The organism is Paenibacillus aurantiacus (assembly GCF_042431225.1).
Taxonomy (GTDB): domain Bacteria; phylum Bacillota; class Bacilli; order Paenibacillales; family Paenibacillaceae; genus Paenibacillus_Z; species Paenibacillus_Z aurantiacus.
Genome location: NZ_JBHMDO010000026.1, coordinates 1 through 57,075 on the forward strand (window position 1 = coordinate 1; position 57,075 = coordinate 57,075).

At 60.0% G+C, this 57,075-nt stretch carries 51 protein-coding genes and 1 riboswitch (1 of these 52 only partly in view); of the genes, 15 read left to right on the forward strand and 36 right to left on the reverse strand.

The features are described from left to right. Nucleotides 1-805: 805 nt before the first annotated feature. Nucleotides 806-1,342 (reverse strand): hypothetical protein, encoded by a 537-nt coding sequence (locus ACFFSY_RS16415; RefSeq protein ID WP_377495907.1) that lies wholly within the window; start codon nt 1,340-1,342, stop codon nt 806-808. A 432-nt stretch (nt 1,343-1,774) separates the two neighbouring features. On the opposite strand from ACFFSY_RS16415, the gene ACFFSY_RS16420 reads away from it, so the two are divergent. The 4 genes from ACFFSY_RS16420 (at nt 1,775) to ACFFSY_RS16435 (ending at nt 5,132) form a co-directional block, all read left to right on the forward strand. Then, nucleotides 1,775-2,101: an STAS domain-containing protein gene (locus ACFFSY_RS16420; RefSeq protein WP_377495909.1), complete on the forward strand. Its 327-nt coding sequence runs from the start codon at nt 1,775-1,777 to the stop codon at nt 2,099-2,101. A gap of 30 nt (nt 2,102-2,131) precedes the next feature. Beyond that, nucleotides 2,132-2,611, forward strand: coding sequence for an anti-sigma B factor RsbW (rsbW, locus tag ACFFSY_RS16425; RefSeq protein WP_377495911.1), 480 nt, complete (start codon nt 2,132-2,134; stop codon nt 2,609-2,611). Beyond that, nucleotides 2,608-3,399: a sigma-70 family RNA polymerase sigma factor gene (locus ACFFSY_RS16430; RefSeq protein WP_377495913.1), complete on the forward strand. Its 792-nt coding sequence runs from the start codon at nt 2,608-2,610 to the stop codon at nt 3,397-3,399. The genes rsbW and ACFFSY_RS16430 overlap by 4 nt, the downstream gene beginning before the upstream one ends. 536 nt (nt 3,400-3,935) lie before the next feature. After that, the gene (locus ACFFSY_RS16435; RefSeq protein ID WP_377495915.1) at nt 3,936-5,132 is read left to right on the forward strand and encodes a magnesium transporter CorA family protein; all 1,197 of its coding nucleotides are present in this window, start codon (nt 3,936-3,938) and stop codon (nt 5,130-5,132) included. 57 nt (nt 5,133-5,189) lie between these two features. On the opposite strand, the gene ACFFSY_RS16440 is transcribed toward ACFFSY_RS16435, so the two are convergent. Together ACFFSY_RS16440 and ACFFSY_RS16445 are read right to left on the reverse strand one after the other, a co-directional pair. Next, nucleotides 5,190-6,359: a PP2C family protein-serine/threonine phosphatase gene (locus ACFFSY_RS16440; protein ID WP_377495917.1), complete on the reverse strand. Its 1,170-nt coding sequence runs from the start codon at nt 6,357-6,359 to the stop codon at nt 5,190-5,192. A gap of 79 nt (nt 6,360-6,438) precedes the next feature. Next, entirely contained in the window at nt 6,439-6,993 is a 555-nt protein-coding gene (locus ACFFSY_RS16445; RefSeq protein ID WP_377495919.1) for a DUF948 domain-containing protein, read from the reverse strand. Between the two features lie 242 nt (nt 6,994-7,235). Between ACFFSY_RS16445 and ACFFSY_RS16450 the strand changes: the two genes are divergently transcribed. Next, nucleotides 7,236-7,403 carry a DUF1328 domain-containing protein gene (locus ACFFSY_RS16450; RefSeq protein WP_148933443.1) on the forward strand — a complete coding sequence of 56 codons (168 nt, stop codon included), beginning with the start codon at nt 7,236-7,238 and terminating at the stop codon, nt 7,401-7,403. Between the two features lie 212 nt (nt 7,404-7,615). Next, the gene (locus ACFFSY_RS16455; protein WP_377495921.1) at nt 7,616-8,461 is read left to right on the forward strand and encodes a lipase family protein; all 846 of its coding nucleotides are present in this window, start codon (nt 7,616-7,618) and stop codon (nt 8,459-8,461) included. A gap of 318 nt (nt 8,462-8,779) precedes the next feature. On the opposite strand, the gene ACFFSY_RS16460 is transcribed toward ACFFSY_RS16455, so the two are convergent. From ACFFSY_RS16460 to ACFFSY_RS16505, 10 genes are all read right to left on the reverse strand, one after another. Beyond that, nucleotides 8,780-9,142 carry an MmcQ/YjbR family DNA-binding protein gene (locus tag ACFFSY_RS16460; protein ID WP_377495923.1) on the reverse strand — a complete coding sequence of 121 codons (363 nt, stop codon included), beginning with the start codon at nt 9,140-9,142 and terminating at the stop codon, nt 8,780-8,782. A gap of 114 nt (nt 9,143-9,256) precedes the next feature. Further along, nucleotides 9,257-10,654, reverse strand: a complete 1,398-nt coding sequence (locus tag ACFFSY_RS16465; RefSeq protein ID WP_377495925.1) for a GIY-YIG nuclease family protein — start codon at nt 10,652-10,654, stop codon at nt 9,257-9,259. Between the two features lie 356 nt (nt 10,655-11,010). Then, nucleotides 11,011-12,213: a VWA domain-containing protein gene (locus tag ACFFSY_RS16470; protein WP_377495927.1), complete on the reverse strand. Its 1,203-nt coding sequence runs from the start codon at nt 12,211-12,213 to the stop codon at nt 11,011-11,013. A gap of 21 nt (nt 12,214-12,234) precedes the next feature. Further along, nucleotides 12,235-14,649 carry a DUF5682 family protein gene (locus ACFFSY_RS16475; RefSeq protein ID WP_377495929.1) on the reverse strand — a complete coding sequence of 805 codons (2,415 nt, stop codon included), beginning with the start codon at nt 14,647-14,649 and terminating at the stop codon, nt 12,235-12,237. After that, nucleotides 14,646-15,737, reverse strand: a complete 1,092-nt coding sequence (locus ACFFSY_RS16480; RefSeq protein WP_377495931.1) for an AAA family ATPase — start codon at nt 15,735-15,737, stop codon at nt 14,646-14,648. Before ACFFSY_RS16480 ends, ACFFSY_RS16475 begins: the two co-directional genes overlap by 4 nt. Continuing rightward, a complete protein-coding gene (locus ACFFSY_RS16485) occupies nt 15,716-17,635 on the reverse strand; it encodes a hypothetical protein (RefSeq protein WP_377495933.1) in 1,920 nt (639 codons plus the stop codon). Before ACFFSY_RS16485 ends, ACFFSY_RS16480 begins: the two co-directional genes overlap by 22 nt. Before the next feature lie 151 nt (nt 17,636-17,786). Continuing rightward, nucleotides 17,787-19,244: an SWIM zinc finger family protein gene (locus ACFFSY_RS16490; protein WP_377495935.1), complete on the reverse strand. Its 1,458-nt coding sequence runs from the start codon at nt 19,242-19,244 to the stop codon at nt 17,787-17,789. Between the two features lie 148 nt (nt 19,245-19,392). After that, nucleotides 19,393-19,593 (reverse strand): hypothetical protein, encoded by a 201-nt coding sequence (locus ACFFSY_RS16495; RefSeq protein ID WP_377495938.1) that lies wholly within the window; start codon nt 19,591-19,593, stop codon nt 19,393-19,395. A gap of 114 nt (nt 19,594-19,707) precedes the next feature. Further along, entirely contained in the window at nt 19,708-19,890 is a 183-nt protein-coding gene (locus ACFFSY_RS16500; protein WP_377495940.1) for a hypothetical protein, read from the reverse strand. 107 nt (nt 19,891-19,997) lie between these two features. Beyond that, a complete protein-coding gene (locus ACFFSY_RS16505; RefSeq protein ID WP_377495942.1) occupies nt 19,998-20,777 on the reverse strand; it encodes a YheC/YheD family protein in 780 nt (259 codons plus the stop codon). 478 nt (nt 20,778-21,255) lie between these two features. Here ACFFSY_RS16505 and ACFFSY_RS16510 point away from each other — a divergent pair, with 478 nt between their 5' ends. Next, nucleotides 21,256-22,020, forward strand: coding sequence for a M15 family metallopeptidase (locus ACFFSY_RS16510; protein WP_377495944.1), 765 nt, complete (start codon nt 21,256-21,258; stop codon nt 22,018-22,020). Nucleotides 22,021-22,324: 304 nt separating this feature from the next. Here the strand turns inward: ACFFSY_RS16510 and ACFFSY_RS16515 are convergent, their stop codons facing one another. The 6 genes from ACFFSY_RS16515 to ACFFSY_RS16540 all read right to left on the reverse strand — a co-directional run bounded on the left by ACFFSY_RS16515 (nt 22,325) and on the right by ACFFSY_RS16540 (nt 27,590). Continuing rightward, nucleotides 22,325-23,770, reverse strand: a complete 1,446-nt coding sequence (locus ACFFSY_RS16515; protein WP_377496020.1) for a nicotinate phosphoribosyltransferase — start codon at nt 23,768-23,770, stop codon at nt 22,325-22,327. A 428-nt stretch (nt 23,771-24,198) separates the two neighbouring features. After that, nucleotides 24,199-24,768, reverse strand: coding sequence for a ribonuclease H-like YkuK family protein (locus ACFFSY_RS16520; RefSeq protein ID WP_377495946.1), 570 nt, complete (start codon nt 24,766-24,768; stop codon nt 24,199-24,201). A gap of 377 nt (nt 24,769-25,145) precedes the next feature. Further along, a complete protein-coding gene (locus ACFFSY_RS16525) occupies nt 25,146-26,552 on the reverse strand; it encodes an RtcB family protein (protein ID WP_377496022.1) in 1,407 nt (468 codons plus the stop codon). Between the two features lie 77 nt (nt 26,553-26,629). After that, nucleotides 26,630-26,851, reverse strand: a complete 222-nt coding sequence (locus tag ACFFSY_RS16530; protein ID WP_377495948.1) for a hypothetical protein — start codon at nt 26,849-26,851, stop codon at nt 26,630-26,632. Between the two features lie 141 nt (nt 26,852-26,992). After that, nucleotides 26,993-27,136: a hypothetical protein gene (locus tag ACFFSY_RS16535; RefSeq protein WP_377495950.1), complete on the reverse strand. Its 144-nt coding sequence runs from the start codon at nt 27,134-27,136 to the stop codon at nt 26,993-26,995. A 121-nt stretch (nt 27,137-27,257) separates the two neighbouring features. Beyond that, nucleotides 27,258-27,590 carry a DUF1904 family protein gene (locus ACFFSY_RS16540; protein WP_377495952.1) on the reverse strand — a complete coding sequence of 111 codons (333 nt, stop codon included), beginning with the start codon at nt 27,588-27,590 and terminating at the stop codon, nt 27,258-27,260. A gap of 211 nt (nt 27,591-27,801) precedes the next feature. Between ACFFSY_RS16540 and ACFFSY_RS16545 the strand changes: the two genes are divergently transcribed. Together ACFFSY_RS16545 and ACFFSY_RS16550 are read left to right on the forward strand one after the other, a co-directional pair. Beyond that, nucleotides 27,802-28,266, forward strand: coding sequence for an SEC-C domain-containing protein (locus ACFFSY_RS16545; protein ID WP_377495954.1), 465 nt, complete (start codon nt 27,802-27,804; stop codon nt 28,264-28,266). A 188-nt stretch (nt 28,267-28,454) separates the two neighbouring features. Beyond that, complete coding sequence (locus tag ACFFSY_RS16550) at nt 28,455-30,800, forward strand: PAS domain-containing protein (protein ID WP_377495956.1); 2,346 nt, start codon at nt 28,455-28,457, stop codon at nt 30,798-30,800. Nucleotides 30,801-31,004: 204 nt separating this feature from the next. On the opposite strand, the gene ACFFSY_RS16555 is transcribed toward ACFFSY_RS16550, so the two are convergent. Beyond that, a complete protein-coding gene (locus ACFFSY_RS16555; RefSeq protein ID WP_377495958.1) occupies nt 31,005-32,129 on the reverse strand; it encodes a PQQ-dependent sugar dehydrogenase in 1,125 nt (374 codons plus the stop codon). Nucleotides 32,130-32,270: 141 nt separating this feature from the next. Between ACFFSY_RS16555 and ACFFSY_RS16560 the strand changes: the two genes are divergently transcribed. Beyond that, nucleotides 32,271-32,453: a hypothetical protein gene (locus tag ACFFSY_RS16560; RefSeq protein WP_377495960.1), complete on the forward strand. Its 183-nt coding sequence runs from the start codon at nt 32,271-32,273 to the stop codon at nt 32,451-32,453. 256 nt (nt 32,454-32,709) lie between these two features. After that, nucleotides 32,710-33,915, forward strand: a complete 1,206-nt coding sequence (locus ACFFSY_RS16565; RefSeq protein WP_377495962.1) for a hypothetical protein — start codon at nt 32,710-32,712, stop codon at nt 33,913-33,915. A gap of 108 nt (nt 33,916-34,023) precedes the next feature. On the opposite strand, the gene ACFFSY_RS16570 is transcribed toward ACFFSY_RS16565, so the two are convergent. From ACFFSY_RS16570 to ACFFSY_RS16585, 4 genes are all read right to left on the reverse strand, one after another. After that, nucleotides 34,024-34,530, reverse strand: coding sequence for a GNAT family N-acetyltransferase (locus tag ACFFSY_RS16570; RefSeq protein WP_377495964.1), 507 nt, complete (start codon nt 34,528-34,530; stop codon nt 34,024-34,026). Between the two features lie 55 nt (nt 34,531-34,585). After that, nucleotides 34,586-35,500, reverse strand: a complete 915-nt coding sequence (gene pyrF, locus ACFFSY_RS16575; RefSeq protein ID WP_377495966.1) for an orotidine-5'-phosphate decarboxylase — start codon at nt 35,498-35,500, stop codon at nt 34,586-34,588. A 68-nt stretch (nt 35,501-35,568) separates the two neighbouring features. Further along, nucleotides 35,569-35,877, reverse strand: coding sequence for a hypothetical protein (locus tag ACFFSY_RS16580; RefSeq protein ID WP_377495968.1), 309 nt, complete (start codon nt 35,875-35,877; stop codon nt 35,569-35,571). A gap of 228 nt (nt 35,878-36,105) precedes the next feature. After that, entirely contained in the window at nt 36,106-37,149 is a 1,044-nt protein-coding gene (locus ACFFSY_RS16585) for a Leu/Phe/Val dehydrogenase (RefSeq protein ID WP_377495970.1), read from the reverse strand. Nucleotides 37,150-37,416: 267 nt separating this feature from the next. Between ACFFSY_RS16585 and ACFFSY_RS16590 the strand changes: the two genes are divergently transcribed. Then, on the forward strand, nt 37,417-38,214 hold the full coding sequence (locus ACFFSY_RS16590) for a metallophosphoesterase family protein (RefSeq protein WP_377495972.1): 798 nt from the start codon (nt 37,417-37,419) through the stop codon (nt 38,212-38,214). A 13-nt stretch (nt 38,215-38,227) separates the two neighbouring features. Further along, nucleotides 38,228-38,413 (forward strand): hypothetical protein, encoded by a 186-nt coding sequence (locus tag ACFFSY_RS16595; RefSeq protein WP_377495974.1) that lies wholly within the window; start codon nt 38,228-38,230, stop codon nt 38,411-38,413. Nucleotides 38,414-38,488: 75 nt separating this feature from the next. Here ACFFSY_RS16595 and queF read toward each other — a convergent pair whose 3' ends face one another. Next, nucleotides 38,489-38,992 carry a preQ(1) synthase gene (gene queF / locus ACFFSY_RS16600; RefSeq protein ID WP_377495976.1) on the reverse strand — a complete coding sequence of 168 codons (504 nt, stop codon included), beginning with the start codon at nt 38,990-38,992 and terminating at the stop codon, nt 38,489-38,491. Nucleotides 38,993-38,999: 7 nt separating this feature from the next. Continuing rightward, a riboswitch (PreQ1 riboswitch) is annotated at nt 39,000-39,044 on the reverse strand. Nucleotides 39,045-39,163: 119 nt separating this feature from the next. Here queF and ACFFSY_RS16605 point away from each other — a divergent pair. Then, nucleotides 39,164-39,946, forward strand: a complete 783-nt coding sequence (locus tag ACFFSY_RS16605; protein ID WP_377495978.1) for an ABC transporter ATP-binding protein — start codon at nt 39,164-39,166, stop codon at nt 39,944-39,946. An 80-nt stretch (nt 39,947-40,026) separates the two neighbouring features. On the opposite strand, the gene ACFFSY_RS16610 is transcribed toward ACFFSY_RS16605, so the two are convergent. Continuing rightward, a complete protein-coding gene (locus ACFFSY_RS16610; RefSeq protein WP_377495980.1) occupies nt 40,027-41,112 on the reverse strand; it encodes an N-acetylmuramoyl-L-alanine amidase family protein in 1,086 nt (361 codons plus the stop codon). Nucleotides 41,113-41,212: 100 nt separating this feature from the next. After that, the gene (locus tag ACFFSY_RS16615; RefSeq protein ID WP_377495982.1) at nt 41,213-41,941 is read right to left on the reverse strand and encodes a metallophosphoesterase family protein; all 729 of its coding nucleotides are present in this window, start codon (nt 41,939-41,941) and stop codon (nt 41,213-41,215) included. Nucleotides 41,942-42,267: 326 nt separating this feature from the next. On the opposite strand from ACFFSY_RS16615, the gene ACFFSY_RS16620 reads away from it, so the two are divergent. Next, the gene (locus ACFFSY_RS16620; RefSeq protein ID WP_377495984.1) at nt 42,268-43,983 is read left to right on the forward strand and encodes an ATP-binding protein; all 1,716 of its coding nucleotides are present in this window, start codon (nt 42,268-42,270) and stop codon (nt 43,981-43,983) included. A gap of 72 nt (nt 43,984-44,055) precedes the next feature. Here ACFFSY_RS16620 and ppsA read toward each other — a convergent pair whose 3' ends face one another. The 9 genes from ppsA to ACFFSY_RS16665 all read right to left on the reverse strand — a co-directional run. After that, the gene (gene ppsA, locus ACFFSY_RS16625) at nt 44,056-46,668 is read right to left on the reverse strand and encodes a phosphoenolpyruvate synthase (RefSeq protein WP_377495986.1); all 2,613 of its coding nucleotides are present in this window, start codon (nt 46,666-46,668) and stop codon (nt 44,056-44,058) included. 282 nt (nt 46,669-46,950) lie between these two features. Next, nucleotides 46,951-48,480: a gluconokinase gene (gntK, locus tag ACFFSY_RS16630; RefSeq protein ID WP_377496024.1), complete on the reverse strand. Its 1,530-nt coding sequence runs from the start codon at nt 48,478-48,480 to the stop codon at nt 46,951-46,953. 50 nt (nt 48,481-48,530) lie between these two features. After that, nucleotides 48,531-49,892: a GntP family permease gene (locus ACFFSY_RS16635; RefSeq protein WP_377495988.1), complete on the reverse strand. Its 1,362-nt coding sequence runs from the start codon at nt 49,890-49,892 to the stop codon at nt 48,531-48,533. Nucleotides 49,893-50,054: 162 nt separating this feature from the next. Beyond that, nucleotides 50,055-50,726 (reverse strand): GntR family transcriptional regulator, encoded by a 672-nt coding sequence (locus ACFFSY_RS16640; RefSeq protein WP_377495990.1) that lies wholly within the window; start codon nt 50,724-50,726, stop codon nt 50,055-50,057. 251 nt (nt 50,727-50,977) lie between these two features. Then, nucleotides 50,978-51,877, reverse strand: a complete 900-nt coding sequence (gene gnd / locus ACFFSY_RS16645) for a phosphogluconate dehydrogenase (NAD(+)-dependent, decarboxylating) (protein WP_377495992.1) — start codon at nt 51,875-51,877, stop codon at nt 50,978-50,980. A gap of 356 nt (nt 51,878-52,233) precedes the next feature. Next, nucleotides 52,234-53,430, reverse strand: a complete 1,197-nt coding sequence (locus ACFFSY_RS16650; RefSeq protein WP_377495994.1) for a YecA family protein — start codon at nt 53,428-53,430, stop codon at nt 52,234-52,236. Between the two features lie 236 nt (nt 53,431-53,666). Continuing rightward, nucleotides 53,667-54,401 (reverse strand): NAD-dependent protein deacylase, encoded by a 735-nt coding sequence (locus tag ACFFSY_RS16655; RefSeq protein ID WP_377495995.1) that lies wholly within the window; start codon nt 54,399-54,401, stop codon nt 53,667-53,669. Between the two features lie 212 nt (nt 54,402-54,613). After that, nucleotides 54,614-54,868, reverse strand: coding sequence for a metallophosphoesterase (locus ACFFSY_RS16660; RefSeq protein ID WP_512699695.1), 255 nt, complete (start codon nt 54,866-54,868; stop codon nt 54,614-54,616). Then, nucleotides 54,778-57,075 carry the 3' portion of an AAA family ATPase gene (locus ACFFSY_RS16665; RefSeq protein WP_377495998.1) on the reverse strand. It continues 165 nt past the right edge of the window, so only the last 2,298 of its 2,463 coding nucleotides appear in the window; its start codon lies off the right edge, out of view — the gene reads right to left on this strand; its stop codon occupies nt 54,778-54,780. The genes ACFFSY_RS16660 and ACFFSY_RS16665 overlap by 91 nt, the downstream gene beginning before the upstream one ends.

Consider the following 57,075-nt stretch of genomic DNA (forward strand, 5'->3'; position numbering starts at 1 on the left):
GTTACTCTCAACTCACTAACGCCCGCCTGCCCCACCCTCGAGCACCCGTTAGCGATCCTCAAGTCACTATTGGGCTCCGATTCTACCCTGCCACGCTCGATAGTTACTCTCAACTCACTATCGCCCGTCATACAAACCCTCGAGCACCCCGTTAGCGATCCTCAGGTCACTATTGCGCTCCGATTCTGCCCTGCCACGCTCGATAGTTACTCTCAACTCACTATCGCCCGCCTACCCCACCCTCGAGCACCCGTTAGCGATCCTCAAGTCACTATTGGGCTCCGATTCTACCTTGCCACGCTCGATAGTTACTCTCAACTCACTATCGCCCGCCTGCCCCACCCTCGAGCACCCGTTAGCGATCCTCAAGTCACTATTGGGCTCCGATTCTACCCTGCCACGCTCGATAGTTACTCTCAACTCACTAACGCCCGCCTGCCCCACCCTCGAGCGCCCGTTAGCGATCCTCAAGTCACTATTGGGCTCCGATTCTACCTTGCCACGCTCGATAGTTACTCTCAACTCACTATCGCCCGCCTGCCCCACCCTCGAGCACCCGTTAGCGATCCTCAGGTCACTATTGCGCTCCGATTCTACCCTGCCACGCTCGATAGTTACTCTCAACTCACTATCGCCCGCCTGCCCCACTAGCGATTCGCTATTGCGCTCCCCCATACACTCGCTCAATCGCACTTCTCTCACCAGCACGCAACAAAAAACAGGCCGATCGCTCGGCCTGTCCCATCCCTGCTTCTTACCAGCTTGCTACCTCATCTCACCTTGCTACCTCATCTCACCTTGCTGCCTATAAAATCGTGCGCGCCCCCGCCCTGCGGAACGCGGCTTCGGCCGCGCCGGCCGGCGTCAGGTCCGGTCCTTCGCCGGAAGCGGCGTCGCCCGTCTCTGCCGCGACGACGATCGCGCCCTCGGCGATCGCATCCCGGCAAGTCTTCGCGTCGTCGCCCGAAATGCCTAGCGCGCGCAGCGACTCGATCATCTCAGAGTCGCCGTCGCCTACGCCGCTCAGGACGGCTGCGCCATAATAAGGCGTTAGCCCGACCGCCGAAGGCGTGCCCGTGCCGTAGCCCGTGCCGACCGATCCCGCTGCAAGCCCAACGAAGCCCAACGGGACGTCGTCGTTATCCCTCACTTGATGTCGCGTCTCGGTTAAGTCGTTCACCTCGTCCGCGTGCACGCTCGTCTCGGATTCGATCCGATTCGTGTGCTCGTGGTCCTTCGCAATGACGCGAACCGCGCTGCTCGCGATGCCCTCCGACTCCAGCGCCTGAATCACCTCGATTACCTGCTGCTGCGTGCTGAAAATGCCCAATTTATACGCCATCCCAATCGCCTCCCGAAAGGTTGTCCTACCTAAATTGATCTCCGCCGCGAACCGCGAAAACGATCTGGCCGAGCCATTGTCGTTTATCGCCAACGGCCCCGCAAGCGCGGCACCGCACGGTACCGCGCAACGCCTTCGCCGCCGAAGGTCCCGCGCAGCGCACTGTCCTGGCCGAACGGCTGAAGCCAAAGCCCGGCTCTTTCGCAAAACGCAGCCTTCGTACGCTTGGTATACCCTGTTTCTTTTGCCCTCAATCGGATAAAATTAGAAATAAGCTTTGTGCCATTTTCCTGTTTCAACCCATTTCGGAGCGGTTAAATCATCCTTACAAAGGAAATGTGCGTTTGCCGCCCTGCGGGCAGCTTCCCATTCTCACTCAACGCTGCAGCGGAATCGCTACATAAATTTACGTTTACAGGAGAGGACGTCCATATGAAACAAACCGATAAATTGATCCTTCGCACCGAGAACAAGGAGGGCAAATGCACCGTATTCGTCGGCGGCGAGCTCGACCTTGAGTCTGCGGCGCAGATGCGGGCGGCCATGTCCCCGCTCGTGGAGCTATGCGATCGGGAGCTGACGATCAATCTTCGCGATCTTCGTTACGTCGACAGCACCGGCATCGGCATTATCGTTTCCGTCCTGAAAGCCCGCCACGCGAACAACGCGCCTTTCGCGGTGGAAGCCATCCCCCCTAATATCCGCAAGCTGTTCGACATGACCGGCATTACACCATTTCTGCTCAAGCAGCAAGCCTGATCGTCACGAAGAAAGGAACGAGACCACGCCATGAAAGCAAATGAAGAAGTCGTACTGCTCCAGGTGCCAGCGTCAGCCGAATACATCGACCTGGTCCGCCTAACTCTATATGGACTCGCCGTCAAAATCGGATTTTCCTACGAGGAAATCGAAGACATGAAAGTTGCCGTGTCGGAGGCCTGCAATAATGCGGTGCTCTACGCGTACGGCGATCTGGCGCCAGGCGCTACGATGAGCGCGCCCGAAATCGCGCCTCGCATCGAAGTGCGTTTTATTAAGCAATCGGACGCCCTTTCCATCGTGGTCAAAGACGATGGTCGCAGCTTTGACGCCGCCGCTGCCGCCCGCAGGGCGCAGCCGGCAACGGGCAAATCGGTCGACGAACTGCAAGCAGGCGGTCTCGGCCTCTATCTTATGCAGGCGCTTATGGATCAAGTCGAAGTCAACAGTGACATGGGGACTGAAGTCGTCTTGACCAAACGTCTGGTCAGAAGTGGGGAATTGGCATGAATCTAGGGCCGGCCAAGCAGACTCTCGTATCCGGTGCGGATCTCATTCTGGCATACCAGAGCAATCCGACGAACGATGCGGCGACGACGCTAATCGAGCATTATGAGCCGATGGTCCGAATGGCGGCCGGTAAAATTTCGCGCAATCGCCCTGATTTATATGAGGATCTGCTTCAGGTAGGACAGATCGCGCTAATCCGCCTATTTCGGCAGTTCGATATGAGCCTCGGCGTTCAATTCGAACCGTATGCAATGAAAAGCATCATCGGCCACATGAAAAATTTCCTGCGGGACAAGTCGTGGTACGTCCAGGTTCCGCGGCGCATCAAAGAGAAAGGCATTGCCGTCCAGCAAGCGGTCGACGATTTGACCGTGCGGCTGGAGCGTTCGCCCAAGATCGAAGAAATCGCGGCGTACATGGAGCTTTCGGTCGAGGAGACGACTGAGATTCTCGCGGGCCGCGAGCTGTATCATTACGTGTCGCTAGACACGCCGATCTCGGAAGAAGAGAATACGACGACGCTCGGTGATCTGATCGGCTCGCAAGCCGACGATTACGAGACTGTCGATAAGAAGCTCGATCTTCAGGCGGCGATGGCGCAGCTGAAGCCGCAAGAACAGCAGGTGCTGCTGCTCATCTATCAGGAAGGACTGCCGCAGCGAACGATCGCCGACCAGCTCGGCGTCTCGCAGATGAGCATCTCCCGCATCCAGCGCCGAGCGATCGACAAGCTCAAGCAGCTGTTGAGCGAAGGGCACGAGGACGGGGATTACGGAACCGGCACTTGACGCTTTTCCAAGCGCTCAAATATACCTCTGTCGAGTTCAGCGACATGTGGCAGCCCCTTTTCCCGCCGATGGGTAATCGCCGAGTCTTGCACTTGACGCATGTCGTGTGAGACCACCGACCGTGCGACGGCCCCGCTTCCCGCTGCTGGGAAATGCTGTGCCTCGTTCATGACGCATTCAGCCACCAACCACCTTCGAGCGGAGCATTCCAGTCTCCCGCCGTACGCCGACGAGGCCATTTCTTGGCGGGTACACCGTGCGCCCATAAGACCGGAATCATGTCCGGCGAAGCGGCGCGGGAAGACGTCTTGTCCGATAGTCCGCACTTATTTGGTTTATCTATGATCCGTTCGGACAAGCACGCCGTGGGTTCCCGTAACCCGGGGCGTGCTTTTTGCCGTCCTCTGGCTGTAGCGTATGCTTCGCCAACCTAAATTTTAACAGGATAAACCGTCCGAAAAGTTGTGAAAGCCGGCACTTACGGTTATGATGGAAACATAACCCTGTGAACGGATTACCCGGGAGGTTCAACGTTTATGATGCATCGTATGCTGAGGTTCCCTTCCCAATGGGAGTGGCATGTCCTGCATTCGCCGCGCGAGGCGACGGAAGGACTAAGCCGACGAAGCAAGACGGCAGCCGGCAGCCGCCCTTCCCCGAAACGGGAAGACCCCCAGCCCCTATCGCGTGCAGCTCATGCGGATCCTCCCCGCCTGACGATGTCACGATCGGTCACGCCGGAGTCAAGCGACCGGGAGAAGGCGGAGTTTCGGCTGCTTGTGAAGCAAGATTTGCCCGATCTGGGCGGATGGCTGGAGGAAACCGAGAACTGCCGTTACAACCATATTGCGGTCTCGGAGCGGAACGGCGGGGAGCCTGTACTGCATGGCACTCTGCTGTTCCAAGCGTCCGACGATGCGGAGGACATCGCCCCCCTTCACTTCTGGATCACGGCGAAGCAGCTCGTCACGCTGCACCACGACATGCGGCTGGCGATCCGGCTGCAGATGGAGCCGTGGAAGGACAAGCTCGACCGATGCCAGTCCGCGCCCGAGGCATTCTTCGTCATCATCGCCTGCTTGCTGGAGACGTTCCACTCTGGCCTCGACGGCTTCGAGACGCGGCTTGGCGAGCTGGAGCGCGCGATGCGTGCGAGCAATCGAACGGGGCTAATGAACGATATTTTCGAGCGCCGATACGACCTGCTCCACTGGAGCCACCTGTTCATCCCGATTCGCGAGATCCACAGCGCGGCGAAGGAAGCGTTCCTGGCCACGCTCGTCGAGCAGGAGGAATTCAAGCGGATCGAATACAAGCTGGAACGAATTAGCGCCCTCTTGACGCATTACGCCATCGAGATCGATACGCTGCTGGCGATGGATGACGCGATCTCCAGCTTCCGCGGCAACGAGATCATGAAGACGCTGACGATCTTCACGGCGCTCTTCGCCCCGGCCACGGTCGTCGGCGCGCTGTTCGGCATGAACTTCGAGCGAATTCCTTATGCGAAGGAGCCCCTTGGCTTTATGGTGGCCAGTCTCGTCGTGCTCTTCAGCACGATCGCCATCTATTGGTGGCTGTGGCTGAAAGGCTGGACGGGCGATTTGCTGAACGACAAGCGGCCGTACGCGATCGATCAGCTAACGAAGCCGCGCAAGAAACGCGGACGCGGCGGCAGACGTAAGCCCGGTCCGCAGCCGGATGACGAAAAGGGAAATACGCACGTCGGCTAGGAAGAGACGCTTCCAGGCCGAGTACGTATTTCCCTTTTTGAGTTACCGCCGGGCGGATTATAGAATATCCACCATCACCAGGCAGCGGTCATCCTGGCGGTTCGAATCATCCTGATGGAACAAGTGGCGCTCCAGCTCCTCCGGCGGCACGCTGCCGCCGAACGGCCCAAGCACCTCCGTGAGCTTGGCGAGCTGGTCCTCTTCTTCGTCCGCGCCTGAGACGAGATCGAAAATCCCGTCCGTGACGAGGACGATCCGGTCGCCGGCCGCGATGTCGATCGTATGTTTCTCCACCTGGATGCGATCGAACATCCCGATGGCGATGCCGCCTTGCGCGAAGGGCACAACGCTGCTGTCCGCTCCCCGGATGAGCATGCCTGCCGGATGACCGGCGTTCACATACTCGACCTGCTTCTTCTCCAGATCGACGACCATATATAGCGCCGTGAAATAATACTGGATCAGCTGATCGGCGAACTGAAGCTGCTGCGAGCGACGGTTCAACTCTAACACGACGAGCTGCGGATCGACCAGCTTCGCCATCGCGTCCTTCAGCACCGAGGCGATGAACATGCAGACGAGCGACGAGGAGATGCCGTGTCCCATCGCGTCGATCACGGCGATGCCGTAGCGATTGCGATCGATCCGGTGCCATGCGTACAGATCGCCGGACAATTCCTCCGACGGCCGGTAGATGGCCTCGATCCGAATCCCTTCCTCGCTCAACTGATGCGGCAATACCGCGCTCTGCACTTCCCGCGCCAGCTGCAGCTCCTCACGGACGCGGCGGTCCCTTTCCTTATGCCAATCCTTCTGCTCCTTGAGCCGCAGCGCCACACGAATGCGGGCGAGCAACTCGATCCGATTGATCGGCTTCGTCACGTAATCGATTGCACCGGCGTCCAGCGCTTCCGCTAGCTTCTTCGAGTCCCCGATCGCGGTGACCATGATGATCGGAATGTCGCGAAGCCGCTCAGTCTCGTAGACTGCCCGGCAAGCATAGATGCCGTCTACACCGGGCATCATCATGTCCATCAGGATCAGATCGACCCCGTGATCGTCCGTCCCCGGCGTTGCCGGCTCTCGCCCGTCGCTCTCCAGCCCCAGCAGCTTGAACAGCTCCATGCCGGAGGAGGCCGACAAAATATCGGTATACCCCGCACGCTTCAAAATTTCCTGCACAACCGTCACGTTCATCGGATTATCATCTACGACTACTATACGCATCTTTCGTTCTCCCAGCTTGAGGATGTTCTCAAATCCCAATCTACCTGCTACCTATTTTACAATGAACGCTAGCTGCATGCTAGCGCGTGCCTGTAATGGCGCGGGCTACTTTGACGCCCGTCTCCACGTAGTCGAGCCAAGACGGGGAAGGCTTGACGTCCGCATGCAGCGCGCGGCTGCCTTCTACGCTAATCGTATGCGCCGGGCGCAAGCCGTCATGTCCCGCATCCATGCTGATGCGCGTATTGGCGGCAGCCGCTTCCTCAGCGGCCAGCTTCGCTTGCTGCTTAACCGCCGACATCTGCGCGCGGCGATTCAGGCGCTCCGTCCAGAGCGAAGAGAAGTTGTGCGCCACGCTGGCCACTTCATGCAGCACCTCGCCCGTCTCGCGAACCGTTTCGACAAGCGGATCGATTGCGGTCAGCTTGCCTTCCGCTTGGTCGGCGATGCGTCTGGCGCTCGTGACGATCTCGCTCACGTCGCCTTTGACGGTCTGCACGACGCCCTGCACCTCGGTCAGCGTGCGGCTGGCCGCGTCCAGCGAAGTCTGCACTTTCTTAAGCGTTTGAATCAGGAAAAATACGAGCACCGCAACCGACAAGCCGATAATCAGCATCGCAATTTCAAACATCATCCAAATCCCTCTCTTTCGCGCTTTTCATATCGTGATTCTAGTCCATGATTACCCGTCCCCTTCCGAGTTGAACCCCTTTCGCGGCCCTGTTTCGACCTGCGGAATCGCGGTTAAAGTCCGAACAAGCAGGTCGGAGCCGATCGGAAGACGGCCACGATGGACAACCCGCTCAGGGAGGTGCATCGGCCGCTTGCGAACGACTCCATACCACATTCTTGATGCGAAAGGGTAGGTGATTGCTCATGTTACGTTGGGCAGCGATTTTCTTCATTATTGCAGTAGTGGCCGCGATTTTCGGATTCGGCGGCATCGTCGACGCGGCAACCGGAATTGCCAAAATCTTGTTCTTTGTCTTCCTGATTCTGTTCATCGTCTCCCTCTTCACGGGACGCCGTAATTCATCCTTATAACGAGGTGTAATCCGCGTTAAACGCTACAAAGGCAGTATCAAGCAAGAAGCCGGCAAGCTCATGATGAGCATGCCGGCTTCTTGGCGTGGTCTGAGTGCTGCACCTCTCCTAAGCTTGTGGCATAACCGCCCAGGCGTGCATACCATGCAGCAAAAGCGTGATAACGCGGCGCCTTGTCCGCTGGTACGCGCTGCCAGAGGAGGGAGTTGCCCATGCAAGAGCAAGAGCAAGGCCAGGAGCATGAACAAGGGCAAGTGCACGAGCAACGGCAAGAACAGAATCCGATGGATATCCGCACCGCGCTGTTTCTAGCCGCAGTATGCGGTCAGACGTATGCGCAATTCCATAATCCACAGCACTGGTTCATGCTGCCCCGCACCTATATGACTGTCGGCCCGTTCTCGGCAGAAGTGTATAACGGCGTCGTCGAGCCGTTCGGCTTCGTCATCGAATCGGATCGGGCGGCTATACTCGCGTTTCGCGGTACGGGCTCCGCCGTCGATTGGGTATCCGATCTCATCGCCGAGCAAATCGCCTACAAGCCGGTAACGGACGCCGGCCAGACGCACCATGGCTTTACCGATATCTACATGTCCGCCCGCCAAGCCATTCACGGGCTATTGGATCAGCTGCCCGTCGACAAGCCGCTATTCGTCACCGGCCATAGCCTTGGCGGCGCGCTTGCCACGCTGGCCGCACTCGATATCGCTGCGAACCGCAATCATAAGCAGCTGATCGTCTACACGTTCGCCGCCCCCCGCGTCGGCGACCCGAAATTCGTACGCAAGTATAATCACACCGTCCCGTACCACGTTCGCATCCAGAACGAGTTCGATATCGTGCCGCACCTGCCGCCGCTGCTCTACCGCTCCCCGCGCACGGAGAAAACTTACGCCTACCTGCACGTGAAAGGCGAATCGCCGCTCAGCTTCCGTACCGGTTCGGTCGGCGGCAACCATATTCTAAGCAGCTATTTCGCCGACATGGCACGGCAAGCGCCCGCTTTCGCCGCCGCCATCTGCGCGGAGCCGCCTGGCTGGTGTCCGGTCGAGAATTGAAGCGATCGGAGATGCAACATGGATTAGCCGCTTGATGGCGAGGGCATGCGGGTGGAGGGGCTTTGCGGAAGTGAGCTGCGGTATGCGGGCCTTGTCCAACGCCAAGCCGTCGGCCGATCCGATCGACCGGCAAGCTTACGGAGATTTGTCGGACGCTGGACTTATGGCCCGCTAATGGATGATTGCGAGGGATAACGAGTGACCTCTCGAAGGCGAGCCCTTCCACGTGAAATCGCTTCGAAAACACAAAGACGGCGGCTGTGCGAAGGAACATCGTCCCCATGCACTACCCGCCGTCTTAATTCTGCTTGCCCGCGATTATTTCGCTGCTTCTTCCACCCGCTCCCGTTCCGCTTTCGTCAGCTTGGAGACGACGAGCGCGTACGAATGGTCGATCATGGCCCAAATATCGTCGGTTTCCATCGATCCGTCCACCAAGACGGTGTTCCAATGCTTCTTGTTCAAATGATAACCCGGCTTGACCGCCTCATGCTGCTCCCGTAAATTCTCCGCGATGGCCGGGTCGCACTTCAGTGAGATGGACGAATCGGAGATGAGCGCGAACATTTTGCCGCCCACCTTCATGACGAGCGGCTCCGGGCCGAACGGGTAATCCTCTATTGCCGCTTTCTTGCGCTTGCAGTAGTCGATAATCGCTTGCAAGGGTGTCGCCTCCTCCATACATAATGGGCTGCTGCCGAAGCGATCCCGCTTGTCATGAGCCCGAGTGATGCTATAGTCTGCTGTGCGCCGTTAATATTCCATTGGGAACCTGATCGGCCAGCCTTCGCCTCGCTAATGCTCTCCGCCCGCGGCCGTCGCCCGCAGTGCCATCCGCTGCTCGTAATTTGCCCGGCACAGCTCCATCAGTTCGCGGCGGAGTCCCCGCTTAGGCGCCACATAGAGCTGCAGCGGGCGCTGCCCGCGGCGCCGTAGGGCGCGCTGCACCGCCTTGCGGTCGCCGATATCGCTCACGATCAGCTCGTCCGGCCGGTGAAGATGCCGGTAGCGCTCGATGACGAATCGGTCGAGTCCGCCGCTATCCCCGCCGCCGGCCCACTCGCAAAGATCCAGGTCATGCAGCATCCCCTGGCGGATCTTCGCGACCGCGGCATGCCCTTCTCCGAAGTAGATGACATCTTGGTCCATCAGCGATTCCCGATCGACGACCTGCTTGTCCGGCACGCGCTCAAGAATACGGATGTGCTCCAGCATATGCGCCGCCCGCTCGAACTCGAGCCGGGATGCGTACTGCTCCATCTTCGCCTTCATTGCCTCGATCAGCCGTTCTCCCTGGTTGGCGAGCAGCGCTGCGGCCTCCTGGGCGCTCGCCCGGTAGTCCTCTTCGGCGATCATCCCTTCGCAGATGCCGCTGCAGCGCTTCAGATGGTACAGCAGGCACACCTTCTTCGGCATCGTCTCGCAGGTCCGCAGCTGATAATGATCGTTAATGAACGTCATCAGTTGGTCGCGGAAATACGTGCTGGCGAACGGACCGAACCGCGCCTCGTTCGAGTCGGCAGCGGTGGACAGCCGCGAGATGCTGCTCGCGTGCCTGGGGGCTGCGGTGCGAACGCTTGCGTCTTGAACGGTACGAGCGCGCCCGGAAGCCGCAATCTCCTTCTGTGCCTCTTCGTCGTGACCGCTAAGCCGCGCCTCTCTACTCGCTGGGCACTCGCGCGAAGCCGCAGTCTCCGCCCGCGCTTCTTCGACGGGATTCGCCTGACTCGGCTGTCCGACAGGATGTGCCTGCCGCGTCTTCGTCGCGGAACTAGTCAGACGCGGCTCTTCGGCGGGACCGTCCAACCGCGCCTCTTCCTTCGCGATCCGGCGGTCGCGATAATGCACGTCCAGCCGCGGGAAGCGCCCGCCGGTCATTTTGAGATACGCATAGCCGCTGTTGTCCTTCTTCAGCGCCCGGTTGAAGGGCGGCTTGTGCACCTTGATCAAATTGTTCTCGAGCAGCAGACTCTCGTGCTCGTTGTTGACGACGATGACGTCGATATGCGCGATCTGCTCGACGAGCTGCGCGATCCGCTTCCGGTCGTGCTTGCCCCGGAAATACGAGGCGAGCCGCTTGCGCAGCGCCTTCGACTTGCCGATGTAGAGGATGCGGCCATCCTCGCCTTTCATAATGTAACAGCCGGGCTTGTTCGGAAAATCCGCCGCGCGGAACGTGTAGGACGAAGACACCGTGAATCCCCCCGTAATCGTTAGGCCGCCCGGTGCTCGCATGCTGACGTCCGGGCTGCCTCCTCTAGTTGACTTCCGACATGATGACGACCGATCGACACGAACATATATTCTTGCCAATAGTGTAGCAGACTCGCCTTGGAGCGGCAACCTGATATTGTCAAAAATGCATGGGCCGGAACGAAGCCAACCGTCTCTCGTCACCTCCGGCTTCCGATGTGCGCTGCACCGGCAAACGAAAAGCAGACGACATCCCGCCTTGACGGGAACAATCGCCTGCTTTTCGTCCGTATGCTGGCCTTTCGGCTTCCGTACGCTAATTTCCGCCTATCCACACGCTAGCTTTTCACCGTACGCTAGCCTTTCCCCTTGCCGCCCGCGGCCGCCGCGAACGCGAGCAGATCGCGGCCGCCAAGCGCCGACTCCAGCAGCTCGGGCAGCCGGTCCGGCGTACAGCCGAAGCACGGGATGCCCTGCTCGGCGAGCTTCTTCGCGTTGCGCTCGTCATACGAGGGTACGCCGCTATCCGAGAGCGCCAGCAAGCAGATCACCTTCACGCCCGCCTGATGCATCTCGCCGAGCCTCCGCAGCATCTCCGCGTTGTTGCCGCCCTCGTACAGGTCCGAGATCAGGATGAAAATCGTCTTCTTCGGTTCCCGCACGAACGAGCTGCAATACTCGACCGACTTGTTGATGTCCGTGCCGCCGCCAAGCTGGATGCCGAAGAGCATATCGACCGGATCGCCCGCGCACTGCTCGGTCAAATCGACGACTTCCGTATCGAAGGCGACGACGCGCGTATCGAGCGCCGGCAGCGAGGCGAAGATCGACCCGATGACCGAGGCGTAGATGACCGATTCGGCCATCGAGCCGCTTTGGTCGATGTCGAGGATAACCGTCCATTCGTTGCTTTTGCGCGCCCGGTCGAAGAAATAGAACCGCTCCGGCATGAGGCGCCGCCGCTCTTCGTTGTAGTTTTTCAAATTCCGCTCGATCGTCCGCTTCCAGTCGATCCCGGTGACCGAAGGCAGCGGCGTATGACGCCGTTTGTTGAGCGCCCCGGTGACCGCCCGGCGAATGTCGCTCGCCAGCCGGCGGGCGATATCGTCCACGACCGCCCGGATGAATTGCCGCGCCGTCTCCTTCGTCTTCTCAGGGATTTGCCCCTTCAGCGACATGAGCGTCGAGACCATCCGGATATCGGGCTTCACCTTCGAGAACGTCTCCGGCTCGAATAGCAGCTGGGTCAGCCCCTTGCGGTCGATCGCGTCCGCCTGAATGACGGAGACGACATCCGATGGGAAAAAGCTCCGTACGTCGCCCAGCCACTTGGCCAGCTTCGGATAGGAAGGTCCTAGGCCGGCGCCGCGCGGTCCGCGGGCGGACTCGCCTTCCCCGTGCGCGTCGCCGTCGTATATCGCGGCAAGCGCTTCATCCATCAGCCGCTCCTCGTCGGACAGCATACCCGCGCCGTCCGGAGGCCGCAGATTCTCTTCCGCGGCATGGCCCAGCACAAGCCGCCATCTTTTGCGCCGCTCCGCGTTATCGTCGGTTACCATCGCGCTATTACGCTCCTCTCGTTAGAAGTCGCTAAAATCAAATTCGTCCAGCGCCGCGATCGCCGCCAGCTCCTCCGCGGACAGCGGCTGCTGAAGCGCCTCGGCGTCCCGCTGCGCGTCCGTACCCCATAGATCGCCGAGCAGCTCCGCCACCGCCGCCTTCTCTCGCGCGTCGAATGAGGCGAACGCCCGGCGCAGGAAGACGAGCGAGCGTTTGAACTGGTCCGGCTCAAGCGACCCCAAGTAATCGTCCAGCTGTCCCCACAGCGAAGGCCGCGACAGCAGCGCGTACCGGTTGCGCATCGACATCCCCTCGAACCAACCCGCGCCCAGATCGGCCGGGATGCCCGGCGACAGCCGCCGCGCGACTTCCCGTTCGCATTCCGGCTCGGTGACGGCATGACGCTCCAGCATAATCGCGAACGCGAAGCCGGACAACATGGCGTTGCGGTCGTCGCGGAAGGCTAGCTCCCGCAGCTGCCGTTTCCACAGCTCGTCATCCACGATCTCGTACTGGTCCTGAGAGACCGAATGTATTCGGTTGATGCCGGCGAGCATGGCTTTGGCCGCATCGTCGCTGCAAGCCGAAGCATCGACCAAACCGATGGCCGCCCGGAAGAACAGCTGCGACAGCAGGGGCGCGAGCGGCGCGGTGTCCATCTTGCGAATCGAGCCGTAGCGGATCAATCCGGACAGCTCGAACGCCGCGTCCGCGAGCGGCACGAATTGCTGGCCGTCCACCGAAAGCCGCTGCAGCGCCGCTCTCGCCTCCTCCACGCAAGCGGGAAGACCGCAATCGCTGGAGATGCGGATCAGACGAGAAGCCTCGGCGATATCCGCGCAGTCGGCCAGCCGCTCGCGGATGGCGTAAGCCGCGGCCCACTCGATCGTCTCTCCCTTGAGCGTCGATTCGATCAGCTCGATCTCCGCCTCCGGGGTCCACTGCAGCACCCAGTGCTCCGCCCAGGCGCCGGCGTCCGCGCGCAGCGTCCTCCGCTTCGCGAACGAGACGCCGAGCAGCGCCAGCCGATGAAGGAACGTCGAGCGGTTCAAGTCGAGGAAAGCCGCCTCTTCCGACTTCACCCTGCGATTCTCCCGCAAATCAAGCTCGAGTTCGCCGGCCTCGGCGCGCTTGTACTTCTCCAGCTTCAGCCGCTTCAAGTTTCGGTTCATGTCGTCTTGAATCGGCGTCTGGCTGATCCCTTCCGGCAAATAGCCGATATCCGTGCCGATCTCGGTGCGGGCCATCGCCTCCGCCACGACCGCGCGCTCGCCGTAGCCCAGCGTGACCACCGCCGCGTCCCGCAAATCCTTCAGGATCGGCTGACTGCTCCCCCGCATGGAAGCAAGCGCGGCCGCAAGCCTGACGCCTTCGATCACCGAGGCTGTCGATCGGTACGTACCCTGCTCCCGCAGCCGCTGGGCGACCCGGGTCAAGTAGAGCGACGGCAAGCGCGCAAGCCCGCCTTCCTGCAAGCAATGCCACAGCAGCTCGAAATACGCCGGCGCCGGATTGCCCGCCCCGTAGCCCGAATGGCTGGACAGCTTGTAGTAGGAGTAAGGCATGAGCGTCCGCTTCGTCGCCGTCCGGGGCAGCGCGGCCAGCTGCGCCTCGGTCATCGGCGGCAGATCCGCCGTCAGGCCGGACACATGATGCGCCCCCGTAACAACCACGATCCGCTCGGGCGGAATGCCGTCTTCCAGCCTGCGGGCGATCGCAAGCCGCATATAGCTCTCGCGCACTTCGTTCACGGCGGATTCCACGGGATCGGCAAGCCGCTCGTCGCGTTCGAGCAAGCCGCGCATCTGGCGCGACAGCTCTTCGATCTCCAGCCGGTAGCCGTCCGTTCGCTCGTCGTGTTCGAAGTGCCGCTCCCAGTAGCTTTCGTAATCGTCCTCGCCGCCAAGCGATGCGATCCGCTCGTACAGGTCGTGCTGCTTCGCATAGTAATCGCGGCGAGACACCCCTGACTTGCCCGAGGCGGAAGCATCACCGCGTCTGTCCGCGCCAATTGGCTCATTCGCCGTTCCATCAAGACCTGCCGAGCCAAGCGTCCCATCCTCCGCCTCTTGCCTGACCGCTTTGCGATAATCGTACAACGGGATCGAAATATCCGAAGGCAAGTCGATGAAAGCCGCGCTTGCTCCGTTGGCCGCCGCCCAGCGGAACGCTTCGTATTCCGGCGAATAGGAAGCAAACGGATAGAGCAGCGTCCGAACCGGCAGATTCTCGGTATACGCCATGAGCGCGATCGGCGGCACGACGCCGCTCCTCGTCATTTGGCCGATCCAATCGGTCGCGTCGGAGGGTCCTTCGACGAGCACGACGGACGGCTTGACCGTGTCCAGAAACCGGCGGAGATGATGCGCCCCGGCAGGCGACAGATGCCGGACGCCGAAGACGTGGACGCGGCCCTCTGCCGAGGACGCGCTCAATCGTTCATCTCCCGGCAAGCATTGTAGAGTGGCCGCCATTCCGATCCCCGCTTCTTCATCACGTTCTCCAGATAGTCCTTCCAGACGCTCCGGTCCTTCTCTTCGTCCTTGACGATCGCCCCTTGCAGGCCAGCCGCAAGATCATGCGCCTCGACCTCGCCGCTGCCGAAGCTGGCCGCGAGCGCCATGCTGCCGGTCAGCAGCGAGATCGCCTCCGCCGTCGAGATGACGCCGCTCGGCCCTTTCACCTTCTCCTTGCCTTCCAGCGTCACGCCGGTGCGCAGCTCGCGGAAGATCGTGACGACTTGGCGGATCGCGTCGTCGGCAGGCAGCGAAGAGGCGATCTCGTAGCTGCCGGACAGCTCCTTCACCCGTCTGCGGACGATGTCCACCTCGGTCTCCAGATCGCTCGGCGCCGGCAGCACGATAATGTTGAAGCGCCGCTTGAGCGCGGAGGACATATCGTTGACGCCGCGGTCGCGCGTATTCGCCGTCGCGATGACGGAGAACCCTTTCGCCGCCGCGATCTCGCTGCCAAGCTCCGGCACGGAGATCGTCTTCTCCGACAGAATCGAGATGAGCGCGTCCTGCACTTCGGAAGCACAGCGGGAGATTTCTTCGAAGCGGGCGATCCCGCCTTCCTCCATCGCGCGGTAGATCGGGCTCTTGATGAGCGCCTGCTCCGACGGACCGTTCGCCAGCAGCATCGCGTAGTTCCACGAATAGCGGATTTGTTCCTCCGTCGTACCCGCCGTCCCTTGAATGACTTTGGACGAGCTGCCATGGATGGCGGCAGTCAGATTCTCGGACAGCCAAGACTTGGCCGTGCCCGGCTCCCCGATGAGCAGCAGGGCCCGATCGGTCAGCAGCGTCGCGATCGCGACTTCCACCAGCCGGTTGTTGCCGATGTACTTCGGCGTGATGACCGTGTCGCCGGCGGTGCCGCCGGTCAGAAACGTGAGGACGGCGCGCGGGGACAGCTGCCAGCCGGTCGGTCGAGGCGCCTTGTCGAATTCCTTCAGTGCGGCCAGCTCGTGCGCGTACAGCGCCTCCGCGGGCAATCTCATTACATTCTGCTTCTCAGCCATGCGTATCGTTCCGCTCCTTTGTCAGCCGGGAATTCGGCGAATTGATTGCGTTTGGTGTCCTCCAAAATCGGTTCCAGCACGGCGGCAAGCCGCGCCTTGTTCCGGTCCAGCAGCAGCGCTTCGAGCTCCGGCGCGTACCTGGCCGGGAGCGAGCGAAGCAGCGCGGACGATACCGGATCAATGTATGCGTATCCGTATTGGGCGGTCAACTGCCCGATGAACGCTTTCGCCTGCTCGGATTCCAGCGGTTCTCCTGCTATGTATAGCCCGAGCCACAGCGCATAGGCGATTTCCCGCTTGTTCGGCGTCGCCAGCGCCGCGTCAAGCTTGGTCCGCATAAAGTTCAGCGCGTCCGCGTCCGCCTCGTATCGGAGCAGGTACGGAAGCAGAAGCCGCGGTAAGTCCGCCTCCGCGATCCGCTTTATCCAGCGCGAGTCGGCCAGCGCTTCCGGAAGACGCGGCAGTTCCTCCTGGGCGGTCCCTTCACCGGCGCTTGCCGCCTCGCTTCGCCATGACGCATACCGCAGCTGCTCGTACAGATCCGGCAGCAGCCCGGCCAGCGCTTCTCTGACCGTCCGCGAATCCGGCGTCGACCGCTTGGCGAACAGCGGCGAGAACCGGTCGTACACCTCTGCCGCCGTCCAATGCCGGATCGCCGCCCGCAGCCGGAATCCGGCCAGCCAGCCGTAAGCCGTGCCGTCGCGCGACAGCAGCGCCGCGTCGGCCTCATCGCGTTCCATATCGAGCAGCAGCTGCGCGGCATAATCCTTCGCGTTCAAGTCCGCGCCGGACAGGAACGTCTCATCGCCGAGCAGCTCGGACAGCGCCCGCAGCGCTTCGTCGCTCCGCTTGCCCTCCAGCGAATGAATCGCGGCGGTCAGCCTGGCGTACGATAGCTCGACCTTCGGCGAAGACTTCGCCGGCGGCTGATCCGGATTCTCCCGCTTGCTCCGCTCGAACTCCGCTACGGCGTCGCCATAGTGCGTCAGCTCGCTGCGAATATACCCGACGACCCGCTGCTCCAGCGGTTCGTATCGCGAGCGTCTGATCGGCTCGATCGCCATCTCGTAATCCTTGCCGGACAACGCCTCCATCAGCCGCTGCGCGGCCGCCTCGCTCTCCTGCAGCGCCAGCGCATCGTACGCCGCTTGCCGGATCGCCTTCTTCCCGTCGTGCGAGCGTTCGAGCAGAAGCGGCAGATAGCCGTCGTAGCGCGCAAGCAGGCCAATGGCCTCGATCTGCGGTTCGACCGCCCCTTCCCGAGCCGCGCGCTCGTACAGCGTCAGGTGCTTCTCGCCCTCGATCGCGTGAAGGACGCCGAGCATGCGCGCGTCGGCCTTGCCGCCCTGCGCATCGAACCGACGAAGCAGCACAGGCACAACCTTGCTGCCTATGGAAGGCAGCACATCGCGCGCGAGGTAGTCGGCGATTTCCGGTACGTCCGCCAGCCCCTGCACGGCCGGCAGGAAGACGCGAAAATCGCGGAACACGCCGTCTTCATGGCCTTGCCGGATAACCTGAAGCCGACCGCCGCCTTTGGACGTCAACGCCTCCAGCACTGGCGCCAGCTTGCGGTATGAGACCGTCGTCGGCCCGGCGCTTGCGAGGGCGGCTATCGGCACGCCCGCTCCCTGCGGCTCGCTCTTCCCTTGCGTATACAGCATCGCATGCAGCAATCCGCCCAAGTCGAGCAGCGCGGCAGCCGCTACCGCGCCGCTTGCGTCCGTCGTCTTCCGCACGCCTTCGGCCAGCCGCTTGAACGCAGGCGAGGTCTCCCCCAGCTTGGCCAGCTGCGGCTGCAGCTTGAGCAGTCGCGGGTCGTTGGCGGCGAGGCCGCTGCCGGCGACGAACAGTCGCCGCACTTCCGCGTGCAGTTCCGTTAATATGGCTATACTCATCGTGGCATGCTTCCTTTCTGTAGAGTGGCGGTTGGGCAGCCTATCGCCTGCTCAAACCAATCTCCTTAACTGAATGCTGAGCAGCCTATCGCCTGCTCAAACACAATCTCCTTAACTGAATGCTGAGCAGCCTATCGCCTGCTCAAACCAATCAGTATGTCAAACGTACGATTTCTTCTCCCGTCACGATCGACAACGGCTGTGCCGTCAACCGGCCCGCATCCAAATCGTGGCCGAACATGACGAGCACCGCGACGTCCGCCAGCTGTCCGGGGGCGAGCAGCTCAAGCAGCCCGGCGGTCGGCGGCAGCGCGCCGCCCAGATCGCCGAGCGCCAGCCGGCCGCCCTGCTCGTCTTCCAGCGCATATCCGCCGCCATCGACGGCCGTCAGCCGTCTGGCGCGCAAGAGCAGCGCCGGCCGCTTGAGCGCGAGCGGATTCTTCAGCTCATTCTTGACCAGCTTCAGCCCCTCGGCCAACGAGGTCAGCGCGGAAGCCGCGATTCGCCCGATATCGCCGGTTGTCAGCTCGCGCATCCGCGACTCCTCCCAACGGACGCGCGGGTTGAGCCCGCCCGGATAGGCGAACAGCTCCTTGGCCTCCGCCACTTGGAAGAAGCTGTCCTCTTCCTTGATATATTTCGCCGCCCGGAATGGCCGGTACGTGACCGTTCTCACGACAGCTCCATCCTGCAGCGTTAACCAAAGCCCTTCATCGACGTATTCTCCCCGCGCCTCGTCCGCATAGGAATAGAAGGCCAGCTGAGCCAGTTCAGCGTCTTTGGCCGCGCGGCCATGCTCTCGAAGCTCAGCCAGCTGCCAAGCGTGGCCAATGCGCTCCTCCAGCACGGTCGCAGCATCGGGTCCTTGCTCGGGATCTGCCAGCCTTGCGTTCAGGTAGTTCGCGCTCCGCTTGAGCAGCGCGTACAGCGCCGTCAGCTGGTCCATCGCCTCCGTGTAGACTGCCTCTCGTCCTTCGGCGCGACGCAGCAAGCTGACGAGCGATTCGGCCGAAGACGCCAGCCCTGGCACGTAATAGCTCCCGAGTTCCTTCATCTGTCGCTCCAGCAGCCGCACCATGGCGGCGTCGACCGAAGCGATGCCGCCCTGCGCGATCTGCAGCGCGAGCTTCCGGGCGAGCTCCACGCCCTCCAGCTGCGCGGCTATCTTCTTCGCGAGCGCCGCCTTGTTCGTCTTCTTGCGCGGCGCGGCGCCTTCCGCGGCACCTTCTGCTTCCGCCTGCCGCTTCTCTTCCCGCTTCTCCTCGCGCTTCTCCGCCTTCTCGCGCTTCTCTGCAATATCGTCCGGGACCGCAGCGTTCTCGAACGCGCGACCCTGCGCATACGCGTACAGGAGACCGAGGACGTGTTTGCACGGGAACTGCCGGCTTGGGCAGGAGCACCGGTATACCGGGCTCTCCGGCTTCGCGAAATCCGCCGAGCACCGGTACGGCTCCTTCCCGCTGCCCTTGCAGGCGCCGAACAACAGCGTGCCGTCCTCCGATTGGTTTAACGCCGCGAAGCTATTTTTCTTGACCAGGTCTCGGCCGTTCTTGGCCGCGGCCGCGTTCAAGGCGATCGAATCGACGAATGCCTCCGTAACCGTCATCATGCGTGTCATCTCCATCTATGCCGGGATACCCTACTATTTCCACGGCTGGATTGATTTTTCCTCTTAGTCATATGCGCCGCCGAGACGTACATGTCCTAAAAAAATGCATAAAAAAACCGGAAGCCTCTCCGGCCTCCGGTTCGCGTTGCTATACGCCCATCTTTTTGCGCTGGTTGTTGACTTTCTTGTGGTTCTGGCTTTTCATGACCGCTTGATTGCCGCCATGGCCATGTTTCTGTCTGCCGCCCTCGGCTTGCTCTTGTTTCTTCTGGGCCAGCTTCTGCTTCACTGCTTCGGCAAGCGAAATCTTCTTCTTCTCTTCCGGTTGGACCGATTGTTCTTCTGACATGAGATCACCTCATCTGCGTGTTCTGTTAATATTGTATCGTTTTTTCGCGCCGCTTTCCACCTGGGAATTGGGCAAGCCAGACTCGACTGCCAGCCGTTGCCGAAGGCAGCCGCCTTACTCCCGCAGCGCATCCTTCAGACGGGTGGACATTGTCTCCTGCACCTTCGCGCGGATGACGCTCCGCAGCTTCGCATTCTCCTCGCGCAGACGCCCAAGTTCCTCGCGCAGCTGCCGGTTCTCCTCCTGCAGCGCCGCCGCGTCCGCCGCCTCAGGCGCTGTGTCGCTATCTTCCCTCATGCACCCATCCTCCGTCCGTTCAAACCACTACTCGCCACGGTTCATTGTAGCGCAGCGTGAGCTCGACCCGCAAGCGGGCGTGCAGATCAGAAGCGGCAGGCCGCCGTCTATTTGCTCGAGAAACGACCATAGCTCGCCGCGAACCGCTTCATCCGATAGTACGCTCGGCGGTCGATGCTGCGAAGCGGATGGAACTGCGGATGATTCGAGTTGACCTCCAGCACCCAGAGACGCCCGCTCCGGTCGAACGCGAAATCGACGCCCATCTCCCGCATGCCGGCGCGTTTGCCGCTCAGCAGCCGGGCAATGCCGAGCGCCTTGCTCTCCAGCAGCTCGCTGCGCTGGATGCCTTCCTTCTCGCCCAACCCTTTGCGGCGCCACAGCTCCGGCAGCGTGACGAGGCGGCCGCCCTGCGCGTAATTCGTGACGATTTTGCCCTTTACCCCGATCTTGGCGAATTTGCCCGTGCACGTCCACTTGCCGCCCGGCTTGCGCTGGACCATCACGCGCAGATCATAGGGACTTCCTTCCACGGTATCCAAATCGATCGCGGCCTGTACGATCATGGGGCCGCTCGACTTTGCCTTCATATACCCGTAAGCCGCTTCAATCGAATCGAACGTCCTGCGGCTCTGCTTGCGACGTGTAGTGTCCAGCAGCTCGCACCCGCCCTCATGCAGCGAAACTTTGAAAATCCCCATGCCCAACGAACCGACATCCGGCTTAATATAAAGGATCGTGCAGCGCTCGGTCATCCTCAAGACGCCTTTGCGCGTAAATCGCACGGTTCGAGGGACCAGCTCCCGCAATTCGTCATCCGCGGACAAATATCGGCATACGCGAAGCTTCCCCCTCAGCGTGGCGCTGTTATAGGTTTTGCGCGTCATGGATATCACCTCGCAATACCTTATGTCCAAGTGCGCCGCGCCTCCTGTGTCATTGGCATGGGTCCAAATGCCGTGTTTTGGCGCTCTTTGCTCGCATGGTGCGCCAAGCAAGCCGAAAATTAGACAGATCCGCCGGATTAATCGCCGGAACCGCCGTCCTCCTTCGATGCTTGTCGGAATCAGCAAAAAGGAACGTCGCGGCATCCCTTCCTGCATTGCTTACGCGATGAACGTCTTGCGCCCCACCATTTGCCGGTTCCCGCCAAACCGAGCTATTTCGCGTATTTCGACACATGATTCCTCATCTCGCCACGATGACCGGCAACTTTTCGCGATCGTCCATCGTCACCTAAGCTATCAAGCTTGCATCTTCGCTCTCGCATGGTTTGCGATTGTTTACAAGCCTGAAACAAGCCGTTGATAGAATCGACAACATTCTCTTCTACAATCGGGTAATAGAATAGAAGGAGATGAGACGATGACAACAACTACGCGCAAAAGCACGAACCGACTCGCCACACTGCTGCTCGGCGCCAGCCTGCTGGCAGGCTGCACGGTATCCGGCATCGCGGAGACAACTGCCCATGCGGCGGGCGCTTCCAATTTCCTGCAAGAGAATGCCGCCATCCGTACCATTACGAAGAACGCATCCGGCAAGACATTCGTTACAAATAAACTGAGCACGGCCGTGCTCGTGAATAAGCAGCGCAACCTGCCGTCCACCTACGTTCCCGCCGATCTGGTCGTGCCGAACGTGCCATTCTCGTTCGCCGGCAGCAGCCCGAAGAAGCAGATGCGCGGCATCGCCGCAGACGCGCTGGAGAAGCTGTTCGCAGCCGCCAAGAAAGATGGCATCAAGCTGGCTGCCGTCTCGGGCTACCGCTCCTATGCGACGCAGAAGGCGATCTTCGACCGCAACCAAGCGATCAAAGGCGCGGACGTCGCTAACCGGACGAGCGCCCTTCCCGGCCAGAGCGAGCACCAGACGGGCCTTGCCATGGATATTTCCAGCGCCTCGGCGGGATACGCCCTCGAAGCCAGCTTCGGCGACACGAAGGAAGGCAAGTGGCTGGCGAAGCACGCCCCCGAATACGGCTTCATCATCCGTTATGGCAAAGGGATGGAGAAGCTGACCGGCTACTCGTACGAGCCCTGGCATGTGCGTTACGTAGGAGTCTATATCGCCAAGGAAATTACGAATAAGCACCTGACGCTAGAGCAGTATTTGGCCCAGTATAATTAATGGCGCGCAAATCCGGGCGGGCTCAATGCGCGCTTCGTAAAGTCGTGTATGCGCGGGCTGACAATGGACGATGTATCGGCCGCATCTCGGCTTCCGTTAGCTCCGGCAGGGCGCGCAGCGCTAGAGGTTGGACCGCCGACGTGCGACCCGGCATCGCATGCCGCGATGGCATCGACGCACCGGGCGACGCGCGGCGCGGAAATTCGCTTCTGGCGCATGGATTGCTGCTTATGTGCGGGCAGCCCCGCCACTGAAAGAACGCACCGCTCGGGAACGAGCCGGTGCGTTCTTAGTTTCGCTTGCGTCACGGATGATATTCGTGGATGAGCTCCATTTTCAAGTCCCACGCCTTGCGGCTTAAAGTTATCCGATATTCCTCCGGATTAAGCATGCGCCGAATCTCGGGCCGGAACAACGTCAGCTGGGATTCGTGGTACGCGCGAATGGCTTCCACGGCGGGCAGCTCGTAGACCAGCTCGCCGTTCACGTAGATATCGTGCAGCAGCCGCACGCTATCGTAGTCATGGAGCGTCTTGCTGCGGTACGGGGTCGCCGGATCGAACAGCAGCAGCGGCGCGCCCTCGCGTGCCTCCTCCTCGCTGCCGAGCGCGATGTAGTCGGCTTCCGCCCGGCCGCTCTGGCGATTCAGCAGGCGATATGTCTCTTTGACGCCGGGATTGGACACTTTCTCGGGATTGCCCGAGATTTTGATCACCGGTTGGTAATCGCCGTCCTTGTTCTCCTTGGCGACGAGCTTGTAGATGCCCCCAAGCGAAGGCTGATCCGCCGCGGTAATGAGCTGTGTCCCGACGCCCCAGACGTCGATCCGCGCGCCTTGCGCCTTCAGGTTCATGATCAGGTTCTCGTCCAGGTCATTCGACGCGATGATTTTCACGTATGGGAAGCCCGCGGAATCGAGCATCGCGCGCGCTTCCTTCGAGATAAGCGCCAGGTCGCCGCTGTCCAGCCGGATCGATTGCAGCTTCTTGCCCTTCGCCTCCAGCAGCTTGGCCGTCTTGATTGCGTTCGGCACGCCGCTCTTCAATGTATCGTACGTATCGACGAGCAGCGATACTTGATCCGGCAGCGCTTCGGCGAACTTCGCGAACGCTTCTTCCTCCGTATCGTGCGCCTGAATCCAGGCATGGGCGTGCGTCCCTTTGGTCGGGATGCCGAACAAGAGACCTGCGCGTAAGTTCGACGTCGCGTGGAAGCCCGCGATATAGGCCGCCCGTGCGCCCCATACCGCGGCATCCGCCTCCTGCGCCCGTCTCGTGCCGAATTCGAGCAGCATGTCGTGCGGGGCCACCTGCTTGATTCGCGAGGCTTTCGTCGCGATCAGCGTCTGGTAGTTCATGAAATTGAGGATCGCCGTCTCGATCAGCTGCGCTTCGAATATGCGGGCTTCCACCCGGATAATCGGCACATTCGGGAAGACGAGCGTCCCTTCCGGCACTGCGCGAATGCAGCCCGTGAACCGGAAATTCCGCAGCTCCTCTAGAAATCCCTCTTGGTACGCCTCTTCCTGCTGCCGCAAATAGTCGATCACTTCGTCATCGAACTTCAAATGCTGAATATAATGCACGATCCGCTCCAGCCCGGCGAACACCGCGTAGCCGTTGCCGAACGGCAGCTTGCGGAAGTACGCTTCGAACACCGCTTTCTTGTTCAGCGATCCCTGCACCCAATGGGCGTACATCATGTTGATCTGATATTTGTCCGTATGTAGACTCAAATTCGAGTAGTTCACTCTCGTCACTCCTGTCCGCGCCGCCGCAGCCGGCTGATCCTGTTCGTAGTTTGCCAAGATGGCGCGTTCCTAACCATCCGCGCGTGCTGCGCCGCCCTATTTGCTTCTATAAACTCCTTCGTGCAGGTTCAAGCGGAACACCTAGATGCAGCCAACTAACGGCAGTAATTAACATCGCTGTTCACATTCGCCGCGACTGCTCCTTCTCATTCATAGTCCCAATCGAGGTGTATCCGTTATTATCGAAGAAGTACGCGTCTTCCCCTCTATTATCCCACTCTTCCTGAAAATTGTCCCGCCTCTCGCCAGCAAGCACCAGCCCCATCTCTCGCAATCAGCAAGCCGGTCCATCTCCCCCACGCCAAAAAACCGTGCACCGCACAACTTGCATGCGCGGCGCACGGCCTTATCCATCCTGATCGCATTGCCTACATCACCTTCTTAACCGGACGTTTCGTATACCGGTTCGCGTACGCCGAGGCCGCATACGACTCGGGCTTGACCCGGGCGAGGAAGACGCCCGATGCCTCGACCCGCTCCACCATCTCCTGGACATAAAGAGACGTCTTGTTCACGACGGGCTCCGTGCCCGCGTCAATGTCGATGAACGACTCCAGCGAAGCGCCCTGGTAGACGTATGGCAGCAGCGGTGCTTCCATGATGTGGAGCAGATCGTCCGCGAAATAAGCGGCCAACTCCTGCGAGAGCGCCGTCTCGTAAGAGAGCTTCTCCCTCAGGCTAATCACCTCGCGAGGAAGGACGACGACGCGGTAGCATGCCCATGCCCCTTTGCCCGGACGGTGGAGCACGATGCCGGTGACGAATTTCGTGTAGCCGCGGAACACCTGGGAATCGGTGCCGATGACGAAATGATACGCGCACCTCAGGTCTTGCCCGATAAAACGGAGCATCCGGTTCATGACGTCTTCGAGCGTCATGCCGCTCTCGCTGACGTTCTGGAAGCGCAAATCTCCCCATCTTGAAGACTGTTTGCTCATGGAATCACTCCTTTAACGATCATTGGTTTGCGTTCATGGTCGAGACCAGGAATGCAGCATTGATCGATACACATTGGTTTGCGTTCATGGTCGTAAGACCAGGAATGCAGCATTGATCGATACACATTGGTTTGCGTTCATGGTCGTAAGACCAGGAATGCAGCATTGATCGATACACATTGGTTTGCGTTCATGGTCGAGACCAGGAATGCAGCATTGATCGATATCATTGGTTTGCGTTCATGGTCGAGACCAGGAATGCAGCATGGATCGATACACATTGGTTTGCGTTCATGGTCGAGACCAGGAATGCAGCATGGTTTAAGCAGCTAAAGCAGATTTATTCCGCGCGCGAGAGGTTCTATGCCTTTTTTCGCCTACACGCCCTTGATGACGGCCATCGGCTTGCACCGGGCCACGACGTCCGCCAGTTTCGCGCCGACGACGCTATCGATAATTTGGTCGACATCCTTGTACGCTTGCGGGCATTCGTCGAGAATCGTCTCGAGCGTCCGGTGGTTGACGAGAATCTCGTCCTCCGTGCCGACCCGCAGCGATTGCGCGAACGCGTCGACCGTGACGAGTTCTTTCGTCGCCCGGCGCGAACGGAGCCGTCCCGCCCCGTGGCAGATCGAGTAGAAGTTCTTCGCGCCTTCTTCGCGTCCGACCATGATGTACGACGCGGTCCCCATGGAGCCCGGGATAAGCGCGGGATGACCGGTCGTCTTATAAGCCATTGTATTCAGGAAATGGCCAGGCGGTAGTGCGCGGGTCGCGCCCTTGCGGTGGACGAGCATCGGTTCGTTCCGGTGAAACTCCTTCAGCGCGTAGTTATGCATCAAGTCGTAAAGCACCGGCAGCTCGATCGCCTCGCCGAATACGTCCTTGAACGCCTGGCGCACGCCGAACGCGATCATATGGCGGTTGCTCACGGCGAAGTTGAGCGCGGAGTACATCAAATTCAAGTAGTGCTGCCCTTCATGACTGACCACCGGCGCGTAGACGAGGTTCGGGTCGGGATTTGAGATTCCCCACAGTGCCATCGTCTCCTTGAGCGACTTCGTATGCTCGCGGCCGAGCATTGCCCCCCAGGCGCGCGAGCCGGAATGAATCATGACGACGACCTGGCCGTCGAACAGCCCCCAGCTCTCCGCGGTCTCGCGCCGCGCCTCGTCGATCTCGATCGCCTGCAGCTCGATGAAGTGGTTGCCGCTGCCAAGCGTGCCGAGCTGACCGTGGGCATTCCTGCGAATCCGGGCGGGCAACTCGCTCAAGAACGCATGATCGAACTTGAACGTCGCCTCCTCGACGTGCGTCAGCCAGCGCGCGTCCGGCACGTATTTCTCGGGCAGTCCACGAAGGCCGAGACGGACGACCTCCATGATGTCGATGTCCGCATAGTTCGAATTTACGCGTTCGTTCGTCGGCACGTACCGCTCGATCGCCTCGATCAGCTTGCGGCGGACCGCCGGGTCTTGAATGTCCTTCTTGTGCAGCGGCGTCAGATGGACCCGCATGCCGCAGCCGATGTCGACGCCGACGATCGACGGCGAGACGAACCCGTCCTTCATCCGCCAGACGGCCGTCGTGCCGATACAGGTGCCAACGCCGACGTGGGCGTCCGGGGTGTAACTCATGTACATGCTGCGCGGGATGCGCAGGTTATTGTCCGCCATCTCGTACACCTTCGGCTCGAAGGCGCCGAACACGTCCGCGTTCGCGAAGACGTGCAGACGGCCGTGGGGCAGCTCGATCTCGTGATGATTCGCCCCGTGATGATTCATGTTTCCGTTCAACTTGCTTACCTCCTTGGTTTAAATAAAAAAGCTGCCGGTCCGCTCGTTCCCCTTGTCCCCCGCCTTTAGGCAGGTAGAGAGGAACGCCGCGATCCCGGCAGCTCGAATGGCCATTGCTTACGTCGACGCGCAGGCTGGCAGCGTCTGGCATGCAGACGAGCAAGCGCGCGCGGCGCCCTTTGCGGGTACGAGCGGATGGCCGGCCGAGCTGCCGGCAGACGCGGATCCTTCTCTATGCGGTTGAATTCCTGCTGCAGCTGATGTTGAATCGCAATCATCGTTCTCATAGCCGTAATGCCTCCTTTTCTCGTCAAAATGGGTATAAAAAAAGACTGCGGGGCGCCGCCTCTCGTCACATGGACGAAAGAACAGCCGCCAGCCTGCAGCCTCCTAGCCAGATGCGTATGGGAATGCAAGGACATGCCTGCTCATCGGCAGGCGCACCTTGTCCGTACGGTTCCGGGGAAGCCGCTTATTCGATCGAACGCGAAAGGATGCACGGCATCCGAAATGCTCTCTTGCGCTGCCGCTATCGTGCGTTCGTACTGCTGCATGTTCGCCAGGTTCTTCATCGTCCGTGCCTCCTTTCGTCGCGTCTCATTCTAAATTAGTGGCTATCTTATCATGGCCCCTTCGAGGGCGTCAACCACTTTATGGGACCATTTTCAAAAAATACAAAAACCTCTGCCGCCCCTACGATCCACACGGCCGGCCGTTAATATAATACATCTCCTCGCGGTATACCTTGAACGCCAGCTCCAGCTCCGCGACTCCCGCCGCCCGCAAATGGCGCGTCACCGCTTCGGCAAAACGATCCCGAGCGTCGTCGCCCCGCTCGAACCAAGCCGCTTCCGCGAACGGATAGCTCGCCGTGCCCTCACCTCCGTAGATCGGTACCGTCTCCATCAAATCCACCGTGAAATTATCAAGGCCGCATTCGCAAATGTCGGCCAGCTCGGCGACGAGCGGACCGATCACGGATGCCAGCGCGCCCTGCGCGACCCCTCTGAACGTTAACTGAGGCATATCTCTTCTCCTCTCCAAATGGAACTTGCCCCCATCTTACCTTGACGATTTGCGGCTGTCCAGGGCGCCACCATCCCCCAAAAATTGCAAACGAATGACAATTTTCATGAAAAAGGGGCAAAATATGCGTAAAATTCAACTATTCTTTTGTCAATCGGTAGATTTCTTTCTATAATAGAGGTACAACATGAAAGTTTAGGAGACGATGGTTGTGACGAAATGGGGAAGAAACGAGCTCTGTCATTGCGGCAGCGGGCTCAAGTACAAGCGATGTCATCTAGGGAAGGACGAGCAAGCGGCCGGATCGGGAACGCCAAGCACGGCGCCTGCCTTCGACCCGACGACGATCGACATTCACGAGATGATCGAAGGTTTGACGTGGAGCAGCGAAGCGTATCGCGAACTTTCGAACGAGCTCGTGGCTAATATGCAAGGCCGCTATGAACCGGATACGGTTTATTTTGCCGTTATTCTGTGGAACCGCTTTTCCTCCGAGACGCAGCCGGTCTACCGTAAGACCGGCGTCTACTGCGCCGCGATCGAGTTTTTCTTCAACGGCGGCACGATGGCCGAGCTGGCCGCGAAGTACGAAGTGTCCTCGTCCACGCTGTCGAAGCGTTACCAGGAAGTATTCGATTTTGCGCTGTCGCTCTCCTTTGGCGCCGGCCCCGCATAGCGTCAGCCGTTCCCTCCCCTGTTCATGAAGCCGCCCGTTCGCTCTGCCCGAACAGGCGGCTTTTCGCGTTCCTCTCCAGATTCCTCCATTTTTTTCTATAGGCTCCGTTTGCCCGCCCTGCTACAATGGTAAGAACAGATAATCACCTTTTTAGCACGACAGCCAGAGGAAGAAAGGGGCTGCAACCAATGAGCTCTTCATTGGAATTCGACTACCGGTCAATCGTTCATTATTCGCCGATCCCCACGGCCGTGCTGGCCGCAGAGCAAGGCGAAATCGTATATGCCAATCCGGCCTTCTGCCGCCTGGTCGGCTACGAGGAAGAAGCGGCGCTGCGCGGTCTGACCTGGACGGAGCTGACCGTGCCAGGCGACGCGGAGGTGCCCGATCATCGCGCCCTTGCGCGGAAGATGCTGGATTCGCAAGACGGCCGCATCGAGCGGGAGCTGCGAATCGCGCAGAAGAACGGGGATCTCGTCCCCGCCCGCGCCCATCTCTATCGCATCCTGGACGGGAATCCCGCTCCAGCCGTCATCATGCTGCAGTTCATCGACCTGACCGATGTCCGGTCGGAGGAACGCAGGCTGCGCAAGGATCTGGAGCTGCTCTCGCTCATTACGGAATATACGCAGGATGTCATCTCGTTCAGCGAACCCGATGGCACGATCCTATACTGTACGCCCTCGATCCTGCCGGTGCTCGGCTACGAGCCGAAGGACGTCGTCGGCCGCAACCGGATGGAATTCTACCATCCTGACGATGCCCAGGAGATGCGCAGCGACCGTTCCAAGCTGTATTCGGATCGGGATACGTTCGTGCGCCGGGCCAAGCACAATGACGGGCATTATATATGGCTCGAGATCGTCTCGCGGATTATCCGCAACGCGGAGACGGGCGAGCCCTCCAAGGTGCTGACGATTACCCGCGATATCACCAAACGCAAACAATACGAGGACACGTTGAGCCGTGCCCAGGAGATCGCGCATATCGGGTGCTGGGACTGGGATTTGATAAGCGGCCAATTGACTTATTCCGAGCAGCTGCGTCAGATTTTCGATTATCAGCTGCCAGCCACCGCGTACTCGCTGGATTCCCTGCTTCAATGCATCCACCCGGATCATCTGCCCCGCGTCCTCTCGGCCTTGACGCGGATACAGACCGGGCAGAAGGGCAACGATCTTACGTATCAGATCCTCTTGCCCAATGGCGAACTCCGCGTGATTCATGCCCAGTGGGAGCCGGAGCTTGATGTGAACGGCAATCCCGTCCGAATCATCGGCATGATTCAAGATATTACGCAGCGCGAGCGATACATCACGCAGATCGAGCAGCTCAGCCACGAGTACGCGCTCATTCTCAATACGGTATCGGAGGGCATCTGCGGCTTGGATATGGATGGACGGTGCACGTTCATCAACCCGGCCGGCGCGCGCAAGCTCGGATATTCGATTGCCGAGCTCGAGGGAACATTATGCCTGAATCATATTCAACAGACGGCACCGGATGGCAGCCACTACGCGGCCGGCCAGACGCCGATCCATGCCGCCATCTTGCTCGGCGAAGCTCCGCTGTGGAAGGAAGGCATTTTCTGGCGCAAGGATGGCTCCAGCTTCCTGGCCGAATACCGGGTGACGCCGCTCTTCGATAACGGCAAGCAGATCGGCGCGGTCGTGAACTATCACGACAAAACGAGCCAGAAGGAAATTTTGCGCGCCAAAGAGATGGCTGAGCAGGCCGATCGGGCCAAATCGGAGTTTCTGGCCATCATCAGCCACGAGCTCCGGACGCCGATGAACGGCATCGTGGGCATTATGGACCTGCTCACCGATACCGAGCTGGACGAGGAGCAGCACGCCTATATGGACATTATTCGCAAGAGCAGCGATTCGCTGCTGTACATCCTGAACGAGGTGCTGGATTACAGCAAGCTGGAAGCGGGCAAAATGTCCATCATGCACGAGCCGATCGATATCGCGCATCTCGTGGAAGGGGTGCTGACCTTATTTACCCCTTCCGCGCAGGAGAAGCGTCTTGCGCTCAAATCGGCGCTGCACGAATCGATCCCGCCCATCTTCATGGGAGACGGGGCTAGACTGCGTCAGATTCTGATCAATCTGGTCGGCAACGCGATCAAATTCACGGACAGCGGCGAAGTCTCGGTGACGGTCGAGCCGCTCGGCAATCCCGACCCGCACGCGCTCACGCTCGCATTCTATGTCAAAGACACCGGCATCGGGATTCCGGCCCATCTGCAGGGCCTCTTGTTCCAGTCGTTCTCCCAGCTCCACCCGTCGCTCAACCGCAAATATGGCGGCACCGGCCTCGGTTTGTCGATCTGCCGCAAGCTGGTCGAGCTAATGGGCGGCATCATCGGGGTCGACAGCGGGGAAGGCGCTGGCTCCACCTTCTATTTCACGCTGCCGTTCGGCACGCTTTCCGCGCCAGAGGTTCCCGCCGAAGCCGCCGAGACCGGCCGCGCACCCGCGCCGGCGTTCGGAATGGCGCTGTCCCCTACAGAAGGCCCACAGCAATAAATATAGACATAAGAGAAGAACAGGCAGCGGCCATGGCCGCTGCCTGTTCTCTTATGCATTCGGACCGAGCAACGCGCACGTCGTGCAGCTCGGCAGCGCCGTCCACACTACCACCAGATGGTCACTTGGCCGTTCGCTTATCGAGGCGGCGGAGGCATACGCTGCCGAGCATCATAATGTATGTCATGCTGTAACCGATGAGCGTTACTTTAGAAGCAGAAGCCGATCGTCGGTATTCCCCGGCTCGCCGCGGCCGTCGGTATTGTTCGTGATGACGTAGACCCGACCGTCCTTCACCGCCGCGTCCCGCAGCCGGCCCTCGGTACGGACGAGCGTCTCCCTGCTGGTGGCATCCAAATCGAAACGGACCAGCGATTGTCCCCGCAAGCCGGTCACAAGCAGACCGCCGCTGGCATCGACCGCCATACCCGATGGCGCCAGCGTGTCTTCGCCGGTATGATAGAGCGGCGCGATCATTCCTTCCTTCGTCGCCCCCCCGATGATGGCTGGCCAGCCATAGTTGCCGCCTGCCGTAATGCGATTCAACTCATCATGGCCGCCGGGGGAGCCGGAAGGACCGTGCTCCGAGCTGTACAGCACGCCCGCCGAGTCCCAAGCAATTCCCTGCGGGTTGCGGTGGCCGTAGGAATAGACCGGCGATCCAGGGAACGGATTATCCGCCGGGACGGTACCGTCGCGCTTTATCCGCAATATTTTGCCGGCCAGAGCTGCACGGTCCTGAGCGGACGCTTCATCCTGCGCATCACCGGTCGTGGCATAGAGATAACCGTCTGGCCCAATAGCCAGCCGCCCGCCGTTATGATTGGCCGCCCCCGGGATGCCGCCGAGCAGCTCCCGCTGTTCGGACCAGCCCTTGCCGTCCGCGCGCTCGCGCAGCAGCACGATCCGGTTCAACCGCTCGCCGCCTTCCTCGTACGTATGGTAGGCGAACGCCTGTCTCGACGTCTCGAAATCCGGCGCAAGAGCGAATCCGAGGAATCCGCCTTCGCCCTCTTCCTTCACCGGCTTGCTCAGCGTTACCTGCTGCCTCCTCTGCTTGCCGTCGCCGACTTTAACGACCGTGCCGCCCCGTTCGCTAATATAGATCGCATTCGGCGCAAGCGCGATGGCCCACGGCGTATTCAGCTTCTCCGCCAGTACCTCGTAGGCCGCGGTATCCGATCCATCCTCGACGCGAATCGCCGCCTCCTGCGCCGGAGCTCCCGTCGTTCCGGCGTCCTCGCCGCCGCGCCCGCTCCCGTCGCACGCTGCCAATGCGCCTGCCAGCACGGCCACCAGCGCCGCCGTCCCATACTTGCCACTTGTCATCTTCATCCCTCCCGACCATTCTCGTTATCTATCAGTATAGCAGCTTCTATAGGTTTTTAACCCTGAACGGCGATCTCGCAAGCTAGCAGCCAACAAGGCTATGATTCCTACAGCCGCGCGTGTACGTTAAGGTCGTCCCTCATGGGGGCCTTCTTCGTCTGCTTCGCGAGCGGGCCGTCTCGTCCACGATCAGCTCGCAAGCCGTTCCGCCTACTTCGTTCCGCTCTGTACGGAGCTTGGCTGCACTTGGCCGACTTCTCCAAGCCAGCGGCGATTACCGTTCTCATCGACGTGCTTGCGGGACCAGCCAGCGTGAACGCCTGACTCGAAAGCATGCTTCGCGTTCATCGGCGTGAGCACTGTGGTGCGCCGCCAGCGGAGCTTGGCCTCATCGCGGTTTGCGGCGGCGCCGCGAAGCGATATCGCTTGGGCAAGAAATCTATGAATCGGATAATGTTTCCCCCTTCTGCGGCATAGATTGTCATATAGGCATCCGTCGCCCCCGCGCGGGCGGCAGCCGCCATATTATACGCATGAGCGAAGATGCGGATAGCCGCCGCTCATCCAGGGAGAAGCCGCTATGAAAAATCAGGAATCATGGGTAAATTTCGCGTTTCTGCTCCTTATTCCGCTGCTTATTCTGGCGGGGTATAAGGCGAGCCTTGACCCCGGCCGCGCCGCCTCGCCGCCCGGCGCGAGCGTCTCTCCCCGGTTATCCGCATTCATCGGCGCAGGACCCGGCGCCGCGCTGGCTGCGCCCGCCGCGGTTACCGCTAGCGGTGCTGCTCCCGCCGCGCAGACGGTCCTCCCGCCTCCAAGCGAGCCTATCGACACGTCTGCGGGAGTCGCCGAAGCCCGCTTAGAGCCTATTGCGTTGTACATACAAACCGGCACCTACGCGCAGGCGGGCGATTCCCCGCAGCGGGATGCCGTCGCGACGCTCGAGCAGCTCAGCGACAACCGGTATCGCCTGCATGCCGCCGTTCGCCAATTCGGCCGCGATGCCAGCGTGCTCGATGCGGAATTTACGGTGGAGGGTCAGACCGCCGTCTTCATCGACGAGGCGTTCCGCGAGCTCTCCCTCACGTTCAACGACGATTCGCTATCGATTGAATATCCGGCGAACGCCTTCGGCGAACCGGAGGCGGATTTAAGAGGCATCTATTATTTGCGCAGCGCCCCCAGCGACGAGTCGCCGTTCCTCCGGGCGCTCTACGACAGCATCCAGTTGTCGGGCACGCTCCGTCAAGGCGAGGCGGTCATCCATACTTATCTCCTTGACTCGAATGAACGCTTGCTGCTGCTTGATTGGCGCCACGGGGAGGACGATGCGGAGACGGGCATTCCGGCGCTCGTCCGTTATCACCCCGCCACGGGACAATTCACGCCGATTCCATGGGACAACGTGCTGGAGACGCTGCGCCTCTGGGACGCGAACGAAGCGATGATCTATGAAATCACCCATAGGGCTTATGCGGATCGCTACCGCGAGGTGCTGGCTATCCGCTCGGGCCTCGGCAAGCCGCAGGATGCGCCGCTGTCCGAGCAGGAATCGTTCTACATCGCCACCGGCGAGCGCGGCGTCACCCGAACGGACCGGGCGCGCACGGAACCCGAAGCGGCAGGCTCCCGGTATATCCAGGAGGTCGATTCCTCGGACGAAGCGACCGTGCTCGTACATCTGTATGAAATCGCGGGAGATGGCCAAGAATCCCATACCGCCACCGTAGATTGGCTGGAAATTGACCGTCATACAGGAAGGGTGAGCGGCATGTTCGACGCATAACCGCGCAGCGAACGCTGCCGACAACCAAGAAGGCTGCCATCTCCGGCAGCCTTCCGCTGTATCTCCCTAAGTCGTAACCTAGGCGCTAGGAACCTCTCGCGCCGGCACCTATTGGACGGCCTCGGCATCCCGCAAGCGCTGCTCGCGCTCCGCCAATGTCCAACTATACACATACTGCTCCCCTTGCGCGCCGATCCGTCTGCGTCCCGTATCGGTGAAGCCGACCCGCTCGTACAGCTTCTGCGCAGGAATATTGCGATGGTTCACCGCCAGCACGATCTCGTCGCATCCTGGGAAGCGCGCCTGCACGAACGATGGGATCAGCGCCATGCCCTGCTTGGCATACCCGTTGCCCTGCATCGCGTTATCGATCGAGAAGGCCGTCAGCAGCATCGCCTGGGGATTGTCGGTGTAATCTTTCACCCGCTCGCTATCGTGGAGCAGGAAGAAGCCGGCCGGCTCTCCGCCTGCCGCGATCACAACCGGGTGCCGTCCCGGCATCGGTTCCAGGAGCTCGGCCGGCAGCGCGGTGAACCTGGCCTGCTCGGGAGGCAGCCGGAATGCCCGCAGCCGCTCTTCGTGCCCTTCCGTTAATACCTGTAATTCGACCGTCATCGTCCACATCTCCTCGTGGTGTTGTTCTGGTCCATCTTCTATGACGCGGGGAAAGTTATCCGGCTCCCCGTACCGCGTTAATCGCTTCTTTGGCACGAGCCGCTTCCTCGCCGATTGCCAGGCTAATCTCCGCCTCGGATAGCGAAGGCCACTGCTCGCCCAAGTTCCGGTATGCATAAATAATACCTCTGGAAGACGAGATAATCGCCCCTTCCCCGCGCGCGTCGAAGAACGGCCTGAGCGCCTCCGCCGTTCCGCCTTGAGCGCCATACCCCGGCACGAGGAAGATCGCGCTCGGCAGCGCCGCGCGAATCGCGGCGGCCTCCTCCGGATACGTGCCGCCTACGACGGCGCCCACGCAAGAATAACCGTGTGCCCCTACGGAACGCGCCCCCAGACGTCCCAGTTCGGCGGCCAGCTTCATGTACAGCTTGTCCCCGTCGCCCAGCTTCAAATCCTGCAGCTCGCCTGACGACGGATTGGACGTCTTAAGCAGCACGAAGACGCCTTTCCCCGCCGCTTCGGCCGCTTCGATGAACGGCATATAGCCGTCGCTGCCCAAGAACGGGTTCACCGTCACCATGTCGCCTGCGATCGGACCTTCGCCCAGGAACGCGCGGGCATAAGCGGCCGAGGTCGGTCCGATATCGCCGCGCTTCGCGTCATTCAGCACGAGCAGTCCTTTGCTCCGCGCGTAGCGGATCGTCTGCTCCAGCGCGGCAATGCCGTCCGCGCCGTAAATCTCATAGTAAGCCAGCTGCGGCTTGACGGCAACGACATGCTCCGCTACCGCATCGATGACGATCCGGTTGAACGCGTAGATCGCCTCCGCCGCGCCTTCGCCGGTCTCTGGATCAACACCCTGACGAACTACGTCCGGTATGTAACGCAGGTCCGGGTCCAACCCAACGACCAGCGCCGTCCGTTTCCTTCTGCCCTCTACGATCAGCCGATCCCCAATATGATTCATGCTCCACCTCGGTTATTTATTGTACGCAGCTGCTTGTCCCAACCAGCCTAAAGCTCCGCCCGGGAAAGTTAGGCGATTCGCTGCCGTCTTGCCCGCCGCCAGCTTGCGATGCCATAGCGGATCCCGTAGTATGCGGCGCATACGAGCAGTGCCTTCAGCCCTTCCAGCCACGGGTTTATCGGTCCGCCGAACACAACCCGCGACGGCGGCGGGTTCTCCTGCTGCGAGGTGTAGGCATCCCGAATATCGGACGACTCGTACGCCTCGGGCATATCCGGCGCGAACCATACCGTCATGACCATGCCGAGCGCAATGCCGCCCAGCACATACAGCAGCGCCCCGACGACTAACGATTCCATCAACAGTTTCACATTCATGCGCCCTCTCGCCTCCGGCCCGGAATCTAGCAATCTCCTTCTTTCGTGGTAAATGTTACCTTAGTTAATGGCGCGAAACAATAACAACCGCCCTTTAACCGGCAAAAAGGTTCACGCCGTTAACGGAACCGTTAACAACGTGAACCTCTATGAAGTCTCCGCCATGCTAAAGCACACGTCCGACGCGCGCCTCGAAACCCGTCGCCCGTGCTCACCTCATGTCCGCCTTCATGCCCTCGCCAGGTTCCGCTCCGCCAAATACCCGGCCGCGTCGCTCGTGGCGATACCCGTCTGACGCGCGAACCGGTACACCGTCCGCAGCACGCGGTCGATCGCCTCCACGCTGCGCCTCAAATCCGCCTCCGAGCCGCCTTGGATTTCCCGTGCCGTAATGAGCAATCCGCCCGCGTTAATGACGAAGTCCGGCGCATAGAGAATTTCCCGCTCTTGGAGCAGTTCGCCGTGCCACTCCTCGCCCAGCTGGTTGCTGGCCGCTCCCGCTACGATCCGGCAGGCCAGCCGTGGAATCGAAGATTCGTTCAGAATACCGCCGAGCGCGCACGGCGCGAATATATCGCACGGCTCGAAGGCGATCCGATCCGGCTCCGATTCGGCCGCGCCGAAGGCGGCGACGGCGAGCTTCACGAGCTGCGCGTCGGGATCGGCGACGATCAGCTTCGCGCCCGCTTCGTACAAGTAACGGCAAAGCAGGAGACCGACTTTGCCCAGTCCCTGAACCGCGACCGTCCTCCCTCTGAGCACATGCGTGCCGAAGACGGCGTTCGCGCTCGCTTTGATCCCGACGTAGACGCCGTAGGCGGTCATCTCTTCGGCGAAATCGCGCGTCGCCATGACCGAGCCCGGCGTATCGGTGACGTAGATCGTTTCCTTGGCGATCTCGTTCATATCCGCGACGGACGTACCCTGATCGACGCCGGCAATATATCTGCCGTTCATATACCCAATATAACGTCCCAGCGTCCGGAACAGCTCCGCGCTCTTGTCCTTGGCCGGATCGCCGATGATGACCGCCTTGCCGCCGCCGTAATCGAGCCCGAAAACGGCCGCCTTATAGGTCATCCCCCGGGCCAGACGCATGGCATCCAGCACGGCTTCCTGCTCGGTCGCGTACGGCCGCATCCGGCAGCCGCCCAAGGCTGGTCCCAGCCTCGTGCTGTGGACGGCAATCACGGCGCGCAGCCCGCTCGCGCGATCCTGGCAGAATACGACCTGCTCCAGCGACAGGCGTTCCATCTCTTCCAATACCAGCATGGTGTACCTCTCCCTTCGCTCATCTAAGCCGGCAATGTAATACCGCATACGAGGAGATCGGGCCAATCGTCAACAAGCTGCATCGACCAAACCATTTTGGAATACCAGTATATGTGCGTTCGCCTTCATTATGTGTAAGCTCTGCCGGTTCAGCGCGCTAACGGAACAGAATCGCTTCGGCCATGCGCCCCGCTTTTGCGGTTCCACTATTTAACGGGTTCACTTATAATAAGAAAATATGAAGAGACGCAAGGGAGGGCTCCATCTTTGAAAATCGCCGTTTTCTCCGACATGCATGCCATTTCGTCCCGCGAGCCGCTTCACGAGGTGCGCACCAGCCGAAGCTTCTTCGCGGACGCGTGGCCGACTTTCGTGAAACTCCGCGCGCTGATCCGGGCCGAAGCGCCCGACCTGGTCATCTGCCTCGGCGACATGGTGGATTGGTACAGCGAAGCCAACCGCGATTTTGCGATCGAGCTGCTGAACGAACTGCCCTGCCCCTGGATGTCGGTCCCCGGCAATCACGATTACCAGCTATTCCACCGCACGGATAGCGGTGTCCGCAAAATCTCCGCGATGGAAGGATGCGAAACGGCCCGCAAAGGCTGGCTTGCGCGCGGCATCGAGCTGCACAACCGGTACGTGGATACCGGCGACTGCGGCCTGCTGCTGCTGGACAGCGCCTTGAGCGGCGTGCCCGACGGCACCAAGGACTGGATCGCGGCGAATATCGGGAAGCGCGAGCGCAATCTCGTCTTTACGCACGTGCCGCTCGACCTGCCGCAGATCCGCTCCCATATTCTGACCGTGGACGCGGCGCGCGACCTGAACAAATACGTGCAGAGCCGCACGCCTTGGCTGTTCGACGTCTCGCTTGCGGGCCGCGTGAGCGACATGTTCACCGGTCATCTGCATATTCCCGGCATGCTGGAGATCGCCGGCACCCGCATGCATATGCTTGGAACGGCCGTTACGTCGCCGCGGCGCCCGTCGCTCCAGGCATCGGCGCGCATCGTGACGCTCGGCCGCGACGTCAACGTGCGGACGATCTCGATCGAGCCGTAGGAGGGCGAGCGCCATGTGGGGCAAAATCTCGTTGTACGGCTCCGTCCTGCTGCTCGTTTGCTTCGTGCTCACCTTCGCCATTGCGGAGTTCCCGCGCATGTCGCTGCGCGAGAGCTTCGAATGGATCACTGGCAATCTGGTGCCTTGGGCGATTCTTATCGTGCTGATCGGCATTTGGAGGAGGCTTGGCCGCAAATGAAGAAGCTCCTGCCGCTGGCAGGAGCTTCGTTCGTTCGTTCGGCCACGGGAACATCTGAATGTTCCATACGCCGTCTTACCGGTTATCTACTTTCTCCGGGTACAAATCGTGATTCATCAGGCGATATTCCGCCATCTGCTCGTACTTCGTGCCGGGTCGTCCCCAGTTCGTGTACGGATCGATGGAGATGCCGCCGCGCGGGGTGAATTTGCCCCACACTTCAATATAACGCGGCTCCATGAGCGCGATCAGATCGTTCATGATAATGTTCATGCAGTCCTCGTGGAAATCGCCGTGGTTGCGGAAGCTGAACAGATACAGCTTGAGCGATTTGCTCTCGACCATTTTGATGTCCGGGATGTACGAAATATAGATCGTCGCGAAATCCGGTTGGCCCGTAATCGGGCAAAGACTCGTGAATTCGGGGCAGTTGAATTTGACGAAATAATCGCGGTTCGGGTGCTTGTTGTCGAACGACTCCAGGATGGACGGATCGTATTCGAACGTGTACTTCGTGCCTTGATTGCCCAGTTGGGTGATGCCGCCTGCCTGCAGTTCTTCTTTGCTTCTTCCGCTCATGTTGTTAGGCTCCTTAGTTTTTTATAGAGGGAGGATCTCGAACCTCTCGAATTTTGAACGCCCTGTAGTATACCACGAAACGAAGCCGTTTGGGAATCGGGAGCGTTATCCAGCACGAAGAACGCAGCATCCCTTAGCCCGGACGGCGATACGATATGGAGGTTTGCATCCATGCAAACGGTAATTGAAATGCACAACGTCAGTTGGCGCACTGGCGCGAGCGAATTGCTGCGCGGCGTCAATTGGACGGTTCGCCAAGGCGAACACTGGGCCCTGCTCGGCTTGAACGGCTCGGGCAAAACGACGCTGCTCAATATCGTGAACGGCTACATCTGGCCGACGACGGGGTCGGTCTCCGTACTCGGACGCCGCTTCGGCGAAGTCGACCTGCGCGAGCTGCGCCGCTCGATCGGCTGGGTCAGCTCGTCGCTGCAGGAGAAGCTGTACGCGAGCGACCGAACCCAGCATGTCGTCATCAGCGGCAAATACGCCACGATCGGCTTATACGAGAAGCTGCTGGATGAGGATCTGAACCGGGCGGAATCGCACATGCGCACGCTCGGCTGCCTCCATCTGTGGGACCGCGAATACCGCTCCTGTTCCCAAGGCGAGAAGCAGAAGCTGCTCATCGCGCGAGCGCTGATGGCCGATCCTCGCATTCTCATCCTGGACGAGCCGACCAACGGGCTGGATCTCTTCTCCCGCGAGCGGCTGCTGGACAGTATCGAGGAGCTGACCCGCCAGCCGGATACGCCGACGCTTATCTACGTGACGCACCATACGGAGGAGATTCTGCCCGTCTTCGGCCGCACGCTGCTCCTTCGGCGCGGCGAGGTCGCCGGCGCCGGCGACACCGCCGAGCTGCTGCGCGCGGACAGCCTGACCCGCTTCTTCGAAGCGCCGGTCGTCGCGGAGGCGCATAACGGCCGCGTCTACGTACGAGCTTCCCGTTAACGTCGCCCTTCGGTGCTGGACAGCATTCATGAGAAAGGGGTGCCCCATCATCTTAGATGATTGCGGGACACCCCATTCGCTTAATTGAAATAATTGACCAGCCCGTCGGCGATTGCCTTAGCCGCCTTGCGTTTGTAGTCCTTCGTCCGCACGATACGCTCGTCCTTCTCGTTGGAGAGGAAGCCGAGCTCCACCAGCGCCGACACTTGGTCGTTCTCGCGCAGCACGTGGTAGTCCCCGAAGGAGACGCCGTTGCTGCGCAGACCGCCCGCGCCCTCGGCCAGCTCGCTCTCGATCGCGCGAGCCAGCGCCTCATCCTTGCTCTTGTTGTAGAATGTGAGCGTGCCGGACGTGTTCTTCTTGGACGAGTTGTAGTGGATGCTGACGAACGCGTCCGCGCCGTTATTCTCGCTGATCTTCACGCGCTCGGGCAGCGACGGCTTAACATCCTCCGAACGGGTCAGCACGACCCGCGCGCCGAGATCCCGCAGATAGTCGGCCAGGATGAACGCCGTCTCCAGGTTCAGATCTTTCTCCTGCGTCTCCGAATCCTTGCCGATCATGCCCGGGTCATCGCCGCCGTGGCCCGGATCGAGCACGATGACCTTGCCGTTCAGCCTTCCGGATGACGATCTGGAGCCCGAACTTGCGCTGCTCCCGCTGCCTGCCCCTATGTATTGCGACGCGACCCAGCCCTGCTGGCCGTCCGGCGTCTTCACCTTCACCCAGTCGCCATCCCGCTCCAGCACCGTAACGGCCTCGCCTCTGTACAACCCGCCGACGACCGCATAACCGGTCCCCGGCCCTTTGCGCATCCGCAGCGAGTCGGCCTGTACCGTCAGCGCGCTTGATTTGGCGCCGCTGCCGCCGGAAGAGACGTTCGTCTTGCCGCCGCTGCTCGTTTTCACCAAATAATAACCGGCCACCCAGCCGCTCGTCTTGTTAAGCGCGACCTGCAGCCAGCCATGCGCCTCGTCCGACACCTCGACGATGTCGCCTTTGCGGAGAGAACCGACAACCGCTCCCTTCTCGCTCGGATCGTTACGCACGTTCAAGGAATCCGTGGATACTTGATAGTATTGCTTCGCCTCGCTCTTGGCCTGTGCGCTGAATGCCGCGCCGAGTAATAGAACCACTACGATCAGGATCGAAACTATTGATTTCATTCAGGACCTCGCTATTAGGAATAGAATTGGATGCTACGATTATAGCAAAATCCTCCGCGCCGTTCGAGCGAATTTGGCACTATTTTCCCGGGACGCGCCGCTACTGCTCCAAGAGCCTGGGCTGGCTCCACACCCGGCTGACCCGGCCGCCGGTTAATTCGACGCCGTTCAGCTGATAACCGAACGCGCAGCCGCCGTCGATGCCGATCTTCCCCGATCCGAACCAAACATCGGGCGAGCCGTGCAGCTCCACCGTCTTCGTATGGCCGAACACGACCGTCTTCGCCCCCTTCGGGGCTGCCTCATGGAACGGCTCGCGGATGTAGAGGAAGTCCCTCGCGGGCTGCAGCTTCCAATTCGCGTACGACGGATTGAGACCGGCGTGCACGTAGATGAAGTGCTCGTCCTCGTAATACATCGGCAGATCCTTCAGGAAGCGGATATCCTCGGCATACCGTTCCCTGATGTAGCGGCAGCACGTCTCCTCCTCGCATTCGCTCGGGGCGACGATCCGGCCATAGTAGCTGCTGAGCGTCTCCGCGCCGCCTTTCTCCCAGAATTTCGTCTTCTCCTCTAAGGCGGCCAGGCCGGTAACGACGTTGACGAAGCGGTGATCGTGATTTCCCTGCAGCGCCAGCGCCCCCTCCTGCCGCACCAACTGGCACACATACGCGACGGTTTCCTTGCTGCGCGGTCCCCGGTCGACGTAATCGCCAAGCAGCACGAGCTGGTCCCGTTCGGGCCGAAACGACATCTGCTCCAGCAATAACCGCAATTCCTCGTCGCAACCATGAATATCGCTGACGACGAGCGTGCGCTCCTTGTTCATAGATAACGCTCCTTCCGATTGGCTAGGACTAACTATAAAGTTCGGCGCGTACGATGACGATGTACCCTTTCAACGAAATTTGATAGATATCAATGCCGTATCGAAAAAACAACGAAGGCAGCCATTGCAGCAATCGTCTACTTTTTCCATGTGCAAGCCGAAGGTTTAGTGCTACAATTTGCCCTATATAGGAAATAGATTATAGCTATCTGGTATATCGGCAGCATCCATGCGCTGCCAAGCAGGTATAGATGCGCTTGCCTCCGCAGGTCAACGGGCCATGGATGCAAGCGTTTTGCCGCGACTCGACGTTGATGAGGTGTTGCATGAGCGATCAGATGACGCAATTAGGCCAACTGCTTGAAGCAGCGGGCGGCGGTCATGTTCTCTACGTATACGAAGATATCGAAGCGTATACTAGCCAGGCCGTCTCTTTCATTACTATCGGAATCGAACAAGGGCACCAGATTTTCTTCATTGACAGCCAAGATCGCTATGAGCGCATTTACCGCAGGCTGCGGGAATGCTTGGCCGAAGATCGGCTAGGCGACGTTCGCTACGTGAACAGCCATGAATTTTACCAAGTGCACGAACCCTTCTCCTTCGAGTCGGTGCTCGAGCAGTACAAAGATCTCCTCGTGCCGCTCAGCGCGCAAGGCATCTCCTTCCGGTTGTGGGCGCATGCCGAATGGACGGAGCAAGACGGCGTTCCCTGCGAGCTGGAGCAGGTCGAGCAGCTGGCCGACTACAGCGTCACGACGCAAGGGTTCTTCACGGTGTGCTGCTACGACGGTGCGAAATTAACGGCCTCGATGCAGAATAAGCTGCTGCGGCATCACGAGTATTGGCTAACCGACCGGGAGCTTGTCCGAAGCAACCTGTACGCCAAGGACGGACCGATCTTCGCCGCTGCGGCGCAGCTTCGTGATCGACGCGCGCAGGACGAACAAGACTTGGCTATGCGCAGGAAGACGGAGGAGCAGCTCCGCGCCACGCAATCGCAGCTCGAATCCTTCATTACCCGCAATCTCGATCCGATTATCATTTTGAATCTAGACGAGAAGGTCATTCGGGTCAACCAAGCGTTCGAACGGTTATTCGGCTGGACCAACGAGGAGATGATGGGGCTCAAGGCGGCCGTCATGCCAATCATTCCGCTGGACCGCCGGTACGAGGTGCCTCGCAACAAACACATCAATATGACCGGTCGCAATGTAGAAGGCTACGAGACGATCCGATACCGGAAAGACGGCACGCCGGTCAACGTCATGATCTCCTCGTTCCCGCTGCTCGACGAGGACGACCAGCTGAACGGCCGGGGTGTCATCGTGCGCGACATCACCGAGCGCATGCAGGCGCAGGAGCTCTTGATCCGGACGGAGAAGCTCTCGATCGCCGGCGAGCTGGCGGCGGGGATCGCGCACGAAATCCGCAACCCCGTGACGGCCGTGAAAGGCTTCCTTCATTTGCTTCAGACCGGCGGTGCGAGCAAGCAGCTGTACTTCGACATTATGGCGTCCGAGATCCAGCGCATCGAGACGATCCTCAGCGAGCTGCTCATGCTGGCGAAGCCGCAGGCTGTCCACTATCAATCGCGCAATATCGCGGCGCTCATCCGGGACGTCATCACCCTGCTCGATGCCCAGGCGAATCTGAACAACGTGCGCATCCTGACCGACTTCGAGGACGAGGACATCCGTCTCGAATGCGAGGAGAACCAGATCAAGCAGGTGTGCATCAACTTTATCAAGAATGCGATCGAAGCGATGCCCGAAGGCGGCGAGCTGCTCATCCAGCTGGCGCGAAGTCAGGAGCTGCTGTTCATCCGCTTCATCGACCAGGGCGGCGGCATCCCGGAACAGGTGCTCGCCCGTCTGGGCCAGCCTTTCTACACGACCAAGGAGAAAGGCACCGGCCTTGGCTTCATGGTCAGCCGCAAGATCATCGAGGATCATAACGGCACCGTACGCGTCTTCAGCGAGGAGCGCCGCGGCACGACGATCGAGGTCAGCCTGCCGCTGGAGTCCGCGAAAGACGAATAGACGGCACGCCAAAAAGCTGCTTATCCGCTTCAAGCGGATAAGCAGCTTTTTTTGGCGTTCGACGTCGGCCGCTTACAAGATTTCGATATACCCTTCCGTTCCGTGCACGCGAATTCGCTGCCCGTCTTTGATCCGTTTGGTAGCCTGCTCCACGCCGACTACAGCCGGCAAGCCATATTCGCGCGCAATAACCGCGCCATGGGTCATCAGCCCGCCGACTTCGGTCACTAGCCCCTTGATGGAGACGAACAACGGCGTCCAGCTCGGATCCGTAAAGGCGGTGACCAATATATCTCCCTCTTCCAGAGCGGCATCTTCCATGTTCAGGATGACGCGCGCGCGCCCCTCGATTACGCCGGACGAAACAGCTAGACCTGCAATGGCGTCAGCCGGGAGATTGTCTCGCTTATACTGACCTGTAATGATTTCGCCTTCAGACGTGATCACGCGCGGCGGAGATAATCGTTCGAATAATCGATACGCGTCCTGCCGATCGCGGATGAGCTGGTAATCGAGCTTATCCGTGCGAACGACTTCGCGAAGCTCTTCGAACGTAAGCTCGTAGATATCTTCTTTCTTTCGAATCACGCCCGCTTGCGCGAGTCGCTCGGCTTCCTTCAACAGAGCCTGTTTGTAAACGAAGTAGCGGCTCACCATGCCGTATTTGGGATATTCCCGATAGCCGCTAAAATTCCGGATGAGATCGATCCTTCGCTTGGTTTCGTTGGCTTTCTGTTCGCCATCCGGCAGTGACCTCAATCGCTCTAACAGCTCTTGTTCTTTGTTCAACGCTTCCTGTCGCCCTTGCTCGAATTTCCGGCGGCTGGCATAAGGCTCGAAGTTTTTGACGTTGCTCAGAATGAGCGGGATAAGCGCGGCCGGCTTTTCGCTCCAGCGCGTTTTCGTCAGATCGATTTCACCGGGGCATCGCATCCCGTATTTATCCAGATAAGCATTGATCGCGTCTTGGGCTTCCCGTCCACCCTCGAACCGAACCAGTTCATCCAAGAAGCGGTCCGTTTGGGCATGCCGCAAATAGTCAACGACTTCCGGGTACGGGCGAATCGCGTCCGCGACGTCCAGCAGCGCCAGTCCCATCTCCGACGTAATATTGTGAGGGACGGATTGCGCAATCGTATCGGCCGCGTTCTTCTCGCCTAACCATTCGTACATCCGTGCGTTGATCCAGGTTGAAGCGGACATAGCGGCCATAATCACGGCCGAGCTTTGCGGGTCGAATAGAATCTTCTTTAATTGCTGGAAATCCTCAAGAATAAAATCGAACAAGGCGGAGCCCGACTTCGTTCGGATCGCTTGCTGCAGCGCTTCGATTGACGCTTGACTGCGCTTGATCAGCTCCGAAACGATAGCCGGATCGTGTTCGATGGGCGCTTGAGCGTCCGTGAAAGCCTTCTCTACGGCGCTTGGGCCAGAACTCGCCGCTTGGTTATCATCCGGATGCAAGGGAATAAAATCCCGCTCCATAATGGTCGTAAGGGCGTCCTTGGTGAGCGGATCGTATTGGCCCAGCGTATTCACTAACAGCTCTCTGCCCGCGGACGAAGCCAATCTGGCCGTAATATCAACGAACAACCTTCCGCCGGCCGTGCGCATAGGCGCGGGAGTCGTCATCAGGTAGAACGACAATCCCAGCGGCTTCATGGGATCGGTCATCATTTGCTGATGGCCGACGGAGACGTAGACGCGATTCGCGTCATCACCGGCTTCGGGGATCGGGTACAACGTCGTGATCGGCCGGCTTTGGACGATATGGAACATGTCCTCGGCGAGACACCATTCGATATCTTGCGGGCAGCCGAAATAAGCCTCGATCCGTCTTCCTAGGCGGGCTAACCGTATAATTTGTTGATCGGTCAAAGTTTGCGACTTTTGCCGATCCAGCGCAATCTGCCGAGTCTCCGTCCCGCCTTCTTCTCGCCCATAGATCGCCCATGTTTTGTCGGCAATCCGCTTATCGATAATCTCCTCGTCCTTCACCTGATAACTATCGGGAGAGGCCAATCCGGAGACGAAGGCTTCGCCTAGTCCAAAACCGGCATCGATGGACAACACCATGCGGTTGGCGGTAATCGGATCGGCGGTGAATAAAATACCGGACGCTTGCGGGAAAATCATCCTCTGCACGACCACGGCGATCTGAATTTGACGGTGATCAAATCCGTGCTGCATCCGATAGATGACCGCGCGATCCGAGAACAGAGAAGCCCAACATTGGCTAATATGATGCAGAATGGCTTCTTTGCCGATGATGTTCAAATAAGTGTCTTGCTGGCCGGCAAAGGAGGCATGCGGCAAATCTTCGGCCGTCGCGCTTGATCGCACGGCATAAGCATGCCCTTCGCCAAACCGGGCGAGATAGCCAGTGACGGCTTCCTCGACATCGAAAGGCATGCCGACTTCCATAATGATTTGGCGAATCTGCCTGCTGATTTCGCCGACTTGGTCTCGATCTTCTGCGGTAAGTAGGGTAAGGCGTTCCAGCAAAGCACGATACGTTTCGTTTTGTTCCAGGGCTTGTTGATAACCAGCTGTCGTCACGCAAAATCCTTCGGGTACGTTCACGCCTTGAATGTTGGACAGTTCGCCCAAATTCATTCCTTTACCCCCAACAAGCATGAGCTGCGATTTTTCGATTTCCCGCAAGCCGAGAACCAATGAACGCACTCCACATCTCTCCTCACCACGGAATGTAGAAAAAACATTTGACAGAAGCTGTGCCGGCATGGTAAATTTAAATTGTAAGATGAGCTAACTACGCCAATTTTCACGATTTCAGTCGTGATTCGATTATATCATTGCGTTTGTTTTTATGCAATCCAAAGAACCTGGATCAATCGATCCAGGTTCTTTTTGCATTCCCTGCTCTATTTAGGCAAGCGTCCAACTAACATAAAGAGCCGCCCCCTGACGTCTTTAGACGTTAGTGAACAGCCCCCTAGCTTCCCGTTACGCTTCGAACAGCCGCTGCTGGAACTTCGCGATCGCGGTATATTCCTCTTCAAGCTTGCGCGAAATCTGAATGTAGATCGGCAGCAGCTCGTGATACACCTTCGCGTTCTCCGCGATCGGCTTATGCGAGTGCGTCGCGCCGACCATCGTCGAGACGACGTTCAGCGAATCGATGCGGCCAAGTCCGTACAGACCAAGTACGACGGCGCCGAGGCAGGAGCTCTCAAAGCTCTCGGGCACGACGACCTCCTGGTCGAAAATATCGGCCATCATCTGGCGCCACAGCGGCGAGCGCGCGAAGCCGCCCGTCGCCTGGATTTTCGTCGGGCGCCCGATCTGTTCCTCCATCGCAAGCAGCACCGTGTATAAGTTGAAAATGACGCCTTCCAGCACCGAACGGATGATATGCTCCTTCTTGTGATGCATGGTCAGCCCGAAGAACGAACCGCGCGCGTCCGGATTCCACAGCGGCGCCCGCTCGCCCGTTAGATACGGATGGAACAGCAGCCCGTCCGCGCCTGGACGAACACGCTCCGCGATCTGATTCAGCAAGTCGTAAGGGTCCAGCCCGAGCCGCTCGGCCGTCTCGACCTCGGCGGAGGCGAACTCGTCGCGCACCCACCGGTACAGCATGCCGCCATTGTTGACCGGTCCGCCGATGACCCAGAGTTTATCGGTCAGAGCGTAGCAGAAGATCCGTCCCTTCGGATCGGTCACGGGGCGGTCGACGACCGTGCGGATCGCGCCGCTCGTCCCGATCGTCGCCGCGATGACGCCCGGCTCGATCGCGTTCACGCCAAGGTTCGAGAGCACGCCGTCGCTGGCGCCTACGATGAATGACGTCGATGGCAAGAGCCCCATGTCGGCCGCGTAAGTCGGCTTCAGGTCATGCAGCGCGTACGTCGTCGGGACAAGCTTGGACAATTGCCCCGGCGTGACGCCTGTCAAGGCCAGCGCTTCCTCGTCCCAGCTAAGCGTCGCCAGGTTCATCATCCCCGTCGCCGAGGCGATCGAATAATCGATGACATACTCGCCGAACAGCTTTGCGAAGACGTACTCCTTGATCGAGATGAACTTGCTCGCCTTGCGGAACGTCTCCTCCTCGTCCTGGCGCAGCCACATCAGCTTCGCGAGCGGCGACATCGGATGGATCGGCGTACCGGTGCGCGCGTAGATCGACTGCCCGTCCAGCTCCCGCTTCAACTTCTCCGACATCGCCGCGCTGCGGTTATCCGCCCACGTAATGCAGGCCGTCAGCGGCTTGCATTCCGCATCGACCGCGATGACGCTGTGCATCGCGGAGCTGAACGAGACGAACAGGACGCTGGCGGGTTCGATGCCGCTCTGCGTCATGACGCCTTTGATCGTCGTCAAGACAGCCTGGAAGATTTGGTCCGGATTCTGCTCGGCGATCGACGAGGTCGGCGTATAGAGCGGATAGCCCTCGTTCGCCTTGGCGACGACCGCCCCGTTCTCCTCGAACAGGACGGCTTTCGTACTGGTCGTGCCGATATCGACGCCTATCATATAGGTGCTGCTCAATGGGAAGACCTTCTTTCCTTACAAGTTCGCTTCCGTTACACGACCGTGCTCAGAAGCAGGATGAAGATGAGGCCGACGACGGACAGAATCGTCTCCATCGCCGTCCACGATTTTAACGTTTGCGGTACGGACATATTGAAGAATTCCTTGACCATCCAGAAGCCCGCGTCGTTGACGTGGGACAGCACGAGCGAGCCCGCGCCGGTCGCAAGTACCACGAGCTCGACGTTCGTGCCGGGATTCATACCGAGAATCGGCGTCACAATGCCGGCTGCGGTCGTCATCGCCACCGTAGCGGAGCCCGTAGCGACACGGATCAGCGCCGCGACCAGCCAGGCGAACAGAATGATGTTCACGTTCGCCTGCGTCGCGATCTCGCCGATCGCCGTGCCGACGCCGCTGTTGATCAGCACTTGCTTGAACGCGCCGCCGCCGCCGATGATCAGGATGATCGATGCCGTAGGCGCCAGACATTCGTTCGCGAAGCGCGACACGTCTTCTTTCTTGAATCCTCTCGCGAAGCCCAGCGAGAAGAACGCGAAGACGGCCGAGATAAGCAGCGCGATGATTTCATGGCCGATGAACTCGGCGAAATGCGTGAACCCGTTCACGCCTTCCGGATCGGAGATGGTCGCGATGGAACCGATTAACATAAGAATAACAGGGAGCAGAATCGTAAACAACGTAATGCCGAAGCCCGGCAGCTGGCGGCTTTCCTTCGCGGCGAACTGCTCGGCCAGGTCAGCCGGCGGCGTGGCGTCAATGCGCTTGCCGATGAATTTGCCGAACAGCGGACCAGCGATAATAGCGGTCGGCAGACCGATCAGAATCGAATACAGAATCGTTTTACCCAAATCCGCGCCGTACGCATCGATGGCGATCATCGGCGCCGGATGCGGCGGGACGAGCCCGTGCACGGTCGAGAGACCGGCGAGAATCGGAATGCCGATCTTCAGCAGCGGCATGCCCGTTTTGCGCGCGACCGTGAACACGATTGGAATGAGCAGAATGACGCCAACCTCGAAGAAGACCGGAATGCCGACGATGAAGCCGACGATCATCATCGCCCAGTGGACGCGCTTCTCGCCGAAGCGGTCGACGAGCGTCGTCGCGATTTTCTCGGCACCGCCGGATTCCGCCATCATTTTGCCAAGCATTGTGCCCAGACCGATGACGATCGCGATGGTACCGAGCGTTCCGCCAAGGCCGCCGGTGACCGACTTGATGACCTCTTGCGGATCCATGCCGGCCAGCAAACCGAGCATCAGCGCGGAGATCAGCAGCGTTACGAACGGATTCCACTTATACTTCGCGATAAGAACAACCAAGAATACGATGGCAACGAGCGTCCAGACGAGCAGCGTTGCGTTATGACTGAGACCGAATAAGCTATCCATGGTGAATCCCCCTTTATTTACTAGCCGCACCGTTCCGAGGTACTATGCCCTAGAAGCGCTTTCATTATTCAGATTGAAACAAGTATACCTGTCGACAAGTTAGTCGCAGAAAAAGCCGCTGAACAGCCGCCTAGAGGGCGGCTATTCGCCGGCCGTCTCCGCTTACGGGAGACTGTGATAAAGGGTCGTGCGCGAATCGGCGAAATACGTCTCGACGACCTCGCGGATCGTGTCCACGTTCTTGGAGGCAAGCCCGCTTACGATAACGCGGTGCTTGTCGATCACGACCGCCAGCTTCGCCTCTCCTTCCGAGAACACCTCGTCGGTGGTGATCAGCATGACGGTCAGCACGATATGGCGAATGCTCTTCCATAAGTGCAAAATCCGGGTATGCGCCGCCGCCGTTACGATCGTTTCGTGAAAGGTGAAATCCAGATGCGCGAACTCCACGGCGTCGTCGTGTTTCACCGCCAGCTCCATCTTGTCGATCAGCTGCAGCAGGTTCGCGATCAGCGCCGTATTGTCGGCGTGGGCGAGCCGCTGCTGGACGAAGCTCTCGATCAGGAATCGCACGTCGTACAGCTCCTCCACGTCCGTCCGGCTGAGGCCGAGCACGACCGCGCCCATCCGCTCCAGCCGGATGAGCCCCTCGTTCGAGAGCGCCTTCAGCGCCTCCCGAACGGGGGAACGACTCGTATTGAAGTCGGCGGCGATCCGATTCTCCGAGATGACCTCGCCGGATTTGATCGTGCCGTTAATAATTTGCAGCCTTAATTCGCAGGCGATCGTCTCCCCGAGAGACAAGCCCGCCAGCCATGCAGAAGGATACCGCATCCCATCGACTCTCCTCGTCATCCATTGCGTACGCAGCTATGAACAATATGCTTCATTGTAGCATAGGTACGGACGCGGATGCCATGGAATCGCCGTGCCGGCCGCTGGCGGGGCAGCTTCGGCGCAGGCTTAGTTAATCGCGGTTCTGGTGATGCGAATGCGTTCGGATACCTGTACTCTCGCACCTGCCTGATGCATTCGGTTTTCGCGCGCACGCGTTCTTCGATCGTGAACATCCGCCTGCCATAAGTCTATTCGCTGCGCACGACCGCGTGGCCGCCGAACTCGTTCCGAAGCGCCGCGACGACTTTGCCGTGGAACGTATCGTTCTCGAGCGAGCGGTAGCGCATAAGCAGCGACAGCGCGATGACCGGCGTGCTCGCCTCAAGCTCCAGCGCGGTCTCGACCGTCCATTTGCCTTCGCCCGAACTCTTCATGACGCCCCGGATGCCGTCCAGCTTCGGATCCTTCGAGAACGCGCGCTCCGTCAGCTCCATCAGCCAGCCGCGAATGACCGAGCCGTTCGCCCATACGCGCGCGACGTCTTCGTAATCGAAGCCATATTCGCTCTTGCTTAGCAGCTCGAATCCTTCGGCGATCGACTGCATCATGCCGTATTCGATCCCGTTGTGGATCATCTTGAGATAGTGGCCGCTGCCGCTCTCTCCCGCATACAGATAGCCGTTCTCGATGGCGATGCTGCGGAAGATCGGCTCTACCGTCTCGAACGCCGTCTTGGAGCCGCCGACCATGAAGCAGCCGCCTTGGTTCGCACCTTCTACTCCGCCGGACGTACCGGAGTCCAAGAAGCGGATGCCGCGCTCGCCGAGCATCTTGCCCCGGGCGATAGACTGCTTATAGTGCGAGTTGCCGCCGTCGATGACGATGTCGCCTTCCTCGAGTCCGGGCAGCAGCTCCTCCAGTACACGGTCCACGATCTCGCCTGCCGGCACCATCACCCACACGATGCGCGGCTTCGGCAGCGACGCCGCCAGCTGCGCGATCGTCTCGGCGGGCAGACCGCCTTCTTGGGCAAGCTGCTTCGCCGGCTCCGGGTTCACGTCGTACAAGACGGTCTCGTGGTCATGCCGGAGCAGATTCTGCGCCAGACTGAATCCCATTTTGCCCAATCCGATTAATCCAAGCTTCATATGTAACCATCCTTTCCGAAACAAACAAGTATACCTGTATACAAGTATTCTAATACACTTATAATACCGCTTTCATTCGATTCTGTAAATACACCGCCATTTACCTTAATTTGACGGTTCGCGTCCATCTGGAAGACTCGCGCGATGCGGGGACTTTCCGACCGCGCGGGCTAGTTACGTTCAATTCCACCCAACAAGCGCTTCGGGCGGAAATGCCGCTAGACTACGTCGACGTTACCGCGGCAGGCTTACCCGCGCGGAGCGATGCCGCGGCCAACACAAAAAACGTCGGGAATCTCGCAGCATATCGCTCTGCGCTCCCGACGCATCCTATTGTTCATGATCACTGCAGCGCCTTATGCGCCGCAGCACTTCTTCGCTTTCTTCCCGCTGCCGCACGGGCAAGGGTCGTTCCGACCGACCTTCGTCTCTGAACGGAACGGCACGACTGTGCCCGGGCGCCGCGCCGGCGCGGCGGCCATGACGTTCGCCACCTGACTGCGCATGGCTGACATTTCTTTCGGCGTATGCCCTTTGAGCGTCCATTGACGGGTATTATTCATCAGCTCGACGACCCGCTCCACGAGTGCCTCCAGCACATTCATCTTGTCGATTTGGAAGTGGCTCTGCAGCGAACCGACGACGTCGTGCAGTCCCTGCCGCTCCTGAATCGAGAGCACAATCTCCGCCGCAATTTCGTCTGCGTCCTCTTCCGTCGCGCCGAGGTGGTGTTCCAGGAACGCCGCGAATGCCTTGTAGGCAGGGTGCTTGTCCACGAATTGCAGGTCGCCCGCTTCGAGCAGCTGCCCTTTCGTGAAGGCGCAGTACGGAATATCGCGGCGCGCGTGCTGTTCGTCGTACAGCCACTTGAAATTCCCCACGCCGGCGTCGAAGACGCCCATTTCCTCGTCAAACTGCAAATTACCACGCTCGACCTCATTCATGATTTCCGCGTAATAATCCGCCGAAGGCACGTTCTGCTTGGCATGCTGCTCCATATAGTTGTATAGCTGCGGCTTGGTCAGCCTACCGTAGTAATAAAGCAGGCCGCGCGTAAGCCTTATCCGCTCGATTTCACCCGGATCGGTTGGGCCGGTATCCAATCCCAAGCCCCGTCTCAGCCATGCATGCTGCACTTCCAGCGGCATGACCAGCATCTTCGCCCCTTCTACCGTGCCCGGGAATAACAATCCCTGAGGCAGTAGAGGCAGCAGCGCCTCCGTACGCTCGTCCTCATACGGCCATGCCCCGTTCCGCTCCATGATCAGTTCGCGGATCAGGCCTTCTCCCTGTGTATCTTCATATTCAGTCGCCGATTGGATCGCTTCTAATATCGACGACCTCGTCGCAACGATCAATTCCGGTTTCGTCTTGCTGCTCAGCTTGGCAACGCCCAGCTGCTGCCGGATCGCCAGCAGCTCGTCCTTCGTCAGGCGCGACAGCCCCATCTCCAAGGAAAGCGAAGTTGCGATTTCGCTCCACCGTTTGATTTCCGGCCGTCCGATAGCTGCCGCTTCCTGCTGCTTCATGCTCGTGCCTATCACGTTCAACATCCCGCCTTATCTCTATTCCAAAAAAATTCGCTATCGTCTACCGTACCATAGATCGCCCGCGAGCGGAAGTGGTGGAACCATCCAGCAGAGCTGGCAAGGACAACTCGCTCGCAGGTCGTTCCGGAACAAATGCCGACCCGTTAGCTCGGTCGCTCTTTCCTCCAGCACGCGGTTCTTGGTCCACTCGACCAAGCCGACGATTGCGTGTCCGACGGGGTCAGAACTCCCCCGACCCGTTATCCGCTGGGCACGAGCGCCCGCATAACCTGCCCGATTGGCTCCCGGATGACGAAGTTCGCTCGGCTATCGTAAGGGGTTGCGGTCCGATTGATCAAGACGAGCCCGTCGCCCTCGTAGTCGGCCACCAGACCGGCTGCCGGATTGACCGTCAGCGAGGTGCCGCCCACGATGAGCAGATCCGCCGCCGCGATGCAATCCGCCGCTTCTATGAGTACATTCATGTCGAGGCTCTCTTCATACAGCACGACGTCTGGCCGAACGATCTCGCCGCACACGCCGCATGTCGGCACGATCTCGGCATGGTTCACGATGTAATCCAAATTGTATTTACGCCCGCAGCCCAAGCAGTAATTGCGCAGCACCGAGCCGTGCAGCTCCAGCACCCGCTTGCTTCCCGCCTGCTGGTGCAAGCCGTCGATATTTTGCGTAATGACCGCGGTAAGCCGTCCCTGCCGCTCCAGCTCGGCGAGCGCCACGTGCGCGGCGTTCGGCTTCGCGTCCGGATAGAGCATCCGCGTGCGGTAGAATTCGAAGAACGCCTCCGGATACGTGCGAAAGAAGCTTCGGCTGAGCATGACTTCGGGCGGATAAGCCCCATCGCTGCCCGTCTGGTACAGCCCCGTCGCCGACCTGAAATCCGGAATATCGCTCTCCGTCGATACGCCGGCCCCGCCGAAAAACACGATGTTCCTGCTCGCGGCGACGCGCGCCATCAACTGATCCAACTCCATCGCTTTCCCTCCTGACACGGATTCCTCCCCTGGCAGCACAAACAACTCGCCGCCTGCCTTACCACCTTACCACGACTAGACTGGAAAATAAAAGAAAGCGAACCTCGCGAGGCCGCTTTCCTAATTCAATCTATCACATCAGAGCGAGTTCATGTACGAGGGCGCTCCGAATGCCGGGTTCGGCCATCTACCGCGCGGAGAATGTCGATCCGCTATAACCGCGGGTCCACTGGATCCGATTCCATCGCGAGCGCCGCCAGCACGCATTCATGCATCCGCTCCACGGGCTCTTGCCGGACGAAACGCTCCAGCCCCTCCATGCCGAGCGCAAATTCCATCAGCGCATGACGCTCTTTCTTTCCGCTCTTCCGCCCCTTCAGGCGCCGCAGATTATCCGGCTCCAAATAATCCATCCCATAAATGATGTGCAAATACTTCCGTCCCCGCACTTTGATCGCCGGCTGCACTGGCTTGCCGCCGCTGCTGCGGGTCTCAGGTACCGCTCCGGCTTCACGACGATGCCTTCGTGCCCATCCGCCGTCATCGCCTCCCACCAGCGGATGGCTTCCTCCTCGCTCGCCTCGTCCCTAATCACCCGGTATTCGGTCGACATGAACAGTTCCGACAAGCTGGCCAGCTCATCCGCCCGTTCCATGTGCCACTGATGCGGCCGGTCGAAGAATGTCCCGCCGCTGTGGGCGAGCAGATGGAACGGCGCGATACGCACGCCGCTGATCCCTTCCACGTCCCAACAGTACGCCTGGAACGCTTCCTTGAACGTATGCGCATTGGTCAGCCGCGCTTCCGTCTCCGCGAGCCACGCGTGGATGTCACGCCCTCCCGCCTGAGCAGCCTGCAGCTTCTCCAGCAGCTTCGACCGATCCATGACGGCCGCTTCGCCCACATGGGCATATTGGCTCGCGATCAGTTCCTTAGCCTTCAAGTTCCATGGGAGAATCTCGGCGTCGAGCACGAGCAGCTCCGTATCGTACCGTTCGAAATACGAGGCGGCCGTCAGATCGCGGCGTAACCGAGCCAGCAGCTCGCACTCGATAGCCGGCTGAAAGAACGGTCTGCCCGTGCGCGTGTAGATCGTCCCCGCCGTTCGCCGCCCGACGTATGTCTCCCCTGCCTCCTCGTCTTTGAAGAGCACTACGATCGCGCGGCTGCCCATATGCTTCTTCTCCGCCACCATCGTTGTCACGCCTTGGGCCCGGTAGTAGGCGAACGCCTCGCGCGGATGCTCCAGGAACCGCTCATCCGCGGATACGGCAGGCGGGCTCATCGTAGGCGGGATGTAGAGCAGCTCTTCGATCGGCACCGTGTAATGCGACACGGTATCGATGGCGGCTTTGACGAACTCTCCACGGATGCCGATCCCGCCGGAGCTTGCCGTCTCCACCGTATAGCCTGCGGACAACTTGGCCAGATTCGGCGGCGCGAACCGGTCCTTCGATCGACGCGCAAGCGGATTGTCCGCCGCGTCCGAGTAATCGCTCCCCGCTTGTACGCTGGCGAATGTTCGCTCCGGATACCGGTAAGCCGTCAGCTCGCCTCCGAACACGACGCCTTGGTCGATATTGATAGTATTGCCGGCAACCTCTGGACGCTGACGGACGTCATGCCCCCAGATGATCAACTCGCCGGAGCGGTGGCCGGTATGCCATTCCTTGCGCATCGGCTTGCCTTGCGCGTCCATTCCGTCGGTATCCCCGTATCGGCAATAGTCCTGAATCCGCTTGGACTGCTTACCGATGAATTCATCCCGGATGCCCGCGTGCGCCACGACGACATGCCGGACGCCTTCGTGGGTGAAGATCAGATGGGATGGCGCGGCGAGCAGGAATTCGCGCATCCTGCGCTTCCAATCGGCTGCCGCATCCTCGCCATGTGCCGCCTCGTACCTGGCGAGCTCCTCTGCGACCTTCTCGTCGCCGTGGCTCAGCGAGACGGCGCGGCCGTCCAGGTAACGGGCGATTTTCCATCCGTGGTTGCTATCGACCATGAAGGCAAGCCCTGCCCGGACGTGCTGCTCCCAGAACGTCATCGCTTCCATCGACTTCGGACCCCGGCTCATAACATCGCCGACCGACACGAGCTTCCGGCCGTACGCGTGACGGTAGAGCCCGTCCTCGCCCGGCTCGTAGCCCAGCTTGCCGATTATCGCCATCATTTCGTCGTAACAGCCGTGAATATCGCCGATGATGTCGATGCCGGCGCCCAGCTCGATCAGCAGCGGATTGCGCTTGCGCTCGAACCGGATGCTAGCTAGCGCCTCGTCCTTGACGATATAGCACGCATCGAATTCCTCGCTCCTCAAGCTTCGCATGCCGCGCTTGAACAGCTGCGCCTGCTGCTTCACCCGCTGCCGGCCGCGCGGCTGCCCCCGTCCGGCGTCCCGCGCCAGCAGCGTCTCCTCCGGCACGTCGAGCGCGAGCGCCACGGCGGCGACGTGATGCCTTCTTGCGACCTCGATATATTTGCTCCGATCATCCGGATACAGATGCGTCGCGTCGACGACCGTCAGTTTGCCAAGCCGGCACCGCATGTCGAGCACGGTCTCCATCGCGGCGAACGCCTGCTCCGACACCGCTTGATATTCGGCGTACAACACGTCGGCCGCAAGCTTCGGCCGGCCTCGCCAATCGATGAATTCATCGTCCCCGACGAGCAT

Excerpts from the sequence above, each read along its gene's own strand:
- ACFFSY_RS16415 (WP_377495907.1), bottom strand. The coding sequence starts at position 1,342 with ATGGCGTATAAATTGGGCATTTTCAGCACGCAGCAGCAGGTAATCGAG.
- ACFFSY_RS16420 (WP_377495909.1), top strand. The coding sequence starts at position 1,775 with ATGAAACAAACCGATAAATTGATCCTTCGCACCGAGAACAAGGAGGGC.
- rsbW (WP_377495911.1), top strand. The coding sequence starts at position 2,132 with ATGAAAGCAAATGAAGAAGTCGTACTGCTCCAGGTGCCAGCGTCAGCC.
- ACFFSY_RS16430 (WP_377495913.1), top strand. The coding sequence starts at position 2,608 with ATGAATCTAGGGCCGGCCAAGCAGACTCTCGTATCCGGTGCGGATCTC.
- ACFFSY_RS16435 (WP_377495915.1), top strand. The coding sequence starts at position 3,936 with ATGATGCATCGTATGCTGAGGTTCCCTTCCCAATGGGAGTGGCATGTC.
- ACFFSY_RS16440 (WP_377495917.1), bottom strand. The coding sequence starts at position 6,359 with ATGCGTATAGTAGTCGTAGATGATAATCCGATGAACGTGACGGTTGTG.
- ACFFSY_RS16445 (WP_377495919.1), bottom strand. The coding sequence starts at position 6,993 with ATGATGTTTGAAATTGCGATGCTGATTATCGGCTTGTCGGTTGCGGTG.
- ACFFSY_RS16450 (WP_148933443.1), top strand. The coding sequence starts at position 7,236 with ATGTTACGTTGGGCAGCGATTTTCTTCATTATTGCAGTAGTGGCCGCG.
- ACFFSY_RS16455 (WP_377495921.1), top strand. The coding sequence starts at position 7,616 with ATGCAAGAGCAAGAGCAAGGCCAGGAGCATGAACAAGGGCAAGTGCAC.
- ACFFSY_RS16460 (WP_377495923.1), bottom strand. The coding sequence starts at position 9,142 with ATGGAGGAGGCGACACCCTTGCAAGCGATTATCGACTACTGCAAGCGC.
- ACFFSY_RS16470 (WP_377495927.1), bottom strand. The coding sequence starts at position 12,213 with ATGGTAACCGACGATAACGCGGAGCGGCGCAAAAGATGGCGGCTTGTG.
- ACFFSY_RS16480 (WP_377495931.1), bottom strand. The coding sequence starts at position 15,737 with ATGGCTGAGAAGCAGAATGTAATGAGATTGCCCGCGGAGGCGCTGTAC.
- ACFFSY_RS16485 (WP_377495933.1), bottom strand. The coding sequence starts at position 17,635 with ATGAGTATAGCCATATTAACGGAACTGCACGCGGAAGTGCGGCGACTG.
- ACFFSY_RS16490 (WP_377495935.1), bottom strand. The coding sequence starts at position 19,244 with ATGATGACGGTTACGGAGGCATTCGTCGATTCGATCGCCTTGAACGCG.
- ACFFSY_RS16495 (WP_377495938.1), bottom strand. The coding sequence starts at position 19,593 with ATGTCAGAAGAACAATCGGTCCAACCGGAAGAGAAGAAGAAGATTTCG.
- ACFFSY_RS16500 (WP_377495940.1), bottom strand. The coding sequence starts at position 19,890 with ATGAGGGAAGATAGCGACACAGCGCCTGAGGCGGCGGACGCGGCGGCG.
- ACFFSY_RS16505 (WP_377495942.1), bottom strand. The coding sequence starts at position 20,777 with ATGACGCGCAAAACCTATAACAGCGCCACGCTGAGGGGGAAGCTTCGC.
- ACFFSY_RS16510 (WP_377495944.1), top strand. The coding sequence starts at position 21,256 with ATGACAACAACTACGCGCAAAAGCACGAACCGACTCGCCACACTGCTG.
- ACFFSY_RS16520 (WP_377495946.1), bottom strand. The coding sequence starts at position 24,768 with ATGAGCAAACAGTCTTCAAGATGGGGAGATTTGCGCTTCCAGAACGTC.
- ACFFSY_RS16525 (WP_377496022.1), bottom strand. The coding sequence starts at position 26,552 with ATGAATCATCACGGGGCGAATCATCACGAGATCGAGCTGCCCCACGGC.
- ACFFSY_RS16530 (WP_377495948.1), bottom strand. The coding sequence starts at position 26,851 with ATGAGAACGATGATTGCGATTCAACATCAGCTGCAGCAGGAATTCAAC.
- ACFFSY_RS16535 (WP_377495950.1), bottom strand. The coding sequence starts at position 27,136 with ATGAAGAACCTGGCGAACATGCAGCAGTACGAACGCACGATAGCGGCA.
- ACFFSY_RS16540 (WP_377495952.1), bottom strand. The coding sequence starts at position 27,590 with ATGCCTCAGTTAACGTTCAGAGGGGTCGCGCAGGGCGCGCTGGCATCC.
- ACFFSY_RS16550 (WP_377495956.1), top strand. The coding sequence starts at position 28,455 with ATGAGCTCTTCATTGGAATTCGACTACCGGTCAATCGTTCATTATTCG.
- ACFFSY_RS16555 (WP_377495958.1), bottom strand. The coding sequence starts at position 32,129 with ATGACAAGTGGCAAGTATGGGACGGCGGCGCTGGTGGCCGTGCTGGCA.
- ACFFSY_RS16560 (WP_377495960.1), top strand. The coding sequence starts at position 32,271 with ATGGGGGCCTTCTTCGTCTGCTTCGCGAGCGGGCCGTCTCGTCCACGA.
- ACFFSY_RS16565 (WP_377495962.1), top strand. The coding sequence starts at position 32,710 with ATGAAAAATCAGGAATCATGGGTAAATTTCGCGTTTCTGCTCCTTATT.
- ACFFSY_RS16570 (WP_377495964.1), bottom strand. The coding sequence starts at position 34,530 with ATGACGGTCGAATTACAGGTATTAACGGAAGGGCACGAAGAGCGGCTG.
- pyrF (WP_377495966.1), bottom strand. The coding sequence starts at position 35,500 with ATGAATCATATTGGGGATCGGCTGATCGTAGAGGGCAGAAGGAAACGG.
- ACFFSY_RS16580 (WP_377495968.1), bottom strand. The coding sequence starts at position 35,877 with ATGAATGTGAAACTGTTGATGGAATCGTTAGTCGTCGGGGCGCTGCTG.
- ACFFSY_RS16585 (WP_377495970.1), bottom strand. The coding sequence starts at position 37,149 with ATGCTGGTATTGGAAGAGATGGAACGCCTGTCGCTGGAGCAGGTCGTA.
- ACFFSY_RS16595 (WP_377495974.1), top strand. The coding sequence starts at position 38,228 with ATGTGGGGCAAAATCTCGTTGTACGGCTCCGTCCTGCTGCTCGTTTGC.
- queF (WP_377495976.1), bottom strand. The coding sequence starts at position 38,992 with ATGAGCGGAAGAAGCAAAGAAGAACTGCAGGCAGGCGGCATCACCCAA.
- ACFFSY_RS16605 (WP_377495978.1), top strand. The coding sequence starts at position 39,164 with ATGCAAACGGTAATTGAAATGCACAACGTCAGTTGGCGCACTGGCGCG.
- ACFFSY_RS16610 (WP_377495980.1), bottom strand. The coding sequence starts at position 41,112 with ATGAAATCAATAGTTTCGATCCTGATCGTAGTGGTTCTATTACTCGGC.
- ACFFSY_RS16615 (WP_377495982.1), bottom strand. The coding sequence starts at position 41,941 with ATGAACAAGGAGCGCACGCTCGTCGTCAGCGATATTCATGGTTGCGAC.
- ACFFSY_RS16620 (WP_377495984.1), top strand. The coding sequence starts at position 42,268 with ATGAGCGATCAGATGACGCAATTAGGCCAACTGCTTGAAGCAGCGGGC.
- gntK (WP_377496024.1), bottom strand. The coding sequence starts at position 48,480 with ATGATAGGCGTCGATATCGGCACGACCAGTACGAAAGCCGTCCTGTTC.
- ACFFSY_RS16635 (WP_377495988.1), bottom strand. The coding sequence starts at position 49,892 with ATGGATAGCTTATTCGGTCTCAGTCATAACGCAACGCTGCTCGTCTGG.
- ACFFSY_RS16640 (WP_377495990.1), bottom strand. The coding sequence starts at position 50,726 with ATGCGGTATCCTTCTGCATGGCTGGCGGGCTTGTCTCTCGGGGAGACG.
- gnd (WP_377495992.1), bottom strand. The coding sequence starts at position 51,877 with ATGAAGCTTGGATTAATCGGATTGGGCAAAATGGGATTCAGTCTGGCG.
- ACFFSY_RS16650 (WP_377495994.1), bottom strand. The coding sequence starts at position 53,430 with ATGTTGAACGTGATAGGCACGAGCATGAAGCAGCAGGAAGCGGCAGCT.
- ACFFSY_RS16655 (WP_377495995.1), bottom strand. The coding sequence starts at position 54,401 with ATGGAGTTGGATCAGTTGATGGCGCGCGTCGCCGCGAGCAGGAACATC.